Source organism: Rhizobium sp. RAF36, assembly GCF_052114105.1.
In the GTDB taxonomy this organism is placed as follows: domain Bacteria; phylum Pseudomonadota; class Alphaproteobacteria; order Rhizobiales; family Rhizobiaceae; genus Rhizobium.
On the sequence record NZ_JBFREC010000004.1, the window covers coordinates 401,331 to 455,355 of the forward strand.

The 54,025-nt window shown below is 61.6% G+C and carries 56 protein-coding genes and 1 pseudogene (2 of these 57 only partly in view); 30 read left to right on the forward strand and 27 right to left on the reverse strand.

The window, feature by feature from the left end; genetic code table 11:
• On the reverse strand, positions 1 to 316 hold the start of the coding sequence (amaB, locus tag AB4Z25_RS17090) for an L-piperidine-6-carboxylate dehydrogenase (protein ID WP_442208641.1). It extends 1,217 nt beyond the left edge of the window; 316 of the gene's 1,533 nt are visible here — the first part of the coding sequence; the start codon lies at positions 314 to 316; the stop codon falls past the left edge of the window.
• A gap of 46 nt (positions 317 to 362) precedes the next feature.
• Entirely contained in the window at positions 363 to 1,757 is a 1,395-nt protein-coding gene (hglS, locus tag AB4Z25_RS17095) for a 2-oxoadipate dioxygenase/decarboxylase HglS (RefSeq protein ID WP_442208642.1), read from the reverse strand.
• A 112-nt stretch (positions 1,758 to 1,869) separates the two neighbouring features.
• Here hglS and AB4Z25_RS17100 point away from each other — a divergent pair, with 112 nt between their 5' ends.
• Positions 1,870 to 2,769, forward strand: coding sequence for a LysR family transcriptional regulator (locus tag AB4Z25_RS17100; RefSeq protein ID WP_442208643.1), 900 nt, complete (start codon positions 1,870 to 1,872; stop codon positions 2,767 to 2,769).
• Positions 2,770 to 2,778: 9 nt separating this feature from the next.
• On the opposite strand, the gene ssuD is transcribed toward AB4Z25_RS17100, so the two are convergent.
• The 5 genes from ssuD to AB4Z25_RS17125 form a co-directional block, all read right to left on the reverse strand.
• Positions 2,779 to 3,930: an FMNH2-dependent alkanesulfonate monooxygenase gene (gene ssuD, locus AB4Z25_RS17105; protein ID WP_442208644.1), complete on the reverse strand. Its 1,152-nt coding sequence runs from the start codon at positions 3,928 to 3,930 to the stop codon at positions 2,779 to 2,781.
• Between the two features lie 16 nt (positions 3,931 to 3,946).
• The gene (locus AB4Z25_RS17110) at positions 3,947 to 4,789 is read right to left on the reverse strand and encodes an ABC transporter permease subunit (protein ID WP_112388540.1); all 843 of its coding nucleotides are present in this window, start codon (positions 4,787 to 4,789) and stop codon (positions 3,947 to 3,949) included.
• A 44-nt stretch (positions 4,790 to 4,833) separates the two neighbouring features.
• Entirely contained in the window at positions 4,834 to 5,622 is a 789-nt protein-coding gene (locus AB4Z25_RS17115) for a taurine ABC transporter ATP-binding protein (RefSeq protein ID WP_442208645.1), read from the reverse strand.
• A gap of 64 nt (positions 5,623 to 5,686) precedes the next feature.
• On the reverse strand, positions 5,687 to 6,694 hold the full coding sequence (gene tauA, locus AB4Z25_RS17120) for a taurine ABC transporter substrate-binding protein (protein ID WP_112514663.1): 1,008 nt from the start codon (positions 6,692 to 6,694) through the stop codon (positions 5,687 to 5,689).
• Between the two features lie 261 nt (positions 6,695 to 6,955).
• Positions 6,956 to 7,972: a LacI family DNA-binding transcriptional regulator gene (locus AB4Z25_RS17125; RefSeq protein WP_112388537.1), complete on the reverse strand. Its 1,017-nt coding sequence runs from the start codon at positions 7,970 to 7,972 to the stop codon at positions 6,956 to 6,958.
• A 272-nt stretch (positions 7,973 to 8,244) separates the two neighbouring features.
• Here AB4Z25_RS17125 and AB4Z25_RS17130 point away from each other — a divergent pair, with 272 nt between their 5' ends.
• From AB4Z25_RS17130 to AB4Z25_RS17155, 6 genes are all read left to right on the forward strand, one after another.
• A complete protein-coding gene (locus AB4Z25_RS17130; RefSeq protein ID WP_112514665.1) occupies positions 8,245 to 9,291 on the forward strand; it encodes an ABC transporter substrate-binding protein in 1,047 nt (348 codons plus the stop codon).
• A gap of 67 nt (positions 9,292 to 9,358) precedes the next feature.
• Positions 9,359 to 10,177, forward strand: coding sequence for an ATP-binding cassette domain-containing protein (locus AB4Z25_RS17135; protein WP_310290944.1), 819 nt, complete (start codon positions 9,359 to 9,361; stop codon positions 10,175 to 10,177).
• Positions 10,174 to 11,433, forward strand: coding sequence for a sugar ABC transporter permease (locus AB4Z25_RS17140; protein WP_442208646.1), 1,260 nt, complete (start codon positions 10,174 to 10,176; stop codon positions 11,431 to 11,433). The genes AB4Z25_RS17135 and AB4Z25_RS17140 overlap by 4 nt, the downstream gene beginning before the upstream one ends.
• A 26-nt stretch (positions 11,434 to 11,459) precedes the next feature.
• Positions 11,460 to 12,188 (forward strand): SDR family oxidoreductase, encoded by a 729-nt coding sequence (locus AB4Z25_RS17145; protein WP_442208647.1) that lies wholly within the window; start codon positions 11,460 to 11,462, stop codon positions 12,186 to 12,188.
• Between the two features lie 55 nt (positions 12,189 to 12,243).
• On the forward strand, positions 12,244 to 13,878 hold the full coding sequence (locus AB4Z25_RS17150; RefSeq protein WP_442208648.1) for an FGGY-family carbohydrate kinase: 1,635 nt from the start codon (positions 12,244 to 12,246) through the stop codon (positions 13,876 to 13,878).
• Between the two features lie 123 nt (positions 13,879 to 14,001).
• A complete protein-coding gene (locus tag AB4Z25_RS17155; RefSeq protein WP_442208649.1) occupies positions 14,002 to 14,445 on the forward strand; it encodes an SRPBCC family protein in 444 nt (147 codons plus the stop codon).
• Between the two features lie 18 nt (positions 14,446 to 14,463).
• On the opposite strand, the gene AB4Z25_RS17160 is transcribed toward AB4Z25_RS17155, so the two are convergent.
• From AB4Z25_RS17160 to AB4Z25_RS17170, 3 genes are read right to left on the reverse strand one after another with little or no spacing between them, the layout of a single operon-like run.
• A complete protein-coding gene (locus AB4Z25_RS17160; RefSeq protein ID WP_442208650.1) occupies positions 14,464 to 15,225 on the reverse strand; it encodes an ABC transporter ATP-binding protein in 762 nt (253 codons plus the stop codon).
• A complete protein-coding gene (locus AB4Z25_RS17165; RefSeq protein WP_442208651.1) occupies positions 15,219 to 16,283 on the reverse strand; it encodes a FecCD family ABC transporter permease in 1,065 nt (354 codons plus the stop codon). Before AB4Z25_RS17165 ends, AB4Z25_RS17160 begins: the two co-directional genes overlap by 7 nt.
• 3 nt (positions 16,284 to 16,286) lie before the next feature.
• A complete protein-coding gene (locus AB4Z25_RS17170) occupies positions 16,287 to 17,417 on the reverse strand; it encodes an ABC transporter substrate-binding protein (protein ID WP_442208652.1) in 1,131 nt (376 codons plus the stop codon).
• Positions 17,418 to 17,529: 112 nt separating this feature from the next.
• Here AB4Z25_RS17170 and AB4Z25_RS17175 point away from each other — a divergent pair, with 112 nt between their 5' ends.
• The gene (locus AB4Z25_RS17175; RefSeq protein WP_442208653.1) at positions 17,530 to 18,333 is read left to right on the forward strand and encodes a class I SAM-dependent methyltransferase; all 804 of its coding nucleotides are present in this window, start codon (positions 17,530 to 17,532) and stop codon (positions 18,331 to 18,333) included.
• Between the two features lie 12 nt (positions 18,334 to 18,345).
• Here AB4Z25_RS17175 and AB4Z25_RS17180 read toward each other — a convergent pair whose 3' ends face one another.
• Both AB4Z25_RS17180 and AB4Z25_RS17185 read right to left on the reverse strand, forming a co-directional pair.
• Positions 18,346 to 19,125, reverse strand: a complete 780-nt coding sequence (locus tag AB4Z25_RS17180; protein ID WP_442208655.1) for a pyrroline-5-carboxylate reductase — start codon at positions 19,123 to 19,125, stop codon at positions 18,346 to 18,348.
• Between the two features lie 129 nt (positions 19,126 to 19,254).
• Positions 19,255 to 19,500: a response regulator transcription factor gene (locus AB4Z25_RS17185; protein ID WP_442208656.1), complete on the reverse strand. Its 246-nt coding sequence runs from the start codon at positions 19,498 to 19,500 to the stop codon at positions 19,255 to 19,257.
• Between the two features lie 99 nt (positions 19,501 to 19,599).
• Here AB4Z25_RS17185 and AB4Z25_RS17190 point away from each other — a divergent pair, with 99 nt between their 5' ends.
• On the forward strand, positions 19,600 to 19,977 hold the full coding sequence (locus tag AB4Z25_RS17190) for a response regulator (protein ID WP_442208657.1): 378 nt from the start codon (positions 19,600 to 19,602) through the stop codon (positions 19,975 to 19,977).
• 48 nt (positions 19,978 to 20,025) lie between these two features.
• Here the strand turns inward: AB4Z25_RS17190 and AB4Z25_RS17195 are convergent, their stop codons facing one another.
• Entirely contained in the window at positions 20,026 to 20,910 is an 885-nt protein-coding gene (locus AB4Z25_RS17195) for an SDR family oxidoreductase (protein ID WP_442208658.1), read from the reverse strand.
• A 102-nt stretch (positions 20,911 to 21,012) separates the two neighbouring features.
• On the opposite strand from AB4Z25_RS17195, the gene AB4Z25_RS17200 reads away from it, so the two are divergent.
• The 8 genes from AB4Z25_RS17200 to AB4Z25_RS17235 all read left to right on the forward strand — a co-directional run bounded on the left by AB4Z25_RS17200 (position 21,013) and on the right by AB4Z25_RS17235 (position 29,640).
• Positions 21,013 to 21,837: a helix-turn-helix transcriptional regulator gene (locus tag AB4Z25_RS17200; RefSeq protein WP_442208659.1), complete on the forward strand. Its 825-nt coding sequence runs from the start codon at positions 21,013 to 21,015 to the stop codon at positions 21,835 to 21,837.
• 253 nt (positions 21,838 to 22,090) lie between these two features.
• Positions 22,091 to 23,731: a TIGR04028 family ABC transporter substrate-binding protein gene (locus AB4Z25_RS17205; RefSeq protein WP_442208660.1), complete on the forward strand. Its 1,641-nt coding sequence runs from the start codon at positions 22,091 to 22,093 to the stop codon at positions 23,729 to 23,731.
• Between the two features lie 50 nt (positions 23,732 to 23,781).
• On the forward strand, positions 23,782 to 24,726 hold the full coding sequence (locus AB4Z25_RS17210) for an ABC transporter permease (RefSeq protein WP_442208661.1): 945 nt from the start codon (positions 23,782 to 23,784) through the stop codon (positions 24,724 to 24,726).
• Entirely contained in the window at positions 24,723 to 25,625 is a 903-nt protein-coding gene (locus AB4Z25_RS17215) for an ABC transporter permease (RefSeq protein WP_442208663.1), read from the forward strand. Before AB4Z25_RS17210 ends, AB4Z25_RS17215 begins: the two co-directional genes overlap by 4 nt.
• Positions 25,622 to 27,319, forward strand: a complete 1,698-nt coding sequence (locus AB4Z25_RS17220; RefSeq protein WP_442208664.1) for a dipeptide ABC transporter ATP-binding protein — start codon at positions 25,622 to 25,624, stop codon at positions 27,317 to 27,319. The genes AB4Z25_RS17215 and AB4Z25_RS17220 overlap by 4 nt, the downstream gene beginning before the upstream one ends.
• The gene (locus AB4Z25_RS17225; protein ID WP_442208665.1) at positions 27,316 to 28,362 is read left to right on the forward strand and encodes a putative FMN-dependent luciferase-like monooxygenase; all 1,047 of its coding nucleotides are present in this window, start codon (positions 27,316 to 27,318) and stop codon (positions 28,360 to 28,362) included. The genes AB4Z25_RS17220 and AB4Z25_RS17225 overlap by 4 nt, the downstream gene beginning before the upstream one ends.
• Before the next feature lie 25 nt (positions 28,363 to 28,387).
• Entirely contained in the window at positions 28,388 to 29,020 is a 633-nt protein-coding gene (locus tag AB4Z25_RS17230; protein ID WP_442208666.1) for a CMD domain protein, read from the forward strand.
• Between the two features lie 11 nt (positions 29,021 to 29,031).
• Entirely contained in the window at positions 29,032 to 29,640 is a 609-nt protein-coding gene (locus tag AB4Z25_RS17235; RefSeq protein WP_112596922.1) for an alkylhydroperoxidase domain protein, read from the forward strand.
• A gap of 37 nt (positions 29,641 to 29,677) precedes the next feature.
• Here AB4Z25_RS17235 and AB4Z25_RS17240 read toward each other — a convergent pair whose 3' ends face one another.
• From AB4Z25_RS17240 to AB4Z25_RS17275, 8 genes are all read right to left on the reverse strand, one after another.
• The gene (locus tag AB4Z25_RS17240) at positions 29,678 to 30,352 is read right to left on the reverse strand and encodes a dimethylsulfonioproprionate lyase family protein (protein WP_112388517.1); all 675 of its coding nucleotides are present in this window, start codon (positions 30,350 to 30,352) and stop codon (positions 29,678 to 29,680) included.
• A gap of 174 nt (positions 30,353 to 30,526) precedes the next feature.
• The gene (locus AB4Z25_RS17245; protein WP_442208667.1) at positions 30,527 to 30,859 is read right to left on the reverse strand and encodes a cupredoxin domain-containing protein; all 333 of its coding nucleotides are present in this window, start codon (positions 30,857 to 30,859) and stop codon (positions 30,527 to 30,529) included.
• On the reverse strand, positions 30,856 to 31,377 hold the full coding sequence (locus tag AB4Z25_RS17250; protein WP_442208668.1) for a DUF4142 domain-containing protein: 522 nt from the start codon (positions 31,375 to 31,377) through the stop codon (positions 30,856 to 30,858). The genes AB4Z25_RS17245 and AB4Z25_RS17250 overlap by 4 nt, the downstream gene beginning before the upstream one ends.
• Positions 31,378 to 31,461: 84 nt before the next feature.
• Entirely contained in the window at positions 31,462 to 32,151 is a 690-nt protein-coding gene (locus AB4Z25_RS17255) for an RNA polymerase sigma factor (RefSeq protein ID WP_442208669.1), read from the reverse strand.
• A gap of 116 nt (positions 32,152 to 32,267) precedes the next feature.
• Positions 32,268 to 33,164 (reverse strand): N-acetylglucosamine kinase, encoded by an 897-nt coding sequence (locus AB4Z25_RS17260; RefSeq protein ID WP_442208670.1) that lies wholly within the window; start codon positions 33,162 to 33,164, stop codon positions 32,268 to 32,270.
• 2 nt (positions 33,165 to 33,166) lie between these two features.
• Positions 33,167 to 34,165 (reverse strand): SIS domain-containing protein, encoded by a 999-nt coding sequence (locus AB4Z25_RS17265; protein WP_442208671.1) that lies wholly within the window; start codon positions 34,163 to 34,165, stop codon positions 33,167 to 33,169.
• A 72-nt stretch (positions 34,166 to 34,237) separates the two neighbouring features.
• Positions 34,238 to 35,005: a GntR family transcriptional regulator gene (locus tag AB4Z25_RS17270; protein WP_112388512.1), complete on the reverse strand. Its 768-nt coding sequence runs from the start codon at positions 35,003 to 35,005 to the stop codon at positions 34,238 to 34,240.
• Positions 35,005 to 36,036: a Gfo/Idh/MocA family protein gene (locus AB4Z25_RS17275; protein WP_442208672.1), complete on the reverse strand. Its 1,032-nt coding sequence runs from the start codon at positions 36,034 to 36,036 to the stop codon at positions 35,005 to 35,007. Before AB4Z25_RS17275 ends, AB4Z25_RS17270 begins: the two co-directional genes overlap by 1 nt.
• Before the next feature lie 196 nt (positions 36,037 to 36,232).
• On the opposite strand from AB4Z25_RS17275, the gene AB4Z25_RS17280 reads away from it, so the two are divergent.
• From AB4Z25_RS17280 to AB4Z25_RS17290, 3 genes are all read left to right on the forward strand, one after another.
• A complete protein-coding gene (locus AB4Z25_RS17280) occupies positions 36,233 to 37,498 on the forward strand; it encodes an ABC transporter substrate-binding protein (RefSeq protein ID WP_162702641.1) in 1,266 nt (421 codons plus the stop codon).
• 85 nt (positions 37,499 to 37,583) lie between these two features.
• The gene (locus AB4Z25_RS17285; RefSeq protein ID WP_112596902.1) at positions 37,584 to 38,471 is read left to right on the forward strand and encodes a carbohydrate ABC transporter permease; all 888 of its coding nucleotides are present in this window, start codon (positions 37,584 to 37,586) and stop codon (positions 38,469 to 38,471) included.
• Positions 38,472 to 38,483: 12 nt separating this feature from the next.
• Complete coding sequence (locus AB4Z25_RS17290) at positions 38,484 to 39,356, forward strand: carbohydrate ABC transporter permease (protein ID WP_442208673.1); 873 nt, start codon at positions 38,484 to 38,486, stop codon at positions 39,354 to 39,356.
• Positions 39,357 to 39,415: 59 nt separating this feature from the next.
• Here the strand turns inward: AB4Z25_RS17290 and AB4Z25_RS17295 are convergent, their stop codons facing one another.
• The 3 genes from AB4Z25_RS17295 to AB4Z25_RS17305 all read right to left on the reverse strand — a co-directional run bounded on the left by AB4Z25_RS17295 (position 39,416) and on the right by AB4Z25_RS17305 (position 41,927).
• A complete protein-coding gene (locus AB4Z25_RS17295) occupies positions 39,416 to 40,165 on the reverse strand; it encodes a glucose 1-dehydrogenase (RefSeq protein WP_442208674.1) in 750 nt (249 codons plus the stop codon).
• A 118-nt stretch (positions 40,166 to 40,283) separates the two neighbouring features.
• The gene (locus tag AB4Z25_RS17300; RefSeq protein ID WP_112389007.1) at positions 40,284 to 40,871 is read right to left on the reverse strand and encodes a TetR/AcrR family transcriptional regulator; all 588 of its coding nucleotides are present in this window, start codon (positions 40,869 to 40,871) and stop codon (positions 40,284 to 40,286) included.
• A 138-nt stretch (positions 40,872 to 41,009) separates the two neighbouring features.
• Positions 41,010 to 41,927 (reverse strand): LysR family transcriptional regulator, encoded by a 918-nt coding sequence (locus AB4Z25_RS17305; protein ID WP_442208675.1) that lies wholly within the window; start codon positions 41,925 to 41,927, stop codon positions 41,010 to 41,012.
• Between the two features lie 128 nt (positions 41,928 to 42,055).
• Here AB4Z25_RS17305 and AB4Z25_RS17310 point away from each other — a divergent pair, with 128 nt between their 5' ends.
• The 6 genes from AB4Z25_RS17310 to AB4Z25_RS17335 all read left to right on the forward strand — a co-directional run bounded on the left by AB4Z25_RS17310 (position 42,056) and on the right by AB4Z25_RS17335 (position 47,258).
• Positions 42,056 to 42,229, forward strand: coding sequence for a hypothetical protein (locus AB4Z25_RS17310; protein ID WP_442208676.1), 174 nt, complete (start codon positions 42,056 to 42,058; stop codon positions 42,227 to 42,229).
• A complete protein-coding gene (locus AB4Z25_RS17315) occupies positions 42,222 to 42,695 on the forward strand; it encodes a glutathione S-transferase family protein (RefSeq protein ID WP_442208783.1) in 474 nt (157 codons plus the stop codon). The genes AB4Z25_RS17310 and AB4Z25_RS17315 overlap by 8 nt, the downstream gene beginning before the upstream one ends.
• Positions 42,696 to 43,007: 312 nt before the next feature.
• Positions 43,008 to 43,745, forward strand: a complete 738-nt coding sequence (locus tag AB4Z25_RS17320; RefSeq protein WP_112514706.1) for an SDR family oxidoreductase — start codon at positions 43,008 to 43,010, stop codon at positions 43,743 to 43,745.
• A 323-nt stretch (positions 43,746 to 44,068) separates the two neighbouring features.
• On the forward strand, positions 44,069 to 44,791 hold the full coding sequence (locus AB4Z25_RS17325; protein ID WP_442208677.1) for a FadR/GntR family transcriptional regulator: 723 nt from the start codon (positions 44,069 to 44,071) through the stop codon (positions 44,789 to 44,791).
• The gene (locus AB4Z25_RS17330) at positions 44,788 to 45,954 is read left to right on the forward strand and encodes a PLP-dependent transferase (protein ID WP_442208678.1); all 1,167 of its coding nucleotides are present in this window, start codon (positions 44,788 to 44,790) and stop codon (positions 45,952 to 45,954) included. Before AB4Z25_RS17325 ends, AB4Z25_RS17330 begins: the two co-directional genes overlap by 4 nt.
• A 44-nt stretch (positions 45,955 to 45,998) precedes the next feature.
• Positions 45,999 to 47,258, forward strand: coding sequence for an ABC transporter substrate-binding protein (locus AB4Z25_RS17335; RefSeq protein ID WP_442208679.1), 1,260 nt, complete (start codon positions 45,999 to 46,001; stop codon positions 47,256 to 47,258).
• A 17-nt stretch (positions 47,259 to 47,275) separates the two neighbouring features.
• Here the strand turns inward: AB4Z25_RS17335 and AB4Z25_RS17340 are convergent.
• Positions 47,276 to 47,466: pseudogene (locus AB4Z25_RS17340) on the reverse strand (hypothetical protein); the annotation flags it as partial.
• Between AB4Z25_RS17340 and AB4Z25_RS17345 the strand changes: the two are divergent.
• The 3 genes from AB4Z25_RS17345 to AB4Z25_RS17355 are packed head-to-tail and all read left to right on the forward strand — an operon-like array spanning position 47,449 to position 50,279.
• Positions 47,449 to 48,381 carry a carbohydrate ABC transporter permease gene (locus AB4Z25_RS17345; protein WP_442208680.1) on the forward strand — a complete coding sequence of 311 codons (933 nt, stop codon included), beginning with the start codon at positions 47,449 to 47,451 and terminating at the stop codon, positions 48,379 to 48,381. The pseudogene AB4Z25_RS17340 and the gene AB4Z25_RS17345 sit on opposite strands and share 18 nt — an antisense overlap.
• A gap of 4 nt (positions 48,382 to 48,385) precedes the next feature.
• Entirely contained in the window at positions 48,386 to 49,216 is an 831-nt protein-coding gene (locus AB4Z25_RS17350; RefSeq protein ID WP_112388501.1) for a carbohydrate ABC transporter permease, read from the forward strand.
• A 4-nt stretch (positions 49,217 to 49,220) separates the two neighbouring features.
• On the forward strand, positions 49,221 to 50,279 hold the full coding sequence (locus AB4Z25_RS17355) for an ABC transporter ATP-binding protein (protein ID WP_442208681.1): 1,059 nt from the start codon (positions 49,221 to 49,223) through the stop codon (positions 50,277 to 50,279).
• Positions 50,280 to 50,297: 18 nt separating this feature from the next.
• On the opposite strand, the gene AB4Z25_RS17360 is transcribed toward AB4Z25_RS17355, so the two are convergent.
• A complete protein-coding gene (locus AB4Z25_RS17360; protein ID WP_112514715.1) occupies positions 50,298 to 51,920 on the reverse strand; it encodes an ABC-F family ATP-binding cassette domain-containing protein in 1,623 nt (540 codons plus the stop codon).
• Positions 51,921 to 52,003: 83 nt separating this feature from the next.
• A complete protein-coding gene (locus AB4Z25_RS17365) occupies positions 52,004 to 53,608 on the reverse strand; it encodes an inorganic phosphate transporter (protein ID WP_442208682.1) in 1,605 nt (534 codons plus the stop codon).
• 163 nt (positions 53,609 to 53,771) lie between these two features.
• Between AB4Z25_RS17365 and ppk2 the strand changes: the two genes are divergently transcribed.
• Positions 53,772 to 54,025 carry the 5' portion of a polyphosphate kinase 2 gene (ppk2, locus tag AB4Z25_RS17370; protein WP_112388496.1) on the forward strand. Its footprint extends 661 nt past the window's final position, so 254 of the gene's 915 nt are visible here — the first part of the coding sequence; its start codon is at positions 53,772 to 53,774; its stop codon lies off the right edge, out of view.

A 54,025-nucleotide genomic window follows, 5' to 3' on the forward strand; every position in this document is an offset into this window, starting at 1 on the left:
TCTTGCCGGCTTCGATCGAGACCAGACGGCCGAGATCGGCCTTGGCTGCGCGCAGCTCCTCACCAAGCAGACGAACGAGTTCCCCACGCTTCGGCGCCGGAACGAGACGCCACTTCTGGAATGCCACATGGGCGCGGTCGATGGCCTCGACGGCCTTCGCCGGTGAGACTGTTTTCAGCTGGCCGGTGCGCTCGCCGGTGACGGGCGAGAAGGCGTCCATGTCGCCGCCTGTGTAGGCGGACTTGGCGACACCCAGGCGATCGAGGATGGTCACGGCTTCTTCGGCGACGGACACGGATTTGACGGCGATATTCATGTGATGGAACTCCAGTTCGGAAACGTCTCGGATCGATGGCCGGAATTTACTCGGCGGCCGGGCGTCTGGTCAGTGCATTGAGGCAGGCGTCGAGGGACGACTGTTCGATGCCTGCGTAATGGTCGAATTCGTTGAGCACCTTGGCGCCGAGATCGGTTTCAAAGCGCTGCTGGTTCGGGCTCGCCACGAAGTCCTGCTGTGCACCATCGCCGAGGTTCGACTGGAAGATGCCGGCGGCGCTGACGGGCAGGAAGTCCTCATAGACGATCGGATCGAACTGGATCAGGCCGTCGGCGATGAGTGCATCGACATCGGAACCAGCAGGGATGGATGTCTTGCTTCCCTTTTCGGTCAGCGAATAGCTGAAATAGCCGAGACCTTCGGCGCGGATCGTCTTCCAGTCATCCGGGAACGCCTGGAAGGTTTCGATCAGTGCTGCCTCGTAGGCCTTGGCGTTCGATCCGTCGGCTGCCGGGCGAACCACCTTGCGGGAGGCGTCGAGAAGCGTGTCGTAGAGACCGCGGCCCTTCGGCGTCAGCGCGATGCCGCGCTGTTCGATCTCGCCGAAGCGGGCCGTATGCGATCCGGTCTGCCAGCCGCCTTTGCCGTCTTCGAAGGCGACCGCTTCCTCCAATGCCTTGAACGATGTCTGGCGCAGCAGGATCGCGCATTTACGGGTCGGCGGACCTTCGACGATAGCCTTGGGCGCGATGTCGTAGTCAGGCATCAGTGCCTGGACACGGTCGATATCGAGCGTGCGCGGCGTCAGGTGGTTGATATGCGGTCCCTTGAAAGAGACGACATCGGCAATAAGCCGGTGTGCGTCGTGCAGGCGGTGATACATCTCGCCATCGACGATCGCCTTGTCGTGCCAGCGGAAGGTTTCGAGCACTTCGGCGACGAAGCGATCGGCATCGTCCTTCGACAGGCCGCCGTCTTTTTCGGCCTTATCTGTCAGTTCGACCGCGCCCGCCGTGAAGATCCGGCGCGTTTCGAGGATGCGGGCGGCGTCTTTTCGCAGTTCCTGATCGGCGATCAGATCGAGGCGCAGCAGCGAGGTGAAAACGCGGAACGGATTGCGCTTCAGCGCTTCATCGCCGACCGGGCGGAAGGCGGTGGAGTGAACCGGAACGCCCGCGGTCGACAGATCGTAATAGCCGACCGGATACATGCCCATGACGGCGAAGACGCGCCGCATCATCGCCAGTTCGCCGGCAGTGCCGAGACGGATGGCGCCGTGGCGCTCTTCGGAAATGCGCTCGAGATTGTCGGTCGCTTCCAGGCGTGCCTTGAGATCGGGCTCGTTCGCGAGCGCCTCTGCATTGACGCGGGCAACGAGGTCCATCAGCGTGCCATAGGCCGGCACTTCGTTGCGATACATGGCCGACATGGCGGCGGAAAAGGCTGACCGGATGTCGCTCGATGTGACGTGTTTTGTCATGTGCGTGGCCCTAAATGGATTTGTCACTTGATGCTGAAAGTGGGATATACTCCTCCCATTGATGTCAATGTTGTGACTTATGCGTTTAACTTGATGCGGAAATGGAATAGCCATGCGCCGAAGCCTCGTTCCTGACATCGTCACGCTGCAGGCCTTCGAATGCGCCGCGCGGCACGAGAATTTCTCGCGCGCGGCCGAAGAGCTCAGCCTGACGCAAAGCGCCATCAGCCGGCAGATCGCCGATCTGGAGCAGCAGACCGGATTGAAGCTTTTCGAGCGCGTCCGCCAAAGGGTCATCCTCTCGGAGGCCGGGCAGCGGTTTCTTCCAGAGGTGAGGGACCTGCTGTTGCGCTCCGAGCGGCTGATGATCGAAGCGGCGGCGGCCGGGCGGATGCGCGCGTCGTTGAAGATCGCGACGCTTCCGACCTTCGGCGCCAGATGGCTGGTGCCACGCCTTGGGCGGTTTCTCGCCGATCATCAGGATGTGGCGCTGACCATCGAATCGCGCTCGAAGCCCTTCAGTTTCAGCGAGGACAGTTTCGATCTCGCCATCCATTTCGGCCAGCCGGTCTGGGCAGGCGGCGTCCCCACCTTCCTGTGCCATGAAACGGTGTTGCCGGTGGCGAGCCGGAGCCTTGCCGGACAATTGAAGATCAGCGCGGCGAAAGACCTGTCGCAAGCGCCATTGTTGCATCTGACTACCAGGCCGAAGCTCTGGGCAGACTGGTTTCAGATGCAGCAGGCGTCGGTCGAGAATGCCTATCTCGGCCTTCGTCTCGACCAGTTCTCGATGATCGTCACGGCTGTGGCGGCAGGCCTCGGCGTCGCGCTTCTGCCGACCTACCTGATCGAGGACGAGCTCAAGTCGGGAGCGCTCGTCACGCTGCTCGACATCACCATGCCGACGGAGAACGCCTATTACGTCGTGCGACCGGAAAACAAGCAAAGCCACCCGGCCGCCGACCAGTTTCAGAACTGGCTGCTATCGGAAGTGTCGCCAACACTGTCGTGATGCCCGGTTCTATGCCGGGCGTTTGGAGCGCAGGCCGCTTTCGAACGTCTGGTTGTCTTCCCCGACGCCGTAGGACCGTTCGCCCTTGACGCCGATCAGTGGAAACAGCAGTTCGGCAACGTTGATTGCTTCCTCGAGATGCGGATAGCCGGAGCCGATGATCGTCTCGATGCCGATCTCCTGATATTCGCGCAGCCGCGCTGCAATGTTTTCCGGGCTGCCGACGAGAGCCGTGCCCGCACCGCCACGCACCAGCCCGTGGCCGGCCCAGAGGTTCGGGCCAACGACAAGCTTGTCGCGGCGCCCCTGATGCAGCGCGGACATGCGCTTCTGGCCGACGGACTGCGAGACGTTGAGGAATTCATTCTGCGCGGCGGCGACCTGTTCGTCGGTCACCCTGCTGATCAGATCGTCGGCTGCCGCCCAGGCCTTCTCCTCGGTCTCGCGAACGATGAAATGGATGCGCAGACCGAAGCGGATCTTGCGCCCTTCGGCCAGTGCCCGCTCCTTGACCCTGATGATTTTCTCGCCGAGCAGATCGGCGGGCTCTCCCCAGCTCAAGTAGACGTCTGCATGCTTGGCAGCGACGGCGATGCCTGCGTCTGACGATCCGCCGAACCAGATTGGCGGATGCGGCGTCTGGACCGGCGGGAACGACAGGCCACGACCGTGGGATGACAGATACTTGCCTTCGAAATCGGCGTCCTCACCGGATAGTATCCGTCGCCAGATCGTCAGGAACTCGTCGGTCTGTTCATAGCGTTCGCCATGGCCGAGCTTGTTGCCGTCGCCCGCCAGATCGGCCGGGTCGGCGCCGGTCACGACGTTGAACAACGCCCGGCCGCCCGAGATGCGGTCAAGCGCTGCCGCATGGCGGGCAAACATTGCAGGCGTGCCGCTACCCGGGCGAAGCGCGACCAGAAAGCGCAGGCGCTCGGTCAGCGGTACCAGCGCGGCAGCGGTGATCCAGGCATCCTCGCAATAGGTGCCGGTCGGTAGCAGCACGCCCTCGAAGCCGAGCCGGTCTGCGGCCTGGGCGATATCGCGCATGTAGCCGAAGGTCGGCGGGCGGTGGCGTTCCTCGCTTCCGAGATACGGGCCGTCGCCATGCGTCGGCAGGTACCAGAACATCTTCAGCGGCGGGTTTGCATTCTTGTTCATAGCGATCGGTCCGATGTCAGAGTTTGCCCTTCCAGGGCACAAGCTGCTTTTCGAGAAAGCGCATTGCGGCCGTGAAGGCGAAGGCGAAGATGGCGATGACGATCAGGCCGACGAAGACGACATCCGTCGCCAGGAAGTTGGCAGCCGACATGATCATGTAGCCGACGCCCGACTGTGCAGCGATCAGTTCGGCCGCTACCAGCGTCGACAGCGTGGCGCCGATCGCGATGCGCAGGCCGGTCAGTATTTCCGGAAGGGCCGAAGGAAGCACGATCGTCGTGAAGAGCTGGAAGGTGTTGGCACCGAGCGACTGCGCGGCATTGATGCGCTCCTGCGGTACGGAGCGGACACCGGCCTGTGCGGCGTAACAGATCGGAGCGAAGGCTGAGAGGCTGAGGAGCAGGATCTTCGAGGACTCGCCGATGCCGAGCCAGATGATCAGCAGCGGCAGATAGGCAAGCGGCGGCAGGCCCCAGTAGATGTCGATCGGAACGCTGAGCACGCCCTTGGCCCAGCGGTTGAGCCCCATGATCAGGCCGATCGGGACGCCGAGGACAATACCGAAGGCGAGCGACACGCTGATACGGCCAAGGCTGGCCAGAATGTGTTCCGTCAGCGTGCCGTTCGCATAGCCATCAGAGGCGATCGCCTGAAACTGCACGAGGACTTCGCTTGGGGATGGCAGGAAGAGCGGCGAGGCGAGATGATAGCGGGTGGCGATCACCCAGCCGAGAACGAGCGCCAACAAGGTGCCGGCGCTGATGGCGAATGTGCCGGTCGCGGGAGTGCGGCTGCGCGGTTTGCGCGGCGAGGCGACTTCGCCTTCTATTGCCGTCGAGTGCTCTGCCAATACGCTCATGGGGTAATTCCTTGGTGCCTGTCTTCGCTGTCATGCGCCAGCCGTTAGGCGGCGCGGCGGTCATGCGAGGGTTTGTGAATGATCGAGCGGATCTCTTCGCGGAGTGCCACGAAGCGGGGATCGGCGAGGATCGGGCCGATGTCGCCGGTTGTGGCAAACTGGCGAACGAAGCCGGCTTCATAGCGTGCCACGACGCGGCCGGGGCGCGGTGACATGACGAGAATGTGGGTTCCGAGCGTCAGGGCCTCTTCGATCGAATGGGTGATGAAGAAAACCTGCTTCCTGGTTTCCGACCACACCGAAGCCAGCAACTGCTGCATGGTTTCCCGCGTCAAGCTGTCGAGTGCGCCAAACGGTTCGTCCATCAGAAGCACCTTCGGATCGGTCGCCAGTGCCCGGGCGATGCCGACGCGCTGGCGCATGCCGCCTGAGAGCTCGTAGGGAGGCTTGGATTCGAAGTCAGAGAGGCCGACCAGCTTCAGGAGTTCGCGCGCCCGCTGATGGCGCTCGCTCTTTCCGACACCCTGATAGCGCAGTCCGAGCGCTACATTGTCGAGAACGCTCGACCAGGGAAGCAGGGTGTCCTTCTGGAACACCACGCCGCGGTCGCCACCTGGGCGTGACACGGGCGTCCCATCGATCAGGATCTCGCCTTCCGTCAGCGGCTGGAAGCCGGCAATGGCGTTCAGCAGGGTGGATTTTCCGCAGCCGGATGCGCCAAGCGCGACAACGATGGAATCCTGCGGGATATTGAAGGAGACGTTGTCGAGCGCATGGACGGAGGTTCCGTCGGCTGCGTCGAACTTCACGGTCGCGTTTCTGACTTCGAGCATGGGGAGAGTCCTGACAAGGAGATATGGCGGCCCATCGGGCCGCCATTTGTGTCTGAGGATGATCTCAGTTCGAAGCGAGAGCCGCTGCCGCGAACTGCGGATCCACGAAGCCGGCGTAGCTGTCCTTCACGGCCGTGATCTTCTTCTGCTCCTTGAGGAACTGCGCGGTATCCTTCAGCGTCTTGGCGACGCTGCCCTTGTCGCCCTCACCGAGCCAGGCGGCCGTAACCTGTTCCTGGAGGGGAACGACCACGGTCGTGTTCAGCCAGCCGGCATTTTCCTCAGGCGTGCCACCCTGAAGCTTGGCAATCGCCTTGATGTTCTCGGAGGACGGACCCCAGTTTTTCGGGTTCTTTGCGAAGTCGACATAGTACTTGTCGAGCTGACCGACATATTTCGTCAGGAACTCGGGGTTCTTCTTGGCGAACTCGCCGGTGACAACGAGGGCGCTGAATACAGGCGCGCCGCGCTTGGAAACTTCACCTGAGGTCACCAGAACCTTGCCGTCCTTCTTCAGTTCGCTCAGAGCCGGATCCCAGACGAAGGCGCCGTCAATATCGCCGCGCTTCCAGGCGGCAACGATCTGCGGCTGCGGCATTGCGATAACCTGGGCATCCTTCTCGGTCAGGCCTTCCTGCTTCAGGTAGGCGAGCAGCTGATAGTGATCGGTCGAAACCGGGGCTGCGGAGAACTTCTTGCCCTTCAGATCGGCAGAGGACTTGATGTCGTTGCGTACAACCAGGGCTTCGCTGTCGCCAGCGCCAGCGGTGATGTAGATGCCCTTGACGTCGAGGTCCTTGCTGACCGAGGCAGCATAGGGGCTCGAGCCGACGTCGCCGAGCTGGACGTCGCCGGACGCGATCGCTGCGAAGATGTCGGCGCCGGAGTTGAAGCGGCGGAATTCGATGTCCCAGCCGGTCTGCTTGGCGAGTTCGCCGTTGGCGATTCCGACCAGATACGGCACGGCGCCGGTCTGATAGGCGATAACAACCTTCTTGGCTTCATCCGCGTGTGCGGCGGTCATAAAGGACGCGACCAGACCGATCGTCCCAAGCAATGTTTTGATGCGCATGTGCCACCCTCAATGTTCATCGTCGGCCACAGCGGCGACGTCCAAATCAGATTTCCACAATGTATATTTATTTTATAGATTATATTTTCTAAGTTTTCGGAGGAAGGGAGAAGACTAGTCCGCGCTGGGCAGAGGCAGGCAGCAGAGACTTACCTTGAGAGCGGCAGGGGCCTGTCCGCTCCAGCCGGAAGCCGGCGCTAGCGCTTGCAAACTCGCCTGCGGCAGAAAGCGCGGGGCGGCGTCCCCGCACGGATTGCGCCGCTACATTTGCGGAATGAGCGGCGGCACCTGAATGACGACAGGCTTGCTGACGCCCGATTCGATGACTTCGAACACCTTTTTCAGCATCTCAGGCACGTCCTGCCGCACCATCTCTATCTCGTTTCCGAGCAGCGAGACAAAGGGATCCCAGTCGAAACAGCCGAGAACGAGACTGTCGTCGTTGAGGTGCCCGGACCGCCGCACCCAGCGCATGACGCCTTCGAGCGAAATGGTCGAGTTGACGAACATGCCGCCGACATTGGCATCGCCCTTGAGCGCAAGATCGTCCAGCGCCTTCTCGGCTTTCTCCGGTGCGTAGCCGCAGGCAAGGATATGTTCCTCGGCAACGGCGAGGCCGAGATCGGAATGGGCGGCGCGAAAACCCCGGATGCGTTCGGCCGTATTGTGATCGCTGCCGCGCCCGCCGATGAAGAGCAGCGGGCCCTTCTTTCCGAGCCGCCGTTCGCAGTTCACCAGAATGCGCCGGGTCAGTTCGCGGGCGCCGGCGAAATTGTCAGAAATGATCGAGGGGGCGAGCGCCCCAGGCAGGTCGAGGTTGAGGCTGCGGACGCCGGCTGCGGCGCACATTTCGGTAATCCTGTCCGGGTCAGTGGCGCCCGTCGCGATCAGGCATTCGACTTGGTAGGAAAGCATCGTGCGGGCGGCCTCGATCTCAAGTTCGGGGTCGCGGCGGGTACAGGTGATGATCGGAAAAAGCCCGCGCGCGCGGGCCATGTCCTCGAAAAGCTCGACGATCGAGCCGAAGTAGCGGTTGTCGTATTTCGGAACGATCATGCCGATGATGTGGGACTTTTCGCGCCTCAGCAGGCTCGCCTGCATATTGAGCGCATAACCCTGTTCCTCGGCTATCTTCATGATCTTTTCGGCGAGCTGGCTGCTGATCCTGCGCTTCTTCCAATTGCCGTTGAGGACGGCGCTGACGGCGCTGGCGGATGTGCCGGCAAGCTCCGCCAGATCGTAAATCGTTGTCCTCTTGGCCTGCTTTACGTGATTCAAAATTGGTTTCTCCATTTTCGCTAACTTGACATCAAACTGAAGAAGTGGCAATTCTTGCTTCATCGATTGAGCAAGCTTGCGCAATCGATGTTACAGGCTGGCCTCGTGCCGGCGCAGGGAGGTATTTTCTAAGAATCTGCGGATAGCCCGGTCTTTGCGGGGCGCGTCGCTTGCCGTCTTGATGGCAGCGATGGGCAGTGGCGAGGAGAGGGCGGCTGCGGTGACCGGCGGCAATGCCTGGGCCTGTCTTTGAACACACCAAGGAGGAGAGAATGAAATATCGCAATTTGCTTATGGCGTCGGCGACCATCGCGATGGGATTTGCCGGTACGGCCTTTGCCCAGGAAGCCTCGACCGTCGCTTTCCTGATGCCTGACCAGGCGTCGACGCGCTACGAGCAGCACGACTTCCCAGGCTTCAAGGCCGAGATGGAAAAGCTCTGCGCCAAGTGCACGGTCGTCTATCAGAACGCCAATGCCGATGCCTCGCTGCAGCAGCAGCAGTTCAATTCGGTGATCGCCCAGGGCGCCAAGGTGATCGTGCTCGATCCGGTCGATTCCGCCGCCGCTGCCGGTCTCGTCGAGATTGCCCAGTCGCAGGGAGTCAAGGTTATCGCCTATGACCGCCCGATCCCGGACAAGCCGGCTGATTTCTACGTCTCCTTCGACAACGAGGGTATCGGCTACGCGATCGCCAAGTCGCTGGTCGAACACCTGAAGAAGGAAGGTGTGGCCGATGGCGCCGGCGTTCTCCAGATCAACGGTTCGCCGACCGACGCCGCAGCAGGCCTCATTCGTGACGGCATCCATCGCGGCCTGAAGGAATCTGCCTACAAGACGCTTGCCGAATACGACACGCCGGAATGGGCGCCGCCGAAGGCACAGGAATGGGCTGCAGGCCAGATCACCCGCTTCGGCGCCGACATCAAGGGCGTCGTCGCCGCCAATGACGGCACTGGCGGCGGCGCGATTGCCGCCTTCAAGGCCGCCGGCGTGAAGCCGGTTCCGCCGGTTACGGGCAACGATGCGACGATCGCAGCGCTGCAGCTCGTCATCTCCGGTGACCAGTACAACACGATCTCGAAGCCATCGGAAGTGGTTGCCGCGGCTGCTGCCAAGGTTGCCGTGCAGATGCTGAAGGGTGAAACGCCTGAAGCCAAGACGACGCTCTACAAGACGCCGTCCGAATTGTTTGTTCCGGCTGTCGTCACAGCCGAGAACATCAAGGCTGAAATCTTCGACAAGAAGATCCAGACGGCTGAGCAGATCTGCACCGGCGAATATGCCGACGGCTGCAAGAAGCTCGGCATCACCAACTAAATCTGCCTATATTCTCCGGCCGCGTTTATTGCGGCCGGAGGTTTCCCGGGCAAGAAGGGCTTCAGCCATGGTTACCGATAAGGGCATGCCGGAGAAGGGACAAACGATCCTCCGGTTGAGCAATGTTTCCAAGAATTTCGGCGCGGTCTCGGCGCTGACCGACATCGAACTCGAGGTCAAGGCCGGGGAGGTCGTGGCGCTGGTCGGCGATAACGGCGCGGGCAAGTCGACATTGGTGAAGGTTCTGGCCGGCGTGCATCAGCCGTCATCCGGAACGATAGAATTCTGCGGCCAGACCGTGACGCTGGACAGCCCGGGCCGAGCCCTTGAGCTCGGTATCGCAACTGTCTTCCAGGACCTGGCGCTCTGCGAAAATCTCGATGTCGTCGCCAATCTCTTCCTCGGCCACGAGCTTTCTCCGTGGAGCCTCGACGAGGTGGCAATGGAAGTCCGCGCCTGGACGCTGCTGCGCGAACTTGCAGCCCGCATCCCATCTGTGCGCGAGCCAATTGCTTCACTCTCCGGCGGCCAGCGCCAGACGGTGGCGATTGCCCGCTCGCTGCTGCTTGATCCGAAGATCATCATGCTCGACGAGCCGACTGCAGCGCTTGGCGTCGCACAGACGGCCGAGGTTCTCAACCTGATCGAGCGCGTCCGCGAACGTGGCCTCGGGGTCATCATCATCAGCCACAATATGGAAGACGTGCGCGCGGTTGCCGACCGGATCGTCGTGCTTCGTCTCGGGCGCAACAATGGCGTCTTCACGCCTGATGCTTCCAACCAGGAACTCGTCGCTTCGATCACCGGTGCGACCGAAAATTCCGTATCCCGGCGGCTCGAACGGAAGAGCAGCACAGCCCAGGAAAACAGCGGGAGCCCGGCATGAGCCAGAAACCATCCAATACACTTGCGCCGGCTGCCACACTTGATCGCAGCGACGAGCGTGTGCGCCACGACGACAGCATCGGCGCGATGATCAAGGCATTCTTCGACCGCGTGCGCTCCGGCGATCTCGGCATGCTGCCTGTCGCTGTCGGTCTGATCGTTATCTCGACGGTGTTCTCCATCCTCAACCCGATCTTCCTGGCGCCGAACAATCTCGTCAATCTGCTGTTCGACTGTGCGACGGTCGGCGTCATTTCACTCGGCATCGTCTGCGTGCTGATGCTCGGCGAAATCGACCTCTCGGTCGGCTCGATGAGCGGCCTTTCGTCGGCGATCCTCGGCGTGCTGTGGGTCAATACCGGCTGGCCGCTGCCCTTGGCGATCGTCGTTGCCATTATCGCCGGCATGGTGGTCGGCGCTCTCTATGCCGTTCTCTATAACAGGCTGGGCATGCCAAGCTTCGTTGCGACGCTGGCGGGGTTGCTCGCGCTTCTCGGCATGCAGCTCTATATCCTCGGGCCGACAGGCAGTATCAACCTGCCCTTCGCCTCGCCGCTGGTCCGCTTCGGACAGATCCTCGTCATGCCCTTCTGGCTTTCGCATCTGCTGGCGCTTCTGCCCGGTCTGGTGCTGATCGTCAACGGTATGCGCAAACGCCAGCAGCGGCAGTCGGTCAATCTCTCCCAGCAGCCCTTGGGCGCGCTGGTGATCAAGGCCGCCGTTCTGACCGCGGCTCTTGAATTCGCTGCCTACTATCTCAATCTCGGCCGCGGCGTGCCGTGGATGTTCGGCGTCTTCGTCCTGATCGCCGTCGTTCTGAATTACGCGTTGACGCGGACACAGTGGGGACGCTCGATGTTTGCCGTCGGCGGCAACCGGGAAGCGGCGCGCCGCGCCGGCATCAATGTCCGTCGCATCTATCTCAGCGCCTTCATGCTCTGCTCGACGCTGGCGACGATCGGCGGCATCCTGTCGGCCTCGCGTCTCGCCTCCTCCAGCCAGCAGGCCGGCACCGGCGACGTGAACCTCAACGCCATCGCCGCAGCCGTCATCGGCGGCACCAGCCTCTTCGGCGGACGCGGCAGCGCCTATTCGGCCCTACTCGGCATCATCGTCATCCAGGCGATTTCCAACGGGCTGACGCTTCTCAATCTCAGCTCATCGCTGCGCTACATGATAACAGGAGCCGTTCTTGCGATCGCCGTCATCGTCGATTCGCTCGCCCGCCGTTCCCGTGTCAGCCATGGACGCGCCTGATCCGCATTTTATGAAGGAGTATTTCCATGACTGAACTCATGAAGGGCAAGGTTGCCGCCATCACCGGTGCCGCGTCGGGTATCGGGCTCGAATGTGCCCGCACGCTCCATGCCGAAGGCGCAACCGTCGTGCTCGTCGATCGCGCCGCGGACAAGCTCGAGGCGCTGTGCAAGGAAATCGGCCCGCGCACACTGCCGCTCGTGGTCGATCTTCTCGACGGCAAGCAGGTCTCCGGCATGCTGCCGCGCATTCTTGAGATCGCCGGAGGGCTCGATATCTTCCATGCCAATGCCGGCGCCTATATCGGCGGTCCGGTGGCGGAAGGTGATCCCGATGCCTGGGACCGGATGCTGAACCTCAACATCAACGCGGCTTTCCGCTCGGTTCATGCCGTGCTGCCGCACATGATTGCCCAGAAGTCCGGCGACATCCTGTTCACCAGCTCGATCGCCGGTGTGGTGCCTGTGGTCTGGGAGCCGATCTACACCGCTTCTAAATTCGCCGTTCAGGCCTTCGTCCACTCCACCCGCCGCCAGGTGGCGCCGCACGGCGTTCGCGTCGGCGCCGTTTTGCCGGGGCCGGTGGTCACCGCTCTGCTCGACGACTGGCCGAAGGCGAAGCTCGACGATGCGCTTGCCAATGGCAGCTTGATGCAGCCGAAGGAAGTGGCCGATGCCGTGCTCTTCATGCTGTCGCGTCCGCGCAACGTAACGATCCGCGATCTGGTGATCTTGCCGAACAGCGTCGATCTCTGAGATTGACGACGCCGTCCCGATTGCCCCTGTTCCTGCCAGACTGAAACGAGAGACCATGAGCGACACATCTCACACGCCGCAAGCGGGTGGCAAACATGTCATCGGCGTCGATGTCGGCACCGGCAGCGCCCGCGCCGGCATTTTCGACCTCACCGGGCGGATGCTGGCATCGGCCAAGCGGGACATCACGCTGTTCCATGCGCCGGGTTCGATGGTCGAGCAATCGAGCAGCGAAATCTGGGCCGCAGTCTGCGCGGCGGTGCGCGAAGCCGTTTCCATTGCAGGTATCGATGCCGCGACCGTCGCCGGTCTCGGCTTCGATGCGACTTGTTCGCTGGTGGTGCTCGGCGAGGGCGGAAGGCCGCTGCCTGTCGGGCCGTCGGAAGATCCGGATCGCAACATCATCGTCTGGATGGATCACCGCGCCGTTCCTCAGGCGGAGCGCATCAACGCGCTCGGCCACGATGTGCTCCGCTATGTCGGCGGGCGCATTTCGCCCGAGATGGAAACGCCGAAGCTGCTCTGGCTCAAGGAAAACCGCCCGCAGGTCTTCGACGCGGCCTGGCAGTTTTTCGACCTCGCCGATTTCCTCACCTGGCGGTCGACAGGCGATATCGCGCGCTCGACCTGCACGGTCACCTGCAAATGGACCTATCTGGCGCATGAGCAGCGCTGGGATGCCGGATATTTCGAGCAGATCGGTCTTGGCGAGCTCGCCGCGGAAGGCTTTGCCCGTATCGGCCACGCGATAGTCGAGCCGGGTTCGGCGCTGGGTCAAGGCTTGATGGCTGCGGCTGCAGAGGAGCTTGGGCTACCCGCCGGGACGCCGGTTGCAGCCGGTCTCATCGATGCGCATGCTGGCGGGATCGGCACTGTCGGCATCGGCGGCGGACCGCAAACCAATCTCGCCTATGTCTTCGGCACATCCTCTTGCACCATGACATCGACATCGGAGCCTGCCTTCGTGCCGGGCGTCTGGGGTCCCTACTATTCCGCGATGGTTCCCGGGCTCTGGTTGAATGAGGGTGGCCAGAGTGCTGCGGGCGCGGCAATCGACCAGCTGCTCGCCTTTCATCCGGCTGCCGGCGAGGCGAAGGATCTTGCCAAGCGCGCCGGCATTCCGCTTCCGGTACTGCTGGCCGACATGGCCGCCGAAAAGGCGGGCAGTGCTTCCGGCGCCGTCACGCTTGCCACTGGTCTGCACGTCGTTCCGGAGTTTCTCGGAAATCGCGCGCCGTTCGCCGATCCGCATGCCCGGGCCGTCATTGCCGGTCTCGGCATGGAGCGGGATATCGATAGTCTCGTTGCTCTCTACGCCGCCGGCCTCTGCGGCATCGGCTACGGGCTGCGGCAGATCGTCGACACGCAAGCCGATGCGGGCGTCACCGTCGACAACATCGTCGTCAGCGGCGGCGCCGGCCAGCATGATTTCGTTCGCCAGCTGCTGGCCGATGCAAGTGGCAAGCCGGTCGTGGCCACGAAAGCCGGGGAACCGGTGCTGCTTGGCGCTGCCATTCTCGGTGCCGTGGCCGGTGGTCAGTTTGCAGATGTGGCGGAGGCAATGACCAGCCTCTCCTCCGTCGAGCAGACATTCGCACCGGCGGGTGGCGACATAGCCGGGCTGCATCTGAAACGCTATGACGGCTTCAAGGAGTTGCAGACGCTGTCGCGCAAACTGCGGGAGTCCTGACGTATCGGCGCGTGGGCAGCGCGCTTACGCCGAATTTTTCGGAAAAATGCCGGTGACGTGTCGGATCGTTGAAGGCATGTTCGTCCTTGGGATGTCCATTCCATCAGCAAGGAGGAGAACACCATGCCGAGCACCATCCGTCTGCACCGCGTCCTGGCGACCAGCCCCGACAAGATCTACCGCGCCTTCATCGAGGCCGACGCGCTTGCCAAGTGGCTGCCGCCGAACGGCTTCGCCTGCACGGTCCATCATCTGGAAGCGTCTGTCGGCGGTACGTTCAGAATGTCATTCCGCAACTTCACGACAGGCGACAGCCATGCCTTCGGCGGCGAATATCGCGAGCTCGTGCCCGGCGAACGCGTTCGCTACACCGATGTTTTCGACGATCCCAACCTGCCCGGTGAAATGGAAGTCACCGTCATCCTGAAGAAGGTTTCTGTTGGTACCGAGGTTGATATCACCCAGGCGGGCGTTCCCGATCTCATCCCGGCCGAAGCCTGCTATCTCGGCTGGCAGGAATCGCTCAAGAACCTCGCCCGGCTGGTCGAGCCCGATATTCGGAACTGACGGATCCGGCGGAAAGCATCAGCCTGCGGCAACCGTTCCATCGACGAGAATGAAGGGGTGGCCGCGGGAGCATGTCTCGATCCGCGCTTCGACCTTGTAGACGTCCTTCAGCATGTCTGAGGTTATGACGTCGCGGGTCGGACCGCTCGTCGCCATCGCGCCATTGGCGATCACGATCGTGTTGTGGCAATAGCGCAGCGCATGATTGAGATCGTGCAGGGCGATCAGCACGATCATCCCCGTCCGGCTTGCCAGACCTTCGACGAAAGCCAGAACCTCGATCTGGCGATGCAGATCGAGTGCCGAGGTCGGCTCGTCCATCAAGAGAACTTCGGGCTTGCGGACCAGCGCCTGCGCCAGCGATACCAGCTGGCGCTGGCCGCCGGAAAGTTCGCCAAGTCCCCGGAAGGCAAGGTCATCGATCCTCAGGGCCTTCAGGATCGCGTCGATCTCATCGAGTTCTCCGTCCTGGACGCGCCATCCGCCGCCTTGCTTTGCCGAAAGCAGCACTGACTCGTAGACGGTCAGCACGGCGTTCGCGCCGGTATCCTGCGGCATGTAGCAGACAGCCCGGTCTCCGCGTTCGGTGCCAGACAGCTCGACCACGCCAGGCCCCGATATCAATCCGGCAATGCGTTTGAAGAGCGTTGACTTGCCCGCCGCATTCGGGCCGATGACGGCCGTCAGGCTGCCGCTTTCGAGCGTACCAATTCCGATTTTCGACAGAACGGTGACGCGGCCATAATTGGCGCCGACGTCTCTGAGTGCCAGCTCTACCAAGACCGTCTCCTGTTGCTGAAGATGAGCGCGAAGAAGAAGGGAACGCCGACCACCGCCGTGATCACGCCGATCGGCAGGATCGCTCCTGGAATGAGCATCTTGCTGACGACCGATGTCGCCGACAGCAGCAGCGCGCCGCAGATCACCGAGCCGGGCAGGAAGAAGCGCTGGTCCTCACCGACGACCATGCGGGCGATATGCGGGCCGACGAGGCCGATGAAACCGATCGTGCCGACGAAGGAGACCGGAATGGCGGCAAGTAGGCTAACTGTCAGCATCGTCTGCAGACGCAAGCGGCGGACATTGACGCCCATGCTGGCTGCCTTGTCGTCGCCGAGCCGCAATGCGGTTAGCGCCCAGGCATCGCGCATGAAGAGCGGCACGGTCACGACGAGAACGGCAGCCGTGACATAGACCTTTGCCCATGTCGCCTTCGTCAGGCTGCCCATCGTCCAGAAGACCACCGCTGCCAGCGCCTGTTCGGAGGCGAGATATTCCAGCAGTGACAAGGCGGCGTTGAAGGAGAATACCAGCGCGATGCCGAGCAGCACGATGGTTTCGACGCTGACGCCGCGCATTGTCGATGCGAAATAAATGAAGAGCGATGCCAGCATCGCCATCAGGAATGCGTTGATCGGAACCATATACTGGACGGCTGCCGGAAAGACGGCGACACCTGTTACCAGCGCCAGCGCTGCGCCGAAGCTTGCCGCCGCGGAAATCCCGAGCGTGAAGGGGCTGGCCAGCGGGTTCGACAGGATGGTCTGCATCTGCGCGCCGGCAACGGAAAGGGCCGCACCCACGGTGACCGCCATCAAGGCGATCGGCATGCGGATATCCCAGATGACGACCCTTAGCTGGTTGCCGGCGACTTCCGGGTTGAACAGGGCCAGAAGAACCTGGCGGATTTCGTAATTCGCCGGACCGAGTGCCATGTCGGCGGCGACGCTGACGCAGAGTGCTGCCGTCAATAGAACGAGGATGACGATCCGGCGGAAGGCGAGAGCGCGATAGCGCTCCCGCCCTGCAATGTCAGCGGTAAGAGCCGTACCGGCCATCGGTTATTCGCCCTTCAAAGAGACGAAGTAGCCGGGCTTGTAGTCGAGCGGCAGGAAGCGCGCATGCAGCTCCTTGAAGGTCGCTTCGGGATCGAGGTCCTTGAAGAGATCCGGGTGCAGCCACTTGGCGATCTCCTGGATGGCGACGAACTGGTAGGGGTTGTTGTAGAACTGGTGCCAGATCGCATGGACATTGCCGTCTTCGACGGCCTTGACGCCGGTAAAGGCCGGGCGCTTGGTCAGGGCCTCGAGCTTGCGCTTGGCTTCGGTTAGATCGGCGCCGTAGCCGACGCCAACCCAAGCGCCGCCGGGAACGAAGGCTTCCCACATGCCGCCGGTGACGATGATCTGATCTGGGTTCGAAGCGACGATCTGCTCCGGGTTTACCGTGCCGAAGGTTCCGGGAATGATATCCTTCGCCATGTTGGTGCCGCCGGCGATCTCGACCATCTTGCCGAAATTCTCGTTTCCGAACGACATGCAGCAATCGTCGGAGTAGCCGCCTGCACGCTCGACGAAGACAACGGGGCGGGCGGGCTTGGCCGCTTCCAGCTTGTCGGTCACTACCTTGATCGCGTCTGCACGGAACTTGATGAAGTCCTCTGCCAGCTGCTCCTTGCCCATCAGCTTGCCCATGACGCGCATGCTCGGCTCGGTGTTTTCCATCGGCTTTTCGCGGAAGTCGACATAGACGAGCGGAATGCCGACTTTGGCGAGCTTTTCGATATAGCCCGCTTCCTCGGTCGCCGTCTTGGCGTCGACATTCATCAGGATGACATCGGGCTTCAGGGTGACGGCCTGTTCGATGTCGAAGGTGCCGTCCTTCATGCCGCCGAAGGTCGGCAGCTTGGCGATATCAGGGTACTTGGCAAGATAGGCCTTGTAGGTCTCCGGATCGGCCTTCGGCAGATCGTCGCGCCAGCCGACGACGTGCTCGAAGGGATTGGTCTTGTCGAGCGCCGCCAGGAAGTAGATCTGCCGTCCTTCGCCGAGAATGACGTGCTTGACGGGAACCTCGACCTCGACGTCGCGGCCGGTTACGTCCTTCAACGAAATCTTTTCGGCAAGTGCCGGCCAGACGGTGGCAAGCAGCAATGCTGCAGAGAGGCCTGCGGCTTTGAATTGAATGTGCATTGAGTGGTCCCCCGTGAAAATCCAGGGGGCTCTATTATTTTATGATTGCAATAGTCAAGTTTTATCTTTTAGAGCAATTCAAGACTGAGAACGGATGAGCGGCAGAACCGGAATGAGCGCAGTGAACGGCACCAACTATCACCTGAAGGAGGAGATCAAGGCTTATTGGTCGGCGCGGGCCGCCACCTTCGATGCCTCTCCCGGGCATGAGATTTTTTCCGAGGACGAGCGCCGCGCCTGGCGCGATCTGATCGCCAAGCATCTCGGTCCCGGCGACGGCCGCAGCGCGCTCGACCTTGCCAGCGGTACCGCGGTGATCTCGCATCTGATGGACGACGCTGGCTATAAGGTAACGGGTCTCGACTGGTCGGAAGCCATGCTGGAGCAGGCGCGCGCCAAGGCCAGGCAGCGCGGCCGCGACATCCGTTTTCGCATCGCCGATGCCGAGCACACGATGGAGCCGGATGCCGCCTATGACGTGGTCATCACGCGTCATCTCGTCTGGACGCTGATCGATCCGGAAAGCTGTTTTCGCGAGTGGCTGCGGGTGCTGAAGCCCGGCGGCCGCCTGCTGATCGTTGATGGCGATTTCGTCAATACGCGACGGGCCGAACGCCTGCTTAAGAAGCTGGCGGGCATATTGGAGAAGGTTGGGCTCTTGCGGACCGACCCGAAGCACGCGCCGCCGGAGCTGGCCGGAAAGCACGAAGAGATTCTCCGGCAGGTCTATTTCTCAGGCGGGGCGAGAGCCGATGAGGTCGCGGCCTTGCTCGCGGCCGCCGGCTTTCAGCGTATCGAGATCGACCGGGATCTGCGGCAGGTACACAAGGCGCAGGCCGCCAACTGGAATATCCTGAAAGCGGCCGCACGCGGGCTGCAGCATCGCTATGCGATCTGCTGCGAGAAGCCTTTCTGAGCAGACGTCTGGTTACCGGCCCTCGATACGGGCGAAGACCCGGTCGAGCGCCGCAGTCAAAGCGGTCTTGCCGCCATCGGCGTCGAAGTCGCGTAGAGCCTGTTCATTCAATCCACCTCTGGTGGCAAATTCCTCGCTCAAGGCGTTGAAATCGCCGGCATGCGGGCCGTTGGCGCGCCGCGCCAGGCTTTCGAACAGCGGCGCGAGGTAGGCGCGGGCCTTCGTCCGCTCCAGTCCGTTGGTTTCCAGCCATCCGGTGGCGAATTCCATGATGCCGAAATAGGTCGACATCAGCGCGCTTGCGGCGGCGAGCAGATCATATTCCTTGCGGGACTCGCACTGGACGGCCTTGCCAAGCGCGTCGAACATGGCAGCGACGGCGGAGTCCGGAGGATAGATGGCGGTCACGCCCTGGCGCTCGGCGACGAAGGGCAGGGGAATGGCCTGCACCAGATGGATATCGGTGCCGATCCATTTCAGCAGGACTTCGCGCTCGGTGGCGGCGATGATGCTGACCACCGACTGCCCCAGCTTGAACGTCAGTTCGCCGATGACGGCTTCGGCAACCTGCGGGCGGATCGCGAGAACCACGAGGTCGCTGCGATCGACGACGGTCTGATTATCGGGCGCAACGCTGACGGCCGCGAACTCGCTGAACAGCCTTGCGGCAATCTCTGCGTTCCGGGGCGAGAGATGGACTTCGGTGGGATAGGCGGGTTCGCTGAGCAGACCTCTGACCATCGCCTCCGTAATCGCGCCGGTACCGACGAAGCCTATGCTTTTCGCTTTCATGTCACACTCCGCAGCCTTTGATCGCGAGATCATAGGGGCAGCGCTTTGATCGCAAAAGGGCCGATGGCGGCCCTGTCCGAGAATAGTCCTCATTTTTCAGATATTTGTGTGAGTGACGTCGAGGCCTCGTCAGTCGATGACGCCCTGCCGCAAAGCGGCGGCCACCAGCGCAGTGTCCTTGTAGACCGCGAAATTCGTCTTCAGCGCCTCGATATGGGTGCGGACGGTGTGCACCGAACATCCGAGGATCAGGGCGATTTCCTGCGCCGTCTTTCCCGCGCACATCAGCGTGAGAATTTCCTTTTCCCGTTTGGTAACCTGAGCCGTCATCCCCTTTATATGGGATTTCGTCTCCCGGATTGCAGCCTTCGGCATCGAAATCCTGATGCATTCACGATCGGCGAAAAACATCGTGATCCCGCTTGAAAACGTCTTTGGCAGAGCAATTTCTTCGTGACGCGAGGAGATAGATTCATGAACGTCTTGATTGTCGAAGATGAAGGGTTCATCGCCCTGGAACTGGAAAGAATTGCCGTCGAGGCTGGTCATCGCGCGCTTGGCCCGGCCTCGACGATCGAGCAGGCATTGGCCTTCGCGCCTCGGGCCGATGCCGCACTTGTCGATGTCGGTCTGTCGGATGGGACAAGCGGAACGCAACTCGCCCGGCGGCTGATCGACCGTTTCGGGATCAGCGTGATCTTCGTGACCGGCTCTCCGCAGGCGGTCTCGCAGGGTTTCGATGGCGCCTTCGCGGTGGTCGGCAAGCCGTTTACCGACGAGCGGATCCAGTCGGCGTTGCAAGCCGCGGACAATTGGCGGCGCGGGCATTTAATCCGCGCGGCGGCATTGTGATAGAAACTGCGGGCGGGCGCCATCAATAGCGTCCGCCCGCTTGTATCCTTAGTACTGCATCGCGTTGAGATCGGAGATCAGCGACGGTCCGGTCGGACGCCATCCGAGCACGGCCTGCGTCTTGGCGCTCGATGCCGGGAAGTCGATCGTGGTGAAGATCGACAGCCATCCGAAATGCGCTGCGGCTTCCTCACGGGAGATCGATCTGACCGGCAGCTTGAGGCCCCGGCCGATCGCCTCGGCGATCTCGCGTGCCTCCACGCCCTCTTCGGCGACGGCGTTGTAGCGCGCGCCACTTTCGGCTCGCTCGATCGCCAGACGGTAGAGACGGGCGACATCCGACAGATGCCCGGCCGGCCAGCGATTGCGCCCTTCGCCGACATAGGCTGCAAGGCCCTTCTGGCGGGTGATTTCGATCAGCGGGGTGATCAGCCCCTGCTTGAACGTGTCGTGGACCTGCGGAAGCCGGACGACGGAAACATTGATGTCCTCATCCAGCAGCGTCTGCCCTGCAAGCTCGGACGCGACACGCGGGTTGGGGTGGCTGGTGTTGAACACGTCCTCGCTTCCCAGTTCGCCGAACTCTGCATTGCCCATGCCGGTACCCGAGGTGATGATCAACGGCCTATCCGACCCGGCAAGTGCCGCACCCAACGCGGCGATCGCACGGGCATCCTTCTGGCAATTTTCGGCGAACCGCGAGAAATCGTGGTCGAAGGCGGTGTGGATCACGCCATCCGCTTCCAGGGCGCCCTTGCGAAGGCTTTCGGGATCCTCGAGCGTCCCGCGATAGGCCTTAGCGCCTGCGGCTTCGAGCGCGCGCGCGCCTCCGTCCGATCTCGTCATGCCGATGACCTCGTGGCCCGCGCCAATGAGTTCCGGCACCAGCGCCGAGCCGATAAAGCCGGTTGCTCCAGTCAAGAAAATGCGCACAGCAATGTCTCCTTGCGTGTTTTACTCCGAAGAGAATATCGGCTAGAGTTCATCCTGTTAAAGTAGTGACTTTATCCTATTATAATAGCTAACAGGATCTCCATGCCGATCAACACGCCGGGCACGCTTGCAGCCTTCCTGAAAGACCGCCGTGTGAAACTCGATCCGTCCGCGTTCGGCCTGTCGGGCCGGCGGCGGACGCCCGGCTTGCGCCGTGAAGAAGTGGCACAGCGGGCCAATATCAGCCCGACCTGGTACACTTGGCTGGAGCAGGGCCGTGGCGGGGCGCCGTCTGCGGATGTTCTCAACCGGATCGCCAATGGCCTGATGTTGACCGAACCGGAGCGTGAGCACCTCTTCATGCTGGGCCTGGGGCGGCCTCCCGAAGTGCGCTACAAGCCCGCAGAAGGCGTTACCCCGCGGCTGCAACGCCTGCTGGATTCACTCGACGCGAGCCCGGCGCTGATCAAGACGGCGATGTGGGATGTGGTCGCGTGGAACCGCGCGGCCGCCGTCGTGCTGACCGACTACGGCACGATTGCGCCGGAGAAACGCAATATCCTCCGGCTGATATTCTCCAACCCGGCGATCCGTGCCAAGCAGCATGATTGGGAAACGCTTGCCCGCTTCGTGGTTGCCGCCTTCCGGGCGGATGTCGCGCGGGCCGGCGCCGGGTCAGAAGTCAGCAAGCTGGTCGAGGAACTGAGTGCCGTCAGTGCGGATTTCGAGCGGCTCTGGCAGGAAAACGACGTGCGTGTGCACGGCGATGGCGTCAAGCGCCTAAAACATCCGAAATTGGGAACGATCGATCTCGAATATTCCGCCTTTGCCGTCGATGGCAGGCCGGATCTCGGGCTGGTGATCTACAACCCGGTCGATCCCGCGACCGCGGCCGAGATCCGCAAGCTAGCCAGTGATCGGGATTAGCCGATACGGCGTTTCGCGGGTTTTTGGTAGCAATACCTCAAACGCATCCGCAGGGCGAATAATTTGGCGCCCGATCATGCCGGGTAGGCAGCGCCTTTGCGGTCGATCCAAAGCTGCCAGAGCAATTTTTGAGTGCTGCCCGAGACGGGCGCCATAGAATTTCCGGTGCGCGCCCCGAAAATAGAATACTAATTCTATATACTAAATTTATATGCCGCTACCGTTGTCACCATCAGTTATTGAGGGACAACAGATGAGCTTTACGGCGACGATTAAGACCCTGCTTCTTGCGAGCACCCTGTCCGTGTCTTTTACGGCACTGGCGGCTGCGGCAGACGAGGCTGCCAAACCGGTTCGGGGCGGCACGCTGATCTATCTTGAGCAGCAGCCGCATACCAATCTCTATCCGCCGGCCGGCGGCTTCTATCCGAACGGTGGCGTGCTCAATCAGATCACCGACAAGCTTACCTATCAGAATCCGAAGACGCTTGAGATCGAGCCGTGGATTGCCGAATCCTGGACCGTCAACGCCGAGGCCACCGAATATACCTTCAAGCTTCGCAAGGGTGTTACCTTCTCTGACGGCACGCCGCTCGACGCGGCCGCAGTCGCCAAGAACTACGATACGTTCGGTCTCGGCAATAAGGAGCTGAAGCAGCCGGTCTCGGAAGTCATCAACAATTACGACCGTTCCGAGGTCGTCGATCCCCTGACCGTCAAGTTCTATTTCAAGAAGCCGTCCCCAGGTTTCCTGCAGGGCACCTCGGTAATCGGCTCCGGCCTGGTATCGCTGAAAACGCTGGCGCTGCCTTTCGACCAGCTGGGTGACGCGACGAAGATCGTCGGTTCCGGCCCGTTCGTCGTTGACAGCGAGACACTCGGCAAGGAGCTGAACCTCAAGGTCCGCGACGACTACGATTGGGGTCCGGCAAAGCAGGAGCATCAGGGCCGCGCCTATCTCGACGGCATAAAATATATCATCACCGGTGAAGACAGCGTGCGCATCGGTGCGCTGCTCTCGGGCCAGGCGGATTTCATTCGCCAGGTGCAGGCCTATGACGAAGAACAGGTCGAAAGCCAGGGCTACAAGATCTATGCGGCACCGACGCGCGGCGTGAACAATAGCGTCGTCTTCCGTCCGGACAATCCGCTGGTGTCCGATATCCGCGTCCGTCAGGCGCTGCTTCACGGTACCAATAGCGCGGAAATCATATCGACGCTGTTCTCGGCCAACTATCCGCAGGCCAAGTCGATCATCGCATCGACGGCGCAGGGCTATCTCGATCTGTCGCCGAAGCTGACCTACGATGCGGCCAAGGCCACCGAGCTGCTGGATCAAGCTGGCTGGAAGGTCGGCGCCAATGGCGTCCGCGAGAAGGATGGAAAGCAGCTGGTGCTGACCGCCTATGAATCGCCGCCGCAGCCGCAGAACAAGGCAACGCTGCAGCTTGTCGCGCAGCAATGGGCAAAGCTCGGCGTCACGTTGAACGTGCTGGCGGGCGATGCCGGCAGCAAGACCGTCGATGATCTCGATCCGGCCAAGACGCCGGTGTCGCCCGCCATGGTCGGCCGGGCCGATCCTGATGTCATCAAGAGCCAGTATTATCCGAAGAACCGCGACGTGCTGCGCCAGAAGGGCGGCCCGAGCGACAAGGTGAAATCCTTCGTCGATGACAAGCTGAACGGTCTCCTCGAGCAGCTTTCCTCGCAGCCCGATCGCGAAAAGCGTCTCGCCATCGCCGGCGAGGTCCAGAACTACGTGATCGATCAGGCCTATGCTATCCCGATCTTCGAGGAGCCGCAGGCCTTTGCCGGTGCGCCCTATGTGCAGGGCGTCGGTTTCGAAGCCGTCGGCCGTCCGAGCTTCTACAACACCTGGCTTGCTGAACACTGAAGGCCATGGCCCGGCGCAAGCCGGGCCGCCCGTCACCTGAGAGGATCGGCATGACCCGCTACATCGTATCCCGCATAGGACAGGCTTTGCTCGTGCTCTGGGCGGCCTTCACGATCTCCTTCGTGCTACTGCAGGCCATGCCCGGCGATGCCGTTCTTATCAAATTCCAGAATCCGGAATACGGCCTCAGTCCCGAACAGATCGCCGATATCCGCGCTGCCTATGCGGCCGACGGGAGCGTGGTCAGCCAATATCTGCACACAGCCGGAAAATTCCTGATCGGTGACTTCGGTTATTCGCTGCAGGCAGGGGTTGCCGTCAGTGCGCAGCTCTCTGCCAGCCTGCCGCCGACGATCCGGCTGGCCGGCTTTGGCTTCATCGTCGCGGCGTTGATTGCGGTGCTGCTGGCGATCCTGTCCAACATCCAGGGCTTCGGCAGACTCCGGAGCGTCGTCCAATCCGTGCCTTCGCTCTTCGTTTCGGTGCCGACCTTCTGGCTCGGCATCATGCTGATCCAGATATTCTCGTTCCGGCTGCGGCTGGTGCCCGTGATCAATCCCGGCCCATGGGAGGGGCTGATCCTGCCGGTGATGACCGTCGCCATTCCGATCTCGGCGCCGCTGGCGCAGATTCTGCTGCGCAATATCGATCACGTTCAGACGCGGCCCTTCGTTGCCGTCGCCCGTGCAAAGGGTGCCTCGCATGCATGGGTGCTGTGGCGGCATGTGGCGAAGAACGCATTCCTGCCGGTTCTGACCGTTGCCGGTGTTCTGTTCGGTGAGCTTCTGGCCGGCGCCGTCATCACCGAGACAGTCTTCGGCTTGAACGGGCTCGGAAGCCTCACCGAACAAGCGGTCAATTTTCAGGACGTTGCCGTCCTGCAGGCCATCGTCGTTCTCTCGGCAGCAGCGTTCGTCACCATCAATCTCGCGATCGATCTTCTTTATCCGATCATCGATCCGCGGCTCAAAACAAGGCCGGAGACCGCTCGATGACCAGCCTCGATGTCGCTGAACGCCATCTCGACCTGGAGACGGCAGAGACCAACGATTGGCTGCCGACCCAAACCGTCGAAGATGCCACGCCGCGCCGAAGCAGCCGGAGGATCGATATCAGCCTTCTGCTGGCGGGCGCGGTGCTGGTCATCGTGCTTCTCGTCGCGGTCGCACCTCAGCTGTTCACCGCCTACGATCCGATCAAGGGTCTGCCAGGGCAGCAGCTGAAACCGCCGAGCGCCGCGCATCTGCTGGGAACCGATTCACTTGGCCGCGATCTTTATGCGCGCCTGGTGTACGGCGCCGTACACTCTCTGTCAGGCGCGCTTGCAGCCGTTGGCATCGGGCTTTTCGCCGGTACAGCGCTCGGTGTTGTCGCAGGCTCGATCGGCGGGCGCACGGACACGGCCATCATGCGTCTTGCCGACGTTCTGCTGTCGATACCGGCGCTGCTGCTCTCCCTGAGCATCATCATTCTCTTGGGTTTCGGGACAATCAACGCTGCGATCGCCGTTGGCATCACCTCGGTCGCGAGTTTCGCCCGCATCGTGCGTTCCGAAGTCATCACCGTCCGCCGCAGCGAATATGTCGAAGCGGCCTTTGGCAGCGGCGGTACCTTCCTCAGCGTGCTGATCCGCCACGTGCTTCCCAACTCCCTGACCTCGGTCATCGCCTTCGCGGCACTGCAGGTCGGCTGGGCAATCCTGCAGCTCTCGACCCTTGGCTTCCTCGGTTACGGCGCACCGCCGCCGACGCCGGAATGGGGGCTGCTGATCGCCGAGGGCCGCAATTATATCGCAACCGCCTGGTGGCTGACGGCTGCCCCTGGCATCGCCGTGGTTTTGGTGGTGCTCTCCGTCAATCGCATCAGCCAGGCATTTGGAAGGATAGAGAGATGACGATCCAGCCTGTCGACCTGCCGAAAGCCGCTGTCCCACCGTCTCCTGTTCTCGCGGTCTCCGGCCTGACTGTCAGCTACAGCGACAGGAACGGCGCGCGCACCGCCGTCCATGGCATCGATTTCCACGTCAACCCCGGAGAAGTCGTCGCGCTGGTGGGCGAATCCGGTTCCGGCAAAAGCTCGACGGCTCAGGCCATCATCGGGCTGCTGCCGGAGAACGGAAAACTTGAGAGCGGCAGCATCCGCCTGAACGATCAGGAGATCGCAGGCTGGGCGCAGCGGCGGCTGGACGGTATTCGCGGTTCGGTGATCAGCCTGATCCCTCAGGACCCCGGCAATTCGCTCAATCCGGTCAAGACGATCGGCAAGCAGGTGGCGGAAATTCTCGCCATTCATGGCGAAGCCTCCGGCCCGGTTGCCTATACGCAGGCGATCGCGCTTCTCGAACGCGTCGGGCTTAGCGAGCCGAAGCTGAGGGCGCAGCAATATCCACACGAACTTTCCGGCGGCATGAAGCAGCGGGTGCTGATCGCCATTGCCATCGCGTTGAAGCCGTCGCTCATCATCGCGGACGAGCCGACAAGCGCGCTTGATGTCACGGTACAGAAGCACATCCTCGACCTTATCGACGAGCTTCGGCGTGAATATGGCACGGCAGTGCTTCTCGTTACCCATGATCTCGGCGTCGCCACCGATCGTTCCGACCGGCTGATCGTCCTCAAGCATGGCCGCATCCAGGAACAGGGCCGCACCCAGGATGTCATCGGCAATCCTCAGAATGCCTATACGCGCCAGCTGTTATCGGATGCGCCGTCGCTGAATATCCGGCAGCGTCCGGCCACCGTGGCAAAGGAAGCTCCCGCGACGGAAAGCGACGACATCATCGTCGTCGAAAACCTCGTCAAGGACTTCGGCCTTGGCGGCTATTCGCGCTTTTGCGCCGTCGACGATGTTTCCTTCCGCGTCCGGCGCGGAACGACGCATGCGCTGGTCGGCGAATCCGGTTCCGGCAAGACGACGAGCATCCGCATCGTCTCGGCCTTTGAAAAGCCGAGCTCGGGCAGGGTCATCGTCGATGGGCTCGACCTTTCTACCTTGCGCGGGGAAACGCTGCGGCTGTTTCGCAAGAAGATCCAGCTCGTCTACCAGAACCCGTTCGGTTCGCTCGATCCGCGCCAGACGATCGCTGGGATCGTCGAAGAGCCATTGCTGAATTTCGAGCCGGTGCCGCGCGCCGAGCGGACGGAGCGTGTTGCGGCGATCATCGAGAAAGTCGGCCTTCCGCTGGATGTCCTCGGCCGCCGCCCGCATGCCCTGTCAGGCGGGCAAAGACAGCGTGTCGCCATTGCCCGCGCGCTCATTCTAAATCCGCAAATCCTGGTGCTCGATGAGGCCGTGTCGGCGCTCGATGTCACCGTGCAGGCGCAGATTCTGGCTCTTCTCAGCAAGCTCCAGCGCGAGCTCGGCCTGACCTATCTCTTTGTATCGCATGATCTGGCTGTCGTACGGCAGATCGCCGATACGGTCTCGGTCCTAAGCGGCGGCAAGCTCGTCGATAGCGGGGCAGTCGGCGATGTCTTCGGCAGTCCGAAGAGCGCCTATACCCGCGAACTCATCGAGGCGATCCCCGGAAAGAAGCACCGGCTGCCAGCAAAGCCATTTCCCCTGATCAGCACAGGAACACAGCAATGACGCCAGCAACCGCACCGAAACGCCTGGGTTTCTTCAGCCGTATCCTCGATCAGGCCGATGCTGCGACCCGCTACCGGCTGGCCGCCGAGCAGGTCATTCATGCCGAGAAATTCGGGTTCGATACGGCATGGGTGGCACAGCACCATTTCAATGGAGATGAGGGCGGTCTTCCTGCGCCATTGATCTTTCTGGCGGAACTCTCCGCCCGAACCTCGCGCATCCGGCTTGGAACCGGTGTGATCACATTGCCGATGGAAAGTGCTGTCCGCGTCGCGGAGGACACGGCAGTGCTTGATATACTCTCGAACGGCCGCCTCGAAGTCGGCTTCGGTAGTGGCGGAACTCCAGCTGCCTTCCTCCCCTTCGGGCTGGAAACGGGCGATCGCGCCGCCGTCTATGCGAAAAGCCTCGCAACGGTGCGAGATGCTTGGGCCGGGCGGGAGCTGACGGGCGGCAATCATCTTTATCCGGCAGCCCCGCATCTTCTCGAGCGCGTGTGGCAGGCAACGTTCTCGGTTGGCGGCGGAATCCGGGCCGGCCAAGATGGTGACGGATTGATGCTGTCGCGCACCCAGCCCCGGCCGGCACAGGCGCCGGATGCAACGCTCTGGGAGCTGCAGAATCCGATCATCGACGCCTATCTTAAGGCGCTGCCGAAGGAACGGCAGCCGCGCATTCTCGGTTCGCGCAGCCTGTTCGTTGCCGACGATCGCAAGGAGGCTTTGCATCTGGCGGAAATCGGCCTGCAGCGCAGCGTCGAGCGCTTCATTGCCAGCGGTCATAAGATCGCAAGCACCAGGACAGAGGATCTCATCAGGGCCTTCGACGTGCATGTCGGTACGCCCGACGATGTGATCGCGTCGTTGAAGGCTGACACCGCGTTGGAACGCGTCACTGACCTCGTCTTCCAGGTCCATTCGGTCGATCCCCCGCACGCCTACATCCTGCGCTCGCTGGAATTGATCGCCAGCGAGGTCGCTCCCGCGCTGGGCTGGGTTCGACGCGGACCCGCCGCCCACGAGCGGCGCCTCGCTACAGCATAATCACCGCCAGAAAAGGTATGAATCCATGAGTTCTTCCACACCCGATATCATTGATCTGCTAGCCGGTATAAAGCCGGGGTCTTTTCTCGACCGTCTCCGTGCTGAACGTCCGGAGACGCGGCTGAATGCGCAGAAAAGCTATCTCGCGCTCTTCGAGCCGGTTTCCGATGATCACGTAACGCGTGCCGAGCGGCTCGCGATCGCCGCATTCGTCAGCGGCCTGCACCGCTCCGGGACGGCGTCGGCTTTCTACGCCGGTGGTTTGTCCGAGCTGCAGGGCGGCGCGTCGCTCGCAGCTGCGATCCAGACGGAGATCGAAAAAGGCGCGGCAGATGGCCCTTACGGCCGCTATCCGGCCGGTCCGCTGTCGGCGGAAGATGCTCCAGGCCTGATCTATGCCGTCTCGGATTTCAGCCGAGCCGTGATCGGCGCCAAGCTGTCGGCGGCTCTCGAACACACGCATCTGCTGGTCTTCCGTCCGCGCGAAGCAAGCCCGGATGCGCTGCAGAAGCTGATTGATGCAGGCTGGACCACGACCGGTATCGTCACCCTCTCGCAGATCGTCGCGTTCCTGTCGTTTCAGATTCGCGTTGCTGCCGGCCTTTCCGCGCTCGGCGCGGCGGGTGAGGGCAGCGTCACGCGTGCGGCAGCGGAATAAGGAGAAACGCCATGACCGATACCGTCAATCATCCTGAGATCGACAATCGCCCCAACGCATTTACCCAATCCGAGATCGGCTGGACGCCGTGGCTGACGCCGCTGGAGGAAAGCGAACTCACCGAGCGGCACTGGGCGGGTCTGGTCGATGCATCGCGCTCCAAGTCTCCCTATTTCATGTTGCTGGCCCGCGATCCGGAAATTCTCGAAGCGAGAACGAAGACCGACAAGGATATCTTCTACAATACGCGCGCCGGCTTGCCGCGGGCCGATCGCGAGCTTTCGGCCGCCGCGGCATCCCGCAGCAACGGCTGCATCTTCTGCGCCTCGGTGCATTCGAGGTTCGCATCCCATCATTCGAAACGCACGGCCGACGTTCAGCGACTGCTCGACGAAGGCGTCGAAGCCGATCTCGGCAGCCGCCGCTGGAACGCCGTCGCCGAGGTTTCGGCGGCCTTGACGGCCACGCCTTCGCGCTTTGGCCCGGCGGAGATTGCCCGTCTGCGTGAAGAGGGTTTCGATGATCTGGAGATTGCCGACGCCATTCATGGCGCCGCCTTTTTCAACTGGGCGAACCGCCTGATGCTGTCGCTCGGCGAGCCGACCCCGGCGGCTGCATAAACTGCGCCGGACCCGGCTGGGCAAGCCTGGCCGGGCTCTACCGCTCCATCTGGCACCAGGCGGCCAGCAGTGGCCGTGAGGTGCAGCGCATCGCGACGGTGTGTCCGGCCTCGTTGTAGAAGGCCGACCCCGGCGAAGCCTGCTGCCAGCCTTTTTCGTCGCAGAGGAATTCGCAGTCCGACAGCGCCAGGAAAACTCGGGCACGGTATTGGACATGATCCGGGAAGCGGCTGTAGGGCTCCATGATCGTCAGCCCGAGCGTGACATCGTCGCGCTCTTCGAGGCCCGCCGCTCCGGCGATGACGGCATGGGCGTGTGCCTTTTCGATATTCATGCTGGCGAAGGGGCCGGTCGAGCTCGAGGACCAATCGAGGCTCTTGGCCAGATCGTTGATCGCGGCGGCAACTTCCGCGAACGCCCGGCCTTTCTGCGTCAGCTGGCGCAGGGCGAACTGCAGCTGCGGCCCGAGCCGCAGATGCGAGGCGGGCCGGCTGGAAACGGCGCCGGGATACTGCAGCTGATGAAAGATCTTGCCGGCAACGAATTTCTCCATCATCGGCGTATCGCCCGAAAGCATCAGATTGCCGATCGCACCGATGAGACGCTGAACCTCGACCGGCCTGCGGGAGCGGCTGACCGGGTAGGCGCCTTCGACCCGCGAACCACGATGCAGCAGAAGGTCGGCGTCCCGCCTCAGATTGGATTTCGACATGCGAGAAGTGTCCCCACGCGGCGCGGCTCTTTTCGGCCCGGTCCGTTCGCTCGGCTCTGATATTCGAACCCTTGCATCAACACGAATGCCGGCTATCGGTCAAGCGCGCGCTACGGCGATAGTCACTCGCCGAAGGCTACGCCGCCAGAGGCGTCCCTGGCGGCGTGTTCCTCTCTAGGAGACGACCTTGATGTGCCCCTTCATGTTGGGATGGAAGCGGCAGAAATATTCCACCGTGTCACCGGCCGTGACGAGGTGTGTCGCTTTCCGGCCGGCGGGGATGGTCACCTCCCAGCCGCCGTTGACGGTGGCGGTATGATCGAACGGATCCTTGTTCGTCCATTCGACGGTCTCGCCGACTTTCGCCTCGATGTCTGCAGGCGAGAAGGTGAGATTTTCGACCGCCACATGTATCTTGCCGTTGTGGGCGCGCGCCAGCGATGCGCCGGCCGCAGCGGCTATTCCCGTCAGCAGGAAGCTTCTGCGCTTCATCGGCACCAAGATCATTTCAGCTCCATGGCAACATGCTCGGCATGCTGCTCATGCCCCTGGAACAGCTTCAGCCCGGTTTCGAGCAGGCTTTTGAGGTCCTTGTTCTCTGCCGATGGGATAAGGACGGTTTCCAGCGCGCCGTTGACCTGCTTGTGATAGGCAACCTCGTTGTCGATGTAGGCCTTGTCGAAGGCGGCGCCGTCCAGTTTGCTGAGTTCGGTCTGCTTTTCCTTGGCGGCCTTTGCAAGCGCCTGGCTCGTCGGGTTGTCTTCAGGTGTGACCTTCAGCTTCTTGACGAGCGCAAGCGCCTTGTCGTTGACCGCTTCATGGTCCTTTTTCATCGATTGCGCGAATGCCTCGACGTCCTTGTTCTTGGTCTTCGAAAGGGCAAGCTTGGCGGCGTCCACGTCGATCGCGCCTGCCGTATAGGCGATATGGGCGATCTGCGGATCGGTCGGCTTGTCGGCTGCGAGCGATTGGCCGGCGGCGAGGAGAAGGCAGCTCGTGGCGATGGCGGAAATGAAGGTTTTCATCGGGATCTCCTTGGCGCGGCGGGATCGCCGGCGCCTGTTTCAACGTACGCAGCATTGGATGCCGCGCCGCCGGAGAGGTTCCCGTCAGTTCTTCAGCCCGAGTTTGGCGATCACGGCTTCGGTCAACCGCTCGCAGCGCCTGCCGGCGAAGGGGAAGGCGTCCATCAGGATCGGCCCGATCTGCTCTTCCAGCTGCTTGCGAATGAGTTTGCGGGCGCGGTGAAGCCGCGTCTTGACCGTTGCCGCCGGAATATCGAGCAGCGTGGCCGTCTCCCCGATATCCAGCCCCTCGATGACGCGGGCAACGAATACGATGCGAAAGTCCGCCGGAAGGGCATCGGTTGCCTGCTCGACGAGGTGAAGAAGCTGTCGCTGCGCCATGCCGCGCTCCGGGTCGATGGTGGACGATGAAGGGTGCAGCGCGATGATCTCGGCTTGCGGCTGGCCAGACGGAGGGATCGAGCGCTTGAGCCGCTTTTCGGCGCGCAACTGCATGAAGGCAGTGTTCAGTGCGATACGCGAAAGCCAGGTCGAGAGCGACGCCGCGCCGTTGAAATCGGCAAGCTTTGAAAAGGCCTGGAGATAGGTGTCCTGCAGCGCTTCCTCTGCTTCCGCATTGCTGTGAAGAACCGCCCGGACAAGCCGGTAAAGTCGCTGATTGTGAAACCGGATGATCTCGCGGATCGCCTGCGCGTCGCCTGTGGACGCCCGGCGGACAAGTGTTGCTTCGTCGGTGGCGAAAGATCGTCGCGGTGAATTCTCGAACGCCTGCATCTGGCTTCTCCTTGTGGAAGCTTATTTGATGCTGGGCCGCGTGCAAGGTTCCCGCGAGTGGCGATTTTTAGAAGGCGACGCCCCTGCCGCCTCACGGACCGGCTCCCAATCTCCGATTATCCAATCGCCGCGCGGGCCAGAAAGACTGCACCCTCGACCGGTGAGACGTCGAGCACATGCACAGCAAGCCGCGGATGCTGCTTGCCGAGTGCGCGCTTGAACGCGTCGAGCAGACGCGCTTGTTTAACGATCACGCTGCCTGCAACGACGACGTCATCGCCTTTCGCCCCCCGATTTTTGAGCTGGGCGACAAGCGCCGCAAGATAGCCGGCGCCCTCCGAGATGACGTTCACCGCCAGTTGCGACCCGCCGTCTGCGGCATCGAAAATGGCAGTGCAATGCGGCGCCCAGTTATCGGAGGTCGGGTCGTCGTTGACCTTGCGCGTCAGCCGCTCGGCATCCTCGACTCCGAAATCGGCAAGCAATGCCGACAGCAATCCGTCATCCGGCTTGCCTTCATCATTTGCTCTCAGCGCAGCCCGGGCTGCCTCGCGCACCAATGCGGCTGCACCGCCCTCGTCGCCGATCACGCATCCCCAGCCGCCCGCCGAAATCGGTTGTCCCGATCCATCCGTTCCAACGGCGATGGCGCCTGTGCCCGCTATGACGCCGATACCCTGACGGAGCCCGGCGGCCGGCACGATGAGCGCCGCATCGTTGACGGCTCGAACGCGATATCCCCGATCAAGCAACGCCGCTTCAAGATCCCGCCCGATCGAGGGATTGTTGATTCCCTGCGCACCGAAGGCGATGGAGACAATCGAAAGACCGGCGGGCAGGGTGGCGCGCAGGCGCGAAGCCAGCCAATCGGCGCCGTGAGACGCGGGCTCCGCGTCCCAATCCTGACTGGAGATGACCGTGTCCAGAATACGCGCACCGGCCAGCGTTTCGACGACCAGATGCGTCTTCGTCCCGCCGACATCAAGCGCCACAAGACATTCACTGCTATCCATCGTCAGGCTACCTTGGTGTCGTTGTGGTGGAAGACGAAGGCATCGGGATCGAGCCCGCGGGCAAGCGCCGTTTCAACCGCAATGGTCTGCATGATGACGGCCTCGAGGATTGGTCGCTGGGTGATGCTGACGCGCGGTAGCGGTATATAGGTCAGCCAATCGCTGGCTGCGGCTTGCACGGGGCCGGCAAGGATCGTGTGATGACCGGCTTTTGCCAGGGTCGATGCCAATTCCGCCTCCCGCTCGTCGCCAAAGAGAATATGCACGCCCTTGCCGGCGGATTCCATCGCGCCGTGCAGATACTGCCTGGTCGACATGCCGGTCGAAGGGATGCGGGCGATCTCGCGCAGCAGCAGCGCGCCGACTTCGGCTGAACCGGCCGAAGGGGCAATCCCGGCGCAATCGACATAGACCGCGTCTGTCATGCGCGCGAGAATCTCACCGATCTGCATCTTGAGTTGCTGCTCGACGGTGCGGAAGGCAGCGGGAAGATCTGACCAGGATGTATCGGTCGCGCCGCCATCCCAGGCCTCGGCGATCATGCCAAGAGCTGCGATCGTTGCCGTATAGCCGATCGTCGATGCGTAGCTGTCGGGGATCGCGCCGAGCGAGACATTGGCCGACGAGGCGGCCGCGACGGGGGAATCCTTGGCGTTGACCACCGATATGCGCAGGCTGCGGTCGATCGAGTTCAGTACGGCAAGCGTCTCGGTGCTCTTGCCGCTTTGCGAGACGGCGATCACCGGATGGCTGGATGCGGGGAAGGGGATCGGATATTCGCCGCCATTGAGGCGCCACGAATGCACACCGCGGGACCGCAAGGCCCAGACGGCAGCCGAACTCGCTGCAAAGCTTGCGCCGATACCCATGAAGATCGGGCCCGCGCCTTTCAGCGCGCTGGAAGCATTGCGAACTTCGCTGCCAATTGCAGCAATCGCGGTCTCCAGCGCATTGGCCTGGGAGGCGCGCGCGTCAGCCAGCGAAATATAACCTTTGACCATTGCGGTCTTCTCCTTGGTCCTGAAATGATGTGCGGCCGCGGTGGCCAGCGCGTGCCGGATGGACGGACGGCGTCACCCGCCGGTCTTCGCAGTGCGTGAAAAAGATGTCCGCAGGCGGTAGCGGTCGCCTGCGTAGCGGATCGTCGATGCCATGACCGGCCGCCCGCTGCTGTCTTCGACAAGCTGGCGCATGGCGAGGATCGGCATGCCCTGCTCGATGCCGAGATGGCGGGCAAGCGTCTTGTCTGCGGCGTGCGCCTCGATCGTCGATTCGGCGCGCGCCAGGTCAAAGCCGGCACCGGTCAGCAGCTTGAAAAGCGAAGCCGTCTTGAAATCGACACCCGACATATCGAGCCCGCGGATCATCGGGAAGAACGACGTGTCGACGGCAACCGGCACGCCATCCAGCCGACGTATGCGGTCGAGATGAAAGACCGGCGCGCCGGGCGCAATGCCGAGCTCTTCTGCCTCATCGAGGCTTGCGGGCGCCCCTTCGGCACGCAGCACGTCCGAGGATGGCGCGAGGCCGAGGCGGGCGGCGGTTTCGCTGAAGGATTCAAGCGTCTGCGGAAATTCCTGATGCGCTTCCGTTGCCACGTACCAGCCACGGCCGTGCGAAGACACCAGCACGCCGTCAGTCACCAGGCTCTGCAGCGCGCGGCGCAGCGTTACGCGGCTGATCGATAGCCGGGTCAGCAGATCGCGTTCCGGCGGCAGACGGTTTCCCGACGCCAGCTTGCCGGCTGCAATTTCCTTCATGATCGCCTTTGCGGCCTGCTGCCACAGGGGCTCGGGAGAATCCGACTGCAAAGGTCCCGGCTGGCCTTCATTTCCGATCATCAGTTCACCGCTACCTTTTCCCACTGCCTGGTTTTCATGGACCGGTAGCATGCATCGATGATCCTGTTGACGATAACCCCGTCTTCGTAGGTTTCGGACGGAGCCTTGCCGGCTGCGAAGCAATCGACGAAATGGCGCATCTGCTGCGAGAAGCCATAGGCGCGCGTCTCTTCCGGTACGGGATAGACCCAGCCGGTCTCGGCATCCGCCTTCTCGACAGTATAGCCGACAGGCTTGCCGACGAAGCCCCAGACGGGACCGACAGAACTGTCGGTGACGATGCGCCCCTCGGAGCCGACGAGCTCATGACGCAGCTGCATGCCGCCCTTTTCGATCCAGGAGGATTCGATGGTCGCCAGCTCGCCACCGGCAAATTTCAGAAGTGCGATCGCGGCATCCTCACCGGTCGTCTTGTCGCCGTGCACCATCGTCGAACCCCAGGCCATCACCTCGGTCACGGGATTGTCCTTTCCGAAGAAATGCCGTGCTGATTCTACGGTGTGGCAGCCCATGTCAAGCAACGCACCTCCGCCTGCGGTCTCCGCATCCCAGAAGTGCGGCGCATGCGGACCCGAATGGGCCTCGCGAGCACGCATCGTCAGCAGCTTGCCGATGCCGCCGGCCTTCAGCATTTCGTAAGCCTTGGCTGTGTTCGGGGAGAAGACCGAACTCTCTGCATATCCGTGCCAGACGCCTGCCTCGATTACTAGCTTGAGCATCTCTGCGGCCTCGGCTTCGGTGCGGGCAAGCGGCTTGGTGCAGACCACGGCCTTCTTGTGTTTTGCGGCAATTCTTGTCGCCTCGAGATGCACCTCGTTCGGGAGGGCGATGATGACAAGATCAACGGAAGGGTCGGCGCAAAGGGCATCCATTGTGGCGTGGGCCTTGATCCGCCACTTGGCCGCAAATTCCTCGGCCCGCTTGCCGCTGCGAGAATAGCAGCTGCGCAACTCCGCATTGCGGACGTCAAGCAGTGCATCGGCATAGCATTCGCCAATGAAACCCGATCCCAGCAACCCGACGCCGATCATTTCCACCCCTCCAAGCTCTGTGGCAACAGTCCTTATTCCTTTCAATCGAATACCACATAAGACAAAAATGGGAAACAAAAAATATAACTTGTCACAACTGGTATTGAGAGGTATCGTCGCCTCAACAATCGCCGGACTGAGATTAAAAGAACCGGCATGGGAGCAGTTTTGAGTCACAAGAATGGGAGATTATGAAATGCTTTCAAAGCACGCATTGCTGAACGGTGCCGTTGTCTCACTGGTTGCGATGGTCGCTGCCGGCAGCGCTTTCGCCGAAGATGTCACCATCAAGCTCGGAAGCTGGCGGACCGAAGATATCGCAGTGTGGCAGGATAAGATCATTCCTGCCTTCGAAGCCAAAAATCCCGGCATCAAGGTGGAGTTCTCTCCGGTCAATACCAATGAGTATAATGCAGCGATGCAATCCCAAATTGAAGCTGGCGCGGGACCCGATCTCTTGACCTGCCGCCCCTTCGACGTCAATCGCGAGTGGATCAGCCGCAAATATTTCGACTCCCTGGCAGACTTCGGCGCCATCAAGAATTTCGACGACACGTCGAAGGCCGCCTGGACCGACGCCAAAGGCACGCCCTATTGCTTGCCGATCGCCGCCGTGCTTGCTGGCTTCTATTACAATGTCGATATCTTCAAGGAGCTCGGGCTCGAAGTTCCGAAGACTGCTGACGAGTTCGTCAAGGTACTGCAGAAGATCAAGGATAGCGGCAAATACGAGCCACTTGCCTATGGGTCGGCAGAATCCTGGCAGCTCGCCTATAACGGTCTTTACAATATCGGTCCGTCCTATTGGAACGGCGAAGAGGGCCGCCAGGGCCTGATCGACGGCACCAAGAAGCTGACAGATCCGGAATTCGTCGAGGCCTTCAAGGCCTTCGCAGCCTGGAAGCCGTTCCTGCCTAATGGGCAGGCAAGCCTGCAATATGCCGACATGACCCAGCTTTTCACCATTGGCCGCGCGGCAATTCTTCCTGATGGCTCCTGGGATATCAATCAGGTGACCTCGACGGGTCTCAACGTCGGCGTCTTCGGCCCGCCTGCTGCCAAGGAGGGCGGTCAGCGCTACCTGCAGGAAATGCCTGACATGGCGATCGGCATCAATGCCGCAAGCAAGAACAAGGATGCGGCAAAGACCTTCCTCACCTGGCTCGCATCCCCGGAATTCCAGGAACTTTACGTCAATGCCGCCCCCGGCTTCTTCGCCATGAGCAGCACACCGGTGACCTATAACAACGCGCTGGCGCAGAAATTCGCCGACCTGAAGAAGGACGCCAAACTGACGCCGCGCCTGGCGCTGGACCGGCTGAGCGCCGGCAATCCGCCGCTCGACGACGAAATCTGGCGCGTGCTGCAAACGATGATGATCGGAGACGATGTCACCCCTGAAAAGGCGACTGCAGAACTCCAGGCCGGTCTTGCATCCTGGTACGCACCGCAGAAAAAGTAACAAGAGCGCCCCGCGCACCGCACCGGTGCGCGGGGCTCCCGATGCCCGCCGGCATCAGCTGGCGACCAGACTACGGAGATACCGGGTGACACGTCCTGCGACGGCTCGCTGGAGCCTTTTCCTTTTTGTGCTGCCAGCGCTCGCAATCTATCTCGCTTTCGCCGTCTTGCCGCTCATCGCCTCGATCGTCATGAGCTTCTTCGATACGGATGGTCCGGCCGGGCGCGTCTTCGTCGGGCTGGAAAACTATTATTATCTCTTCACCCATCCGGTCACGAGCGCGCGTTTCTGGAACGCGCTGCTGAACAATTTCGAATATTTCGTCATCCATCTGGTGGTCGAAGTACCGATCGGCCTTTTGATGGCTGGTCTGCTCACCTCCGGTCTGCTGAATCGTTCCGAAGGCGTCTACCGCACGCTGCTCTTTATCCCCGCGACGCTCTCCGTCGTCATCGTCGGCTTCATCTGGCGGCTGATCATCAATCCACTCTGGGGACTGGTCGGCTTTCCGCTGCTCGGCAACGAACTGACGGCACTGCCGACGATCTCTCTGATGTCGGTCTGGCAATATGTCGGCATTCCGATGCTCTTCCTTTACAGCGCGCTGCTTGCCGTCCCGGAGGATGTCGTCGAGGCGGCGCGGATCGATGGCGCCGGAAACTGGCGAATCTTCTGGGCGATCAAGTTCCCGCTGATTGCGCCGCAATTCGGTCTGATCGTCATCCTCACCTATATCTGGACCTTCAACGGTTTCGATCTGGTCTTCGCGCTGAATGGCGCAGCACCGGGCCCGAACTACAGTACGGATATTCTCGGGACGCTGTTTTACCGCACCTTTTTCGGGTCCAGCGGCCAGGTGGCCGATCTGGATCTCGGAGCGACTGTCGCAACGGTGATCTTCGTCATCATTCTTCTCGTCACTGCCGCTTATTTCTGGCTGGTCCAGCGACGGCTGCAAGCGCACCAAGTCTGAGGAACAGAAGAGATGTCATCGTCAGCCAAAGTCAGTGCCAGCTTCTACGGCTCCAGTCGCCAGCGCATGGTGCTCGATCGCATCGTCGTCCACGGATTGCTGATCTTCTTCGTGCTCCTGGCCCTCGGCCCGATCTTCATCGTCATCCTGAATTCCTTCAAGACGACACCGGCGATCTTCGGCGGTCCCTTCGACCTGCCGACCGTCAAGACTTTCAGCGTCGATGGCTATATCCGGGTCTTCACCCGCGGCAATTTTTTCCTCAACTACCGTAACAGCCTTGTCGTTACCGTCTCGACGATCGTACTGACGGTGGTTTTCTCGGCGCTGGCTGCCTACGGTCTGGTGGAATACCGCCTGAAGATCACGCCCGTGATCGCCGGGCTTTTCGTGGTCGGCATCATGCTGCCGATCCGCCTCGGCACCGTTCCGATCCTCGAAATCATGATCGCCTGGCGGCTGGTCGATACGCTGACGGCACTGGTCCTGGTCTATACCGCAATGAGCGTGCCGATCGCGGTGACGCTGATGATGGCGTATTTCCGCACGGTGCCGACCGAGATAAAGGAAGCGGCACGCATGGACGGGGCAGGGGAATTCCGGACATTCCTGATCGTCCTGCCGGTGGTGAAGCCCGGCCTTGCAGCTGTTGCCACGCTGACGATGCTGCCCGTCTGGAACGACCTCTGGTTCCCTCTGATCCTGTCGCCCGGCCGCAGCAACCAAACCGTGACGCTTGGCGTCCAGCAGTTCGTCGGGCAATTCCTCAGCGACTATCCGGCACTGCTTGCTGCACTCACACTCGGGATTTTGCCTCTCGTCGTTCTCTACGTGGTGTTCTCACGGCAATTCGTTCGTGGCCTGAGCCAAGGGGTCGGCAAGTGACGAGAAGAGCGGCGAGGATGCTGCCGCCCTTCTCCAGCTACTGACGAGCGCGCTGAGCATCAGCCCGCAAGCTTGCCGCCATCGACGGCAAGCGAGTGACCGGTCAGGAAAGACGCCTGTGGCGACGCCAGAAAGACAATCGCTGCCGCCACTTCTTCCGAATGGCCGAGACGGCGCATCGGCACATATGATTTCAGGTAATCGAGACGGTCATCCGATCCGCCAGTCAAGCGGTCAAGGAATCCGGTCTGGATAGGTCCGGGCGCTACGGCATTGACGCGAATGGCCGTGGTTGCGACCTCGAGGGCCGCCGATTTCGTCAGCCCTTCCACCGCGTGCTTGCTGGCGACATAGACGGATCCGTTCGGTGTTCCAACCTTGCCCAGCACAGAGGACACGTTGATGATGCTGCCGGTTCCCTGCGCCTTCATCACACGCAACTCATGCTTCATGCTGAGGAGGGTGCCCAGCACATTGGTGTCGAAGGTCGCCGCGTAAGTTTCGGCAGTCTGCGCCGTTACCGGCCCGAACGCACCTTCGGTGCCGGCATTGTTGACGGCGACGTCGAGACGGCCGAAGCGGGCCACGGTCTGGTCGATGAGCGACTCGACTTCTTGGTCATGGCGGACATCGGCACGAACAAATTCGGCCTCGGCGCCCATGGCGCGGAGTTGCTCGACAAGCTCGCGGCCCAGTTCGTCGCGGCGGCCGGAAACCACAAGGCGGGCGCCATCGCGGCCAAAAGCAATCGCCGTCGCGCGGCCTATACCGGTAAGCGCACCGGTGATCAAAACAACAGGAGCAGACATCGGAAAACCCTTTCAAGCCTCGGCGGAAATCGCGCAAGGTGAATAATATGTACGTACGTACATTTGTAGGTGTCAACAAAAATGTACGATCGTACATCCTGCTTGTGTGCGGAGATGGTCAGTGGAGCGGGCGCAGCACGATCGAGAAGAGCACTGTTTCAAGCCGTTCGATCGGCTCCGGGCTGCGCTGAGATTTGCTGAGCAGCACCGCTCCCTGATGCGAGGAGACGATGAACCCGGCGACCTGCCGGCAATCGATATCCGGGGCCACTTCTCCCGCCTTGACGGCCGCCTCTATGCAATAGGCGACTGCATCGGTGAGGCCAGCGACAATCTCATTGACGCGTTGACGTATGGCATCGCCAGCCACGCCGGTTTCGGCAATGAAGTTGCCAAGCAAGCCCCCGAGAGGGCCGCCACAGCTTCCCTTCGAACGGCTGCCGGCAATGTATTCCCGAAGCCGCATCAATGGCGGCTTCGCATCGTTGCGCAGCGTATCGAGCACGACATTCTGGCTGTTGGCGAAATAGAGCTCAACGATCTCGAGCCCGAACGCTTCCTTGGAAACGAAATGATTGGTGAAGGAGCCCAGGGGCACGCCAGCTGCGCTGACAATGCTGCGCACCGAGGCGGACGAGAAGCCGACCTCGTCGACGACCTTAAGGCCTTCCCTCAGAATTTTTTCGCGGTTCGACAGCTTCGCCATGGCTGCAATATGCTGAGACCGGCGCGGATCGTCAATGAGTGGTGGTAAGGGCTCTACCGGGAGTCATTGAGTCTCCTGCCTCAATAACGGCGATGCGCCTTGGCCTATGCTATCGCATGGAGCTCGGCGCAGGCATCGTCAATCCGCTCCGCCGTCGTCATCGGTGCTGAATTCGGAAGTGAGTTCGCGCCTGATAAAGTCGGCGAAGGTTCTCGCTTTGCTACTCGCCGTGCGTCCACTCGGGAAGACCGCCCAGAGATCGATGGGCGGAAGATCCCAGTCCTGGAGGACGCGCCGGACCTTGCCGGAGGCCAGTTCGGGCGCGAACATCCATTCAGAGGCGACGGCCAGTCCCATTCCGGCAAAGACCGCTTCGCGAACACCCTCGGCTGCGGTCAACCGGATGCGCCCCTTGATGGTCACGGCGCTTTGAACCAGCCCCTGGCTGAAGTTCCAGACAGTGCCGCCGCTGCGCAGATCGTAGACGACGGCTTGATGTGCCCCCAGGTCCGCAGGAGAGGTGGGCTCACCGTGGCTTTCAAAATACTCCGGTGAGGCGACCACGACGCGCGGGCTCTGTCCGACCTTGCGGGCGGTCAGCGATGAATCCTGCAGATCTCCCATTCGCAAGGCGATGTCGATACCGGCTTCGACAAGATCGACGTTGCGATCGTCCATGAATACTTCGATATCGAGATCGGGGTGCATGGCCAGGAATTTTGGCAAGTGGGGAACCACGTGGAGCCGCATGAATGTCACCGCGCCGCTGATCCGCAGCCGGCCGTTGAGAGCGGCACCTGAGCCCCGCGCCTTGGCCTCGGCCTCGTCGGCCTCTTCGACAGCGCGCTTGGCGTGTTCATAAAAATTCTCGCCCGCCTCCGTCGGCATCAGGCCTTGCGTCGTCCGCAACAGCAGCCTGGTGCCGACGCGCTCTTCGAGTTGGGCGATCATTTTGGAAATTGCCGGCTGTCCGACACGCAACTGCCGCGCGGCACCGGTGAATGATCCGGTATCGACGACGCGCACAAAGGCGTCCATGGCAGCGAGCCGGTTCATGGGCCATTCCTCCCTGGAATGATGCATATGTCTCCATCGCGGCTTCCCCCGTCAAGTCCACGGGCGCAAATAATGCGCGGTGCTCGATGCGGCAGCATCCCCATTAATTCTCCAGAGTGGAAACCACGATGATCGAAGTCTATGCCTTTGCGACGCCCAACAGTGTTCGCGTGCCTATCGCCCTTGAAGAGCTCGGGCTTGCTTATGAGCTCAAGCCTATTAACGTCCGCAAGGGCGAGCAGAAACTGCCGGACTACCCTGGCCATCAACCCCAATGGCAAGGTTCCTCTCCTGATCGATAGCGACGGCCCCGATGGGGAGCCCATCACCGTAAGTGAATCCGGGGCGATCCTCGTCTATCTTGCTGAAAAGACCGGAAAGCTGCTTCCGGGCGACGGCACAGGCCGCGCCCGTGTCTTCGAACAGATGTTCTTCCACCTGACCGGAATTGGCCCAGCCTTTGGGCAACTCGGCTTCTTCAAGCGGCAGGCGGCCGAGCAGATCCCATTGGCGATCGCAAGATTCCAGGCCGAGGCTGAACGCGTCCTCGCCGTGCTCGAAGGCGTGCTTCAGGAGCGCAAATTTGTTGCCGGAGACCAGTTCACGATCGCCGACATCGTGCATTTCGGGTGGCTGTGGCGTCGCGAATTTGCAGGCATAGACTTCGAGAAGACGCCAAACATTGCGCGCTGGTACGGCGAGATCGATGCGCGTCCTGCGGTCAAACGCGCGATCGAGAAAGTCACGGCACTGGTTCCTGCGACATGACTGCTTCGAAAGCAGATCGGGCCGGTCTTTCCTAGTCAGGATCGTCCTCAACTGACGGCTTGCAATCAAAGAAACATAAGGCGCGTGCCCGGCGACGGCGCGCGCCTTTGGCGTATTGAGAGATCGTCCTGCGAAGGTACAGAGAGTTCCGGCGCATTCCATTATGGAATAATCGATAGTCGGGTTTGGCGTCTACAACGCCGCTTTTGCCGAATTTATCTGATTGGCAGGCACCCGCCGGGTGCCATCCCGCGTGAAAGACCGAACAGTCGGCAAGCGCGGGTCCAGCAGATCAATTCGAAGGATAATTCCATGAGCAAGAAGTTGGATGGCAAGGTTGCCGTTGTGACCGGCGGCAGTGCCGGCATCGGGCTGGGCATCGCAAAGCAGCTCGCCGCAGAAGGTGCACTCGTTTACATCACGGGGCGCCGTCAAAGCGAACTCGACAAGGCCGTCGCGGCAATCGGCCACGGCGCCATCGCGGTGCAGGCCGACGCGTCGAAGCTCGGCGATCTCGATAAGCTCTACGAGATCGTGAAGAAGAATAGCGGCCATATCGACACTCTCGTCCTCAATGCCGGCTTCTACGAGTTCATGAAGTTCGGCGACATCACCGAAGAGCATTTCGACAAGACCTACAATACCAACGTGCGCGGGCTTCTTTTCGCTTTCCAGAAGGCCTTGCCGGTCTTGCGCGACGGTGCGTCCGTAATCCTGACGGGATCCATTGCGGCATCGAAGGGCATCCCGAACATGTCGGTCTATTCTTCGACCAAGGCGGCCATCCGCAGTCTCGTTCGCGGCTGGATCATCGACACGAAGGAGCGCGGTTTCCGCATCAACGTCTTGAGCCCGGGTCATACCGTGACGCCTGGTCTTTCGGGGTTGATCCCGGCCGAGGCTTACGAGGGAATCACCGCGACGATCCCGCTCGGTCGCATGGGCACGCCCGACGATATGGGCAAGACGGCAGTGTTCCTCGCATCCGACGACAGCGCGTTCATCACCGGCGTCCAGCTCGACGTCGATGGCGGTGTCGCCCAGTACTAAGCATGACGCGGGCGGGCCGATGGTCCGCCCGTTTCTACCTCTGGAACCCCGGTTTCTAGGCGTTCTTAACGACCTGGTTGCGCCCCGATCTTGGCTGCCCGCAAGCCGGTGATCTCCTTGTGGAAAAAACCACATCGGAAAAAATCCAGTAAAATCATTTGCATAATTTTCTTTCGGCGGTTCAGCGGGTTCCCCGCCGCAGCCAATTTCGTAGCAGACATCGCGGCGACGAGCTTCTGCCCTTGACGGCGAAAGTTTCTTGGGAAATGCTAAGATGTCAGACCAATTTAAGGTCGACTGCCTGACAAGAAAAATGGGGAACCATGAAGGCAAATGTGAGCGACAGGCCGGTGATCCGGCCACTTCCGGCGATCGACCGTGCGCGTCAGGTGACTGAGGCGCTGGCGCATTACGTCGAGGATGCGAAGCTGAAGGCGGGCGACCGCCTGCCGGCCGAGCGCGAGCTCATGTCCGCTCTGGCCGTTGGCCGTTCCACCATCCGCGAAGCCATCCGCCACTTCCAGGCGCTCGGTGTCATCGAAACCCGCAAGGGCAGCGGTACCTACCTGCTGAAACCGGTTTCGAAAGCGACCATTCATGTGCCGCTCTCCTTCGAAGGCGCCAATCTGCGCGATGCGCTACTGCAGACGCTCGAGGTTCGCCGCGGCATCGAATGCGAGGCGGCGATGGTGGCGGCCCGCAAGCGCACGGCCAGTGACCTCGTGAATATCGAAGAGAAACTGAACGAGATGGAGCGCGTCCATATCGCCAAGGGCAAGTCGGGTCCGGAAGATCTGGCGTTCCATATGGCAGTCTATGACGCGACGCATAATCCGATGTTCGGCCAGCTTCTGGAGCAGATGCGCGAAACCTTCGTCCGCTTCTGGACCCATCCGTTCGACCGGCAGGATTTTGCCCGCCGGTCCTTCCCGTTCCACCGTACGCTTTTCAACGCGATCGCCGCTAAGGATCCCCAGGCGGCGCGTGAGGAAACACTGAAGATTCTCGACGTTGTCGAGGAAGACATCAAGGAAATGTCCAAATGAGCAACTCGCTCGATCCCATCGAACTCGCTTCGCTGATCACCGCCCATGACGACCGCAATTTTGCCGAAGCGGTGGTGCCGCCGATTTTTCAGACATCGCTTTTCACCTTCTCCGATTATGACGACATGATCGCCTCCTATCGCGGCGAGAAGGTGCGGCCGATCTACACGCGCGGCCTCAACCCGACAGTGCGCATGTTCGAGGAAATGCTGGCCAAGCTCGAGGGCGCGGAAGATGCGCTCGGTTTTGCAAGCGGCATGGCGGCGATTTCGTCGGCAGTGCTTTCTTTCGTCGAGCCGGGTGATCGCATCGTCGCCGTCAAGCATGTCTATCCCGATGCCTTCCGCCTGTTCGGCACCATCCTGAAGCGGATGAAGGTTGAGGTGACCTATGTCGATGGCCGCGACGAGGAAGAAGTTGCCAAAGCACTTCCGGGCGCCAAGGTTTTCTATATGGAAAGCCCGACCAGTTGGGTGATGGAAGCCCATGATGTCGGCGCGCTGACGGCACTTGCGAAAAAGCACGGCGTTGTCACCATGATTGACAACAGCTGGGCGAGCCCGATCTTCCAGCGGCCGATCACCCTGGGTGTCGATCTGGTGATCCACTCGGCGTCCAAATATCTCGGCGGTCACAGCGACGTGGTCGCCGGTGTCGTCGCGGGCTCCAAGGAGATGATCGCCCGCATCAAGGCGGAGGCCTATCCCTATCTCGGCGGCAAGCTGTCGCCCTTCGACGCCTGGCTTTTGATCCGCGGGTTGCGCACGCTGCCGATCCGCATGAAAGCTCACGAGACCGCAGCGATGACCATCGCCCAGCGGCTGCAGGCGCTCGACGTGGTCGAGCAGGTCTGCCATCCGGGTCTCGCCAACCGCCTGCCGGCTGGACTCAACGGCACGTCGGGCCTGTTCTCCTTCATCTTCCGCGAAGGCGTCGATATCCGCGCCTTCGCCGATCACCTCAAGCTCTTCAAACTGGGCGTGAGCTGGGGTGGACACGAAAGCCTGATCGTACCGGGCGAGGTGGTGCTTCAGCAGAAGGCGCAACCGAACTCCGCGCATACCTTTGGCATTCATGCGCGGTCCGTACGTCTCCATGTCGGCCTCGAAGGGACCGAGGCGCTGTGGAGAGACATCGAGGAGGCGCTCGCCGCCGCTGCGTGACGACAATAGTGAGAGAAACACCTTCAACAAAAGGGGAACTGAGCATGAAAAGACTGATAACCGCAACGCTCTTCGCCACCATGATGGCAGGAACGGCCTTCGCCGACACGACGCTGAAACTCGTCGAGGTCATCACCAGCCCGGAGCGCACCGAGACGCTGAAGTCGATCGTCGGCAAGTTCGAAGCCGCCAATCCGGGCACCAAGGTCGAGATCATCTCGCTGCCCTGGAACGAAGCCTTCCAGAAGTTCGCGACCATGGTATCGGCCGGCGATACGCCCGATGTCATGGAAATGCCGGACACCTGGCTGTCGCTCTACGGCAATAACGGCATGCTCGAAAGCCTCGAGCCCTATCTTGCCAAGTGGGAGCACACCAAGGACCTGACGCCGCGCGCGCTTGAACTCGGCCGCGACGTCAAGAAGACCGCCTATATGCTGCCCTACGGCTTCTATCTGCGCGCCATGTTCTACAACAAGAAGCTGCTTGCCGAAGCCGGCGTGAAAGAGCCGCCGAAGACGATGGAGGAATTCACCAAGGCTTCCGAAGCCGTCTCCAAGATTTCGGGCAAGTACGGCTACTGCATGCGCGGCGGCCCGGGCGGTCTGAACGGCTGGATGATCTTCGCCGCATCGATGGCAGGATCCAACAAGTATTTCAACGAAGACGGCACCTCGACCATGAACAGCGAAGGCTGGGCAAAGGGTCTGGAATGGATGGTCGATCTTTACAAGAAGGGCTACGCGCCTAAGGATAGCGTCAACTGGGGCTTCAACGAAGTCGTCGCCGGCTTCTACTCCGGCACCTGCGCCTTCCTCGACCAGGATCCGGACGCGCTGATCGCCATCGCCGAGCGCATGAAGGCCGAAGACTTCGGCGTCATGCCTCTGCCGAAAGGCCCCGATGGCAAGTCGTTCCCGACCATCGGCTATGCCGGCTGGTCGATGTTCACGACGAGCCAGAACAAGGACCTTTCCTGGAAGCTGATCGAAACTCTCGAAAGCCCGGATGGCAACATCGAGTGGAACAAGAAGATCGGCGCTCTGCCGGCCTATACTGCCGCCGAAAAGGACCCGTTCTACGCCGGTGACCAGTTCAAGGGCTGGTTCCAGGAACTCGCCGACAAGGACACGGTCCCAACCGTGATGCCGACCTATCTTGAGGAATTCGCCTTCTTCAAGGACTCGCTGGCGATCAAGACCTCGCAGCAGGCCCTCCTCGGCGACATCACGCCGAAGGATCTGGCCGACCAGTGGGCTGATTACCTGACTAAGGCTCAGCAGAAGTTCCTGGCGAAGAAGTAAGTAAAGGCGGGCTCCTTACCCGGAGCCCCCTCATCCGCCTGCCGGCACCTTCTCCCCGCTGGGGAGAAGGGACTTTGCCGCAACCTCTCCGTTCCCTTCTCCCCTCGGGGAGAAGGTGGCCCGTAGGGCCGGATGAGGGGGCTGCACCCGCCGAGGCTAATAGAACAAGAACACGGAAAGCCGACCACCGATGACCATGACCGCCGATACGCACAGGCGCCGCGACCGCAGGCCGTTGCTGAAGCGTCTCGCCGATGCCTCCGAGCCATATCTTTACAGTGCGCCTTCGCTGATCCTCATCATCGGGGTCATGATGGTGCCGTTGGTGATCGGCATCTCCTATGCGTTTCGCGATATCCAGCTGCTGAACCCGTTCTCCGGCGGCTTCATCGGTATCGAGCATTTCCGCGAGCTTTCCAAGGATGCCGCCTTCTATGGCGCGCTGAAGAACACGCTGTGGTGGACCGGCGCTTCCGTCATCCTGCAATTTGCCTTCGGCCTCATCCTGGCGCTGCTGCTTGACAAGCCGTTCTGGGGCAGGGGCATCGTTCAGGCGCTGGTCTTCCTGCCCTGGGCAGTGCCGTCCTTCCTCGCCGGCCTCAACTGGGCCTGGCTCTTCAATCCGGTCATCGGCCCGATCCCGCATTGGCTCTACGCGATGGGCCTGATGAGCGAGCCGGGCAATATCCTCTCCGATCCGCAATATGCGATGTGGGGGCCGATCATCGCCAATGTCTGGTGGGGCATTCCGTTCTTTGCGATCACGCTGCTTGCCGCCCTGCAGGCGATCCCGCGCGATCTCTATGAGGCGGCCTCCATCGATGGCGCCGGCTGGTTCCAGCGCTTCGGCTCGATCACCCTGCCGTTCCTGGCGCCGACCATCGCCATCACCGTGCTTCTGCGCACCGTCTGGATCTCCAATTTCGCCGATCTGATCGTCGTCATGACCGGCGGCGGCCCGGCCGATCGCACGCAGATCGTCGCCAGCTACATCTTCACCCAGGCCTTCAAGCGGCTGGATTTCGGCTATGCCTCGGCGATCGCGCTGGTGCTGCTGGCCCTGCTGCTCGGCTATTCCATGCTGATCATCCTGCTGCGGCAGACGCTGCTGAACAAGGATTGAGACCATGAAGCGATCCATCATCCCCACCGTCGCGCATCGCCTGGCGATCCTCTGCTACATCGCCTTCGCGCTGTTCCCGCTCTACTGGCTGCTGAAGGTCTCTGTCACGCCGAACGATCTTCTCTATTCGGAAGGCGTGCGCATGTGGCCATCGCGCACGACCTGGGAACACTATTCCTTCGTCCTGCAGCACAGCGCCTTCCCGACCTTCTTCAAGAACAGCCTGATCGTCTCGGGTTCGACGGCGATCACCGTGACGATCTGCGCCTCGTTGTCGGGCTATGCGCTATCGCGCTTCAACTTCCGCGCCAAGTACTGGATCGTGGCGCTGATGCTTTTGACGCAGATGTTCCCGCTCGTCATGCTGGTCGCGCCGATCTTCAAGATCCTGACGCCGCTGCATCTGACCAACAGCCTGACCGGTCTCGTCATCGTCTACACCGCCTTCAACGTGCCCTTCGCCACCTTCCTGATGCAGTCCTTCTTCGACGGCATTCCGAAGGATCTCGAAGAGGCTGCGATGATCGACGGCGCTACCCAGTTCACGGCGTTCCGGCAGATCATCCTGCCGCTGACGCTCCCCGGCATTGCGGCGACGCTCGGCTTCGTCTTCACCGCGGCCTGGAGCGAGCTGCTCTTCGCGCTGATGCTGATCAACGGCAACGACGCGGCGACCTTCCCGGTCGGGCTTCTCACCTTCGTCTCGAAATTCTCCGTGGATTTCGGGCAGATGATGGCGGCGGGCGTTATGGCGCTCATTCCGGCCGGCCTCTTCTTCCTGCTCATCCAACGTTATCTCGTGCAGGGCCTGACGGCCGGCGCGGTCAAGGGTTAGTCACATGGCATCGATCGATATCAAGAACGTCAAGAAAGCTTACGGCCATGTGCAGGTGCTGCACGACGTCGACCTCGAGATCAAGGACGGCGAATTCGTCGTCCTCGTCGGCCCGTCCGGCTGCGGCAAGTCCACGCTGTTGCGCATGATCGCCGGCCTGGAAGAGGTTACCGGCGGCGAGATCCGCATTGCCGGAAACCGCGTCAACGAACTGCATCCGAAGGACCGCGACATCGCCATGGTGTTCCAGTCCTACGCGCTCTATCCGCACATGAATGTCGCGGGCAACATGAGCTACAGCCTTAAGCTCCGGAAGACGGCCAAGGAAAAGATCGCCAGCGCCGTCGGCTCCGCCGCCTCGAAGCTCGGCCTCGACCCATTGCTGGAACGCCGTCCGAAGGCTCTCTCGGGGGGGCAGCGCCAGCGCGTCGCCATGGGCCGCGCCATCGTCCGCCAGCCGAAGGCCTTCCTGTTCGACGAGCCGCTGTCGAACCTCGACGCCCGCCTGCGCGAACAGATGCGCGCTGAAATCAAGAAACTGCATGGCGACCTGAAGGCGACCTCGATCTACGTCACCCACGACCAGATCGAAGCGATGACGCTTGCCGACCGCATCGTGGCCATGCATGGCGGCGTGGTGCAGCAGGTCGGCAGCCCGCTGGAACTCTACGACCGTCCCGCCAATCTCTTCGTCGCCGGCTTCATCGGCTCGCCGGGCATGAATTTCCTTGAGGCGATCTATGAGAACGGCGGCGCAAAGCTGAAGGATGGCACGGTCGTTCCGCTGCTTTCGTCGCTGTCGCTCGCCAATGGCTCGAAGATCACCCTCGGCATCCGCCCGGAACACGTCGTCATGTCCTCAGGCGGCGCTGGCATGAGCGCCGATGTCGAACTCATCGAACCGACAGGCTTCGGCATCATCCTGCACCTGTCGCTGCACGGCCTGCCGTTCAAGGTCTTCACGCTCAACCGCGAATCGCTGACCGCCGGACCGAAGGTCAACGTGACCTTCCCGGCAGAGCATCTGCATATCTTCGACGAGGCGGGTAACCGGGCGAGCTGAGGCCGCCCGGCTAAGGACTTAGCTCCGCAGCCCCGGCGCTTCCTGGCCGGTGCGCTCGACATATTCGGTATAGCCGCCGCCATACTGGTGGATGCCATCCGGCGTCAGTTCCAGCACGCGGTTGGAGAGCGCTGCCAGGAAGTGACGGTCGTGCGAGACGAAGAGCATGGTGCCTTCGTAATCGGCGAGCGCCTTGATCAGCATTTCCTTGGTGTCGAGGTCGAGGTGGTTGGTCGGCTCGTCGAGAACCAGGAGGTTTGGCGGGTCGAACAGCATCTTGGCCATGACCAGACGCGCCTTTTCGCCGCCGGAGAGGACACGGCACTTTTTCTCGACATCGTCACCCGAAAAGCCGAAGCAGCCGGCGAGTGCACGAAGCGGCGCCTGTCCTGCGAGCGGGAAGGAATCTTCCAGCCATTCGAGAACCGTGCGCTCACCGTCGAGGATGTCCATGGCGTGCTGGGCAAAATAGCCGAGCTTGACGCTGGCGCCGAGCGCCACGCTGCCCTGATCCGGTTCGGTCGAGCCGGTGACCAGCTTCAGCAGCGTCGATTTTCCGGCGCCGTTGACGCCCATGATGCACCAGCGCTCCTTGCGGCGGACCATGAAATCCAAGCCTTCATAGATGCTGCGGCTGCCATACTTCTTGTGCACGTTCTTGATGTTGATGACATCTTCGCCCGAGCGCGGCGCCGGCAGGAATTCGAAGGCGACAGTCTGGCGGCGGCGCGGCGGCTCGACGCGTTCGATCTTGTCGAGCTTCTTCACGCGGCTCTGCACCTGTGCGGCGTGCGAAGCGCGGGCCTTGAAGCGCTCGATGAACTTGATTTCCTTGGCAAGCATCGCCTGCTGGCGTTCGAACTGCGCCAACTGCTGCTTTTCGTTCTGCGCCCGCTGGTTTTCGTAGAAGCCGTAGTCGCCGGAATAGGTGTTCAGCGAGCCGGCGTCGATCTCGATGATCTTGGTGACGATGCGATTGAGGAATTCGCGGTCGTGCGAGGTCATCAGCAGCGCGCCGTCGTAATTCTTCAGGAAGTCCTCAAGCCAAATCAGGCTTTCGAGATCGAGATGGTTCGACGGTTCGTCGAGCAGCATCACGTCGGGGCGCATCAAGAGGATGCGGCCGAGCGCCACGCGCATCTTCCAGCCGCCCGAAAGCGCGCCGACATCGCCGTCCATCATTTCCTGCGTGAAGCTGAGGCCATCGAGCACTTCGCGGGCGCGGCCCTCCAGCGCATAGCCGTCGAGCTCCTCGTAACGGGCCTGCACTTCGCCGTAACGCTCTATGATGGCGTCCATCTCGTCCATGCGGTCAGGGTCGGACATCGCCGCCTCGAGATCGCGCAGCTCGGCAGCGACTTCGCTGACCGGGCCGGCACCTTCCATGACTTCGGCAACGGCGCTGCGACCGGACATTTCGCCGACATCCTGGTTGAAGTAACCAACGGTCATGCCCTTTTCGACGGAAATCTGGCCCTCGTCGGGGATTTCCTCGCCGGTGATCATCCGGAACAGCGTCGTCTTGCCGGCGCCGTTCGGGCCGACGAGACCGATCTTCTCGCCCTTGTTCAGGGCGGCTGACGCCTCAATGTAGAGAATGCGGTGGCTGTTCTGCTTGCTGATATTTTCGATGCGGATCATGGAGGAGCGGGTACCTGAAAAGTTGTTGCGGCGCGCTTATCATGCGCCGCAGCATTTGTCGCGATTTTCCTTCCGCCGGGGTCTCAGAAGACCTGGCGGAGGATGACGAAGAGCACGAAGGCGATGGCGATCGAGGCGGGCAGGGTGAGCACCCAGGCCATCAGCATGTTGCGCACGGTCGACCACTGAAGGCCCGAGCCGTTCGCCGCCATGGTTCCGGCAACGCCCGACGACAGAACGTGTGTCGTCGAGACCGGCAGACCAAAATGATCAGCCGCGCCGATCGTCACCATGGCGACGACTTCGGCGGCCGCACCCTGTCCATAGGTCAGGTGCGTCTTGCCGATCTTTTCGCCGACGGTGACGACGATGCGCTTCCAGCCGACCATGGTGCCGAGCCCGAGCGCTATGGCCACGGCGATCTTCACCCAGAGTGGGATGAACTTCGTCGCGTTGTCGACTGCCTTGTGATAGCCGGTCACCGCCTGCAGGTCGGCATCATCCATCGGCAGCAGCTTCTGCTTGTCGATCAGCTTCAGCGCTTCACCGATCAGATAGATGTCGTTGCGCACGTTACCGACGAGATTGGTCGGAACCGCTTCCAGCGTCGGGAAGGCGGCGACTTCGGCGCTCGTCTGGTGGATATATTGCTGCAGGGCAGGGGTCGTCGCATCCGTCCAGGTCTTGGTCTTCACGGCATTGCTGACCTCGGCCTTGTATTCGGTGACGGTGACGCCGGGCTTCACATATTTGCCGAGTGCCGTTTCCACCTGTGCGGAGGCCTGCTTGTAGGCTTCCAGGTAGTTGACATCAGGCGTGCGGTTCAGCGCGAATGCCGTCGGCACCAAGCCGATAAGGATCAGCATGATGAGACCCATGCCTTTCTGGCCATCGTTCGATCCGTGGGCGAAGCTGACGCCGGTGCAGGTGAAAATCAGGATGGCGCGGATCCAGAGCGGCGGCGGCTGGTTGCCCTTCGGCTCCGCATAGAGCTCTTTCTTGCGAACGAGAAACTTCATGACGACGAGCAGGATCGCCGAGAGGCCGAAGCCGATCAGCGGCGATATCAGCAGCGACAGGCCGATATTGGTCGCTTGCGACCAGTCGACACCGCTGGTGGCGCTGCCTGCCGGGGCCAGGAACTGGTTGGCAAGGCCGACGCCGATGATCGAGCCGACAAGCGTGTGCGAGCTTGAGGACGGCAGGCCGAGATACCAGGTGCCGAGGTTCCAGACGATGGCGGCGATCAGCAGGGCGAAGACCATCGCCAGACCGGAGCCGGAGCCGACCTGCAGGATGAGCTCGACCGGCAGAAGCGCCAAGATACCGAAGGCAACAGCGCCCGACGAAGTCAGCACGCCGAGGAAGTTGAAGAAGCCGGACCAGATGACCGCCAGTTCGGCGGGCATCGAACGGGTGTAGATCACGGTCGCCACGGCATTTGCCGTGTCGTGGAAGCCGTTGACGAACTCGAAACCGAGCGCGATCAGCAGCGCCAGTCCGAGCAGGATCCACGGAACGGCGGCGGCGGCTTCCGTCAGGTCGCGGCCGAGCGCATAGGCCACGTATCCGAGGCCGACGAGAAGAATGAGCAGAAAGACCGGTATGAACCATTTGCCCGCACTCGACGAGTGCAGCGGATGGCTACCGGACTGAGGCATTGGGTGATCGGGGGCGATATCAGCCATGTCCTTGTCCTTTCATGGAAAAGCATCCAAAGCTACGTCTCGCCCATGAACCTTGCGTGACACAACTTTTCGGTAATGCGGCCCTGCGTTCTCGCGCATCTGCGATTGTCACATTACTGTCGTCAAACCCTGTTGATGTGGCGCCGATCAAAGGGACAGGACCATGACTCAGGAAGAAATCGACCAGCTCCGCCGCATCAAGGACGAGATTGCAGACAGTTTCGACGAGGAACTGGAAATGCAGATGGAGGAAGACCGGCTTGATGACCTCGTCGCCGAGAACCTTCCAGGCGGCATCGAAGACGTGCTGGAGCGGAAAACCTATTTCCGCGAGCTTTTCCGCCTCCAGCATGAGCTGGTGAAGCTGCAGGACTGGGTGCAACACAAGAAGCTGAAGGTCGTCGTGCTGTTCGAAGG

What these genes read in the sequence shown, in the direction of transcription:
- hglS (WP_442208642.1), bottom strand. Translation starts at nt 1,757, where the DNA reads ATGACAAAACACGTCACATCGAGCGACATCCGGTCAGCCTTTTCCGCC.
- AB4Z25_RS17100 (WP_442208643.1), top strand. Translation starts at nt 1,870, where the DNA reads ATGCGCCGAAGCCTCGTTCCTGACATCGTCACGCTGCAGGCCTTCGAA.
- ssuD (WP_442208644.1), bottom strand. Translation starts at nt 3,930, where the DNA reads ATGAACAAGAATGCAAACCCGCCGCTGAAGATGTTCTGGTACCTGCCG.
- AB4Z25_RS17110 (WP_112388540.1), bottom strand. Translation starts at nt 4,789, where the DNA reads ATGAGCGTATTGGCAGAGCACTCGACGGCAATAGAAGGCGAAGTCGCC.
- AB4Z25_RS17115 (WP_442208645.1), bottom strand. Translation starts at nt 5,622, where the DNA reads ATGCTCGAAGTCAGAAACGCGACCGTGAAGTTCGACGCAGCCGACGGA.
- tauA (WP_112514663.1), bottom strand. Translation starts at nt 6,694, where the DNA reads ATGCGCATCAAAACATTGCTTGGGACGATCGGTCTGGTCGCGTCCTTT.
- AB4Z25_RS17130 (WP_112514665.1), top strand. Translation starts at nt 8,245, where the DNA reads ATGAAATATCGCAATTTGCTTATGGCGTCGGCGACCATCGCGATGGGA.
- AB4Z25_RS17135 (WP_310290944.1), top strand. Translation starts at nt 9,359, where the DNA reads ATGGTTACCGATAAGGGCATGCCGGAGAAGGGACAAACGATCCTCCGG.
- AB4Z25_RS17140 (WP_442208646.1), top strand. Translation starts at nt 10,174, where the DNA reads ATGAGCCAGAAACCATCCAATACACTTGCGCCGGCTGCCACACTTGAT.
- AB4Z25_RS17145 (WP_442208647.1), top strand. Translation starts at nt 11,460, where the DNA reads ATGACTGAACTCATGAAGGGCAAGGTTGCCGCCATCACCGGTGCCGCG.
- AB4Z25_RS17150 (WP_442208648.1), top strand. Translation starts at nt 12,244, where the DNA reads ATGAGCGACACATCTCACACGCCGCAAGCGGGTGGCAAACATGTCATC.
- AB4Z25_RS17155 (WP_442208649.1), top strand. Translation starts at nt 14,002, where the DNA reads ATGCCGAGCACCATCCGTCTGCACCGCGTCCTGGCGACCAGCCCCGAC.
- AB4Z25_RS17165 (WP_442208651.1), bottom strand. Translation starts at nt 16,283, where the DNA reads ATGGCCGGTACGGCTCTTACCGCTGACATTGCAGGGCGGGAGCGCTAT.
- AB4Z25_RS17170 (WP_442208652.1), bottom strand. Translation starts at nt 17,417, where the DNA reads ATGCACATTCAATTCAAAGCCGCAGGCCTCTCTGCAGCATTGCTGCTT.
- AB4Z25_RS17175 (WP_442208653.1), top strand. Translation starts at nt 17,530, where the DNA reads ATGAGCGCAGTGAACGGCACCAACTATCACCTGAAGGAGGAGATCAAG.
- AB4Z25_RS17180 (WP_442208655.1), bottom strand. Translation starts at nt 19,125, where the DNA reads ATGAAAGCGAAAAGCATAGGCTTCGTCGGTACCGGCGCGATTACGGAG.
- AB4Z25_RS17185 (WP_442208656.1), bottom strand. Translation starts at nt 19,500, where the DNA reads ATGCCGAAGGCTGCAATCCGGGAGACGAAATCCCATATAAAGGGGATG.
- AB4Z25_RS17190 (WP_442208657.1), top strand. Translation starts at nt 19,600, where the DNA reads ATGAACGTCTTGATTGTCGAAGATGAAGGGTTCATCGCCCTGGAACTG.
- AB4Z25_RS17200 (WP_442208659.1), top strand. Translation starts at nt 21,013, where the DNA reads ATGCCGATCAACACGCCGGGCACGCTTGCAGCCTTCCTGAAAGACCGC.
- AB4Z25_RS17205 (WP_442208660.1), top strand. Translation starts at nt 22,091, where the DNA reads ATGAGCTTTACGGCGACGATTAAGACCCTGCTTCTTGCGAGCACCCTG.
- AB4Z25_RS17210 (WP_442208661.1), top strand. Translation starts at nt 23,782, where the DNA reads ATGACCCGCTACATCGTATCCCGCATAGGACAGGCTTTGCTCGTGCTC.
- AB4Z25_RS17215 (WP_442208663.1), top strand. Translation starts at nt 24,723, where the DNA reads ATGACCAGCCTCGATGTCGCTGAACGCCATCTCGACCTGGAGACGGCA.
- AB4Z25_RS17220 (WP_442208664.1), top strand. Translation starts at nt 25,622, where the DNA reads ATGACGATCCAGCCTGTCGACCTGCCGAAAGCCGCTGTCCCACCGTCT.
- AB4Z25_RS17225 (WP_442208665.1), top strand. Translation starts at nt 27,316, where the DNA reads ATGACGCCAGCAACCGCACCGAAACGCCTGGGTTTCTTCAGCCGTATC.
- AB4Z25_RS17230 (WP_442208666.1), top strand. Translation starts at nt 28,388, where the DNA reads ATGAGTTCTTCCACACCCGATATCATTGATCTGCTAGCCGGTATAAAG.
- AB4Z25_RS17235 (WP_112596922.1), top strand. Translation starts at nt 29,032, where the DNA reads ATGACCGATACCGTCAATCATCCTGAGATCGACAATCGCCCCAACGCA.
- AB4Z25_RS17240 (WP_112388517.1), bottom strand. Translation starts at nt 30,352, where the DNA reads ATGTCGAAATCCAATCTGAGGCGGGACGCCGACCTTCTGCTGCATCGT.
- AB4Z25_RS17245 (WP_442208667.1), bottom strand. Translation starts at nt 30,859, where the DNA reads ATGATCTTGGTGCCGATGAAGCGCAGAAGCTTCCTGCTGACGGGAATA.
- AB4Z25_RS17250 (WP_442208668.1), bottom strand. Translation starts at nt 31,377, where the DNA reads ATGAAAACCTTCATTTCCGCCATCGCCACGAGCTGCCTTCTCCTCGCC.
- AB4Z25_RS17255 (WP_442208669.1), bottom strand. Translation starts at nt 32,151, where the DNA reads ATGCAGGCGTTCGAGAATTCACCGCGACGATCTTTCGCCACCGACGAA.
- AB4Z25_RS17260 (WP_442208670.1), bottom strand. Translation starts at nt 33,164, where the DNA reads ATGGATAGCAGTGAATGTCTTGTGGCGCTTGATGTCGGCGGGACGAAG.
- AB4Z25_RS17265 (WP_442208671.1), bottom strand. Translation starts at nt 34,165, where the DNA reads ATGGTCAAAGGTTATATTTCGCTGGCTGACGCGCGCGCCTCCCAGGCC.
- AB4Z25_RS17270 (WP_112388512.1), bottom strand. Translation starts at nt 35,005, where the DNA reads ATGATCGGAAATGAAGGCCAGCCGGGACCTTTGCAGTCGGATTCTCCC.
- AB4Z25_RS17275 (WP_442208672.1), bottom strand. Translation starts at nt 36,036, where the DNA reads ATGATCGGCGTCGGGTTGCTGGGATCGGGTTTCATTGGCGAATGCTAT.
- AB4Z25_RS17280 (WP_162702641.1), top strand. Translation starts at nt 36,233, where the DNA reads ATGCTTTCAAAGCACGCATTGCTGAACGGTGCCGTTGTCTCACTGGTT.
- AB4Z25_RS17290 (WP_442208673.1), top strand. Translation starts at nt 38,484, where the DNA reads ATGTCATCGTCAGCCAAAGTCAGTGCCAGCTTCTACGGCTCCAGTCGC.
- AB4Z25_RS17295 (WP_442208674.1), bottom strand. Translation starts at nt 40,165, where the DNA reads ATGTCTGCTCCTGTTGTTTTGATCACCGGTGCGCTTACCGGTATAGGC.
- AB4Z25_RS17300 (WP_112389007.1), bottom strand. Translation starts at nt 40,871, where the DNA reads ATGGCGAAGCTGTCGAACCGCGAAAAAATTCTGAGGGAAGGCCTTAAG.
- AB4Z25_RS17305 (WP_442208675.1), bottom strand. Translation starts at nt 41,927, where the DNA reads ATGAACCGGCTCGCTGCCATGGACGCCTTTGTGCGCGTCGTCGATACC.
- AB4Z25_RS17310 (WP_442208676.1), top strand. Translation starts at nt 42,056, where the DNA reads ATGATCGAAGTCTATGCCTTTGCGACGCCCAACAGTGTTCGCGTGCCT.
- AB4Z25_RS17320 (WP_112514706.1), top strand. Translation starts at nt 43,008, where the DNA reads ATGAGCAAGAAGTTGGATGGCAAGGTTGCCGTTGTGACCGGCGGCAGT.
- AB4Z25_RS17325 (WP_442208677.1), top strand. Translation starts at nt 44,069, where the DNA reads ATGAAGGCAAATGTGAGCGACAGGCCGGTGATCCGGCCACTTCCGGCG.
- AB4Z25_RS17330 (WP_442208678.1), top strand. Translation starts at nt 44,788, where the DNA reads ATGAGCAACTCGCTCGATCCCATCGAACTCGCTTCGCTGATCACCGCC.
- AB4Z25_RS17335 (WP_442208679.1), top strand. Translation starts at nt 45,999, where the DNA reads ATGAAAAGACTGATAACCGCAACGCTCTTCGCCACCATGATGGCAGGA.
- AB4Z25_RS17345 (WP_442208680.1), top strand. Translation starts at nt 47,449, where the DNA reads ATGACCATGACCGCCGATACGCACAGGCGCCGCGACCGCAGGCCGTTG.
- AB4Z25_RS17350 (WP_112388501.1), top strand. Translation starts at nt 48,386, where the DNA reads ATGAAGCGATCCATCATCCCCACCGTCGCGCATCGCCTGGCGATCCTC.
- AB4Z25_RS17355 (WP_442208681.1), top strand. Translation starts at nt 49,221, where the DNA reads ATGGCATCGATCGATATCAAGAACGTCAAGAAAGCTTACGGCCATGTG.
- AB4Z25_RS17360 (WP_112514715.1), bottom strand. Translation starts at nt 51,920, where the DNA reads ATGATCCGCATCGAAAATATCAGCAAGCAGAACAGCCACCGCATTCTC.
- AB4Z25_RS17365 (WP_442208682.1), bottom strand. Translation starts at nt 53,608, where the DNA reads ATGGCTGATATCGCCCCCGATCACCCAATGCCTCAGTCCGGTAGCCAT.